This window comes from Paenibacillus sp. J22R3, from assembly GCF_056269305.1.
Genome location: NZ_JBWDNS010000001.1, coordinates 1668939 through 1726609, shown reverse-complemented (window position 1 = coordinate 1726609; position 57671 = coordinate 1668939). Strand labels below are relative to the sequence as shown.

The window sequence follows — 57671 nt, the reverse complement described above, 5'->3', positions numbered from 1 at the left end:
GCGCTGCAGGTACGGGACAGCTTGACGAACAAAAACTCAAGGGAGCCGACGATTTTTGAAATTTCCGAGGCGCTGAACGTTCCGAAAGAGGATGTCGTTTTTGCGCTCGATGCCATTCAAGACCCGGTATCATTGTTCGAACCGATTTATCATGATGGGGGAGATCCCATCTATGTGATGGACCAAATCAGTGATGACAAAAACAAAGACGTGTCGTGGATTGAGGAGATTGCTCTTCGAGAAGCGATGCACAAACTAAATGAACGCGAAAAAATGATTCTGTCGATGCGTTTCTTCGAAGGGAAAACGCAAATGGAGGTAGCCGACGAAATCGGCATCTCACAAGCGCAAGTATCCCGGCTCGAGAAATCCGCGATCCAACAGATGCAAAAGCATGTTAAAACGTAAATCAACCAAAAGTGAAACGGCGCCTAGCGCCGTTTTTTTGCTATGTGACAGCAGCGGCTATAATTAGTGGCAAGCAGGACATTTTGCCCATTTGGCACATATATTGATAATAAGGTGATGGGCAGTTCTTTCGGAAGCGTGGTGAACGGCTAATGAAAATTTCGGATTTTCAGACGAAGGACGTTATCAATATTGTAGATGGACGCAAGCTGGGGCAGGTCAGTGACTTGGAGCTGGATTTGCGGCAGGGACGCATTGATTCCATCGTTGTACCGAACTACTCCCGTTTCTTCGGCTTGTTCGGCGGTGGCACAGATGTCGTGATCCCTTGGCGAAATATTGTGAAGATCGGCACGGATGTCGTACTCGTACGGATTGATGATGCGAAGGTGTACAAGACGGAGGAAGACGATGTGCAGGTTCGATAAGCTTATCGTTCTGCCATTCGAAAGGAGCCTTGCGGGCGCGTAGCCGCTCGCAAGGAGGCTGCCATGCGTGGTACACTGGAAGTCGAGGTGATTGTATCATGGAACCGTTTAAACATGTTGATGCAGCGAAGAGCCCTTCGCTTTTTTTATTGCCACAATGGATAGAGCGGTTTGATGGTTTGACGGTTGGATTCTCCGGACGGGAAGGTGGAGTCAGCAGCGCTCCTTGGCAATCCCTGAATTGCGGGCTTCATGTTGGGGACGTACAGGATGACGTTGTACGCAATCGCAGCTTGCTCGCGGAGTCGCTCGGCTGGCCATTTGAAGCATGGACCTGTGCAGAGCAAGTACACGGCAATCACGTGCATATTATAGAAGCCGATGATCGCGGCAAAGGCAGAGCGAGCCGCGCATCATCAATTGCGGATGCCGACGCTCTTGTTACCGACCAGAAGAATGTATTGCTGGCTTCTTTCTACGCGGATTGTGTTCCGCTCTATTTCTTCGATCCTGTTCGTGAAGTGATTGCGCTGGCCCATGCGGGCTGGAAAGGAACCGTACTGGAAATTGCCAGGTTGACCGTCGAACGAATGGTCTCGACCTTCGGCTGCGATGCAGCATCCATTCAAGCCGCGATTGGTCCTTCCATTGGGATGTGCTGCTATGAGGTGAATGATGTCGTGCTGGATCGTGTTTTGCCGCTTATCGCTGCATTAAATGTGGATCCTGCCGACATGGTCGTACCTACGGGTGAAGGAAAAGCCAGGATAAACTTGAAAGAATTGAACCGACAGATTATGATAAAAGCAGGAATTTTGCCGAGCCGTATCGAATGTTCAGAGTGGTGCACCGGTTGTGCCACGAATCTGTTCTTCTCTCACCGAGTAGAAGGCGGTGCGACGGGCCGGATGGTGAGCTGGATCGGCATGAAAGAAGGAGACAAGTAAGGCGTGACGACTTTATCACAGCGTATTGAAGAAGTGGAACGGCGGCTCGCAGATGCATGTGCAAGAAGCGGCCGGCAGCGTTCGGAGATTGAACTGATTGCAGTAACGAAGTACGTAGGCGTCCCCCAGACGCAGGCGGTCTTGCAGCAAGGTCTCGTTCATATGGGGGAGAATCGCTGGCAGGATGCGTCTGAGAAGTGGAACGCGATTACGGGCAGCCAGTGGGATACAAGCTTAGACCATGCGCCGTCCGGACAAGCTGTATGGCATTTCATTGGGTCACTGCAAACGAATAAGGTTAAAGAAGTCATAGGGAAATTTACATACATCCATTCCTTGGATCGTCTTTCATTAGCGGAGGCAATCGAGCGTAAGGCTGCGCAGCTTGACATCAAGGTGCCTTGCTTTATTCAAGTCAATGTAGCCGGAGAAGACAGCAAGCATGGCCTTCAGCCCGAAGAATTAATCCCTTTCGCCAAGCAGCTAGTGGCCTTTCCTCATATCGAGCCGGTTGGGCTGATGACGATGGCGCCGCTTGACGGCGAAGCCGAGCAATCCCGTCCCGTATTTCGCGGGTTAAGACAGCTTCGTGACGAACTGAATCGCAGCGCTGTATTGAGCAAGCAGGTTGATGGTTTGTCGATGGGCATGTCGGGGGATTTCGAGGTAGCTGTAGAAGAAGGCGCAACATGGTTAAGACTAGGTACGGTACTGGTAGGACACAGCTAAGGATGCGTTTCAGCAAGCGAATACTTGGCATGCAGATTATAAGGGAAAGAGGGCGACGGGCATGATGAATAAGTTTATGAGTTTTCTCGGCCTGCAAGAGGAAGAGGAAGTCGTAGAACGCGAACGAATTGACAATCATGACGAACAAGATAATGAAACTTCTCCCTTCGAGCAACGTAAACAACCTGCAAAGGGAAATAATATCGTCAGTATTCATTCGCAGAAGAATGTGCGCGTTATTCTGAACGAACCCCGTTCGTACGAAGAAGCACAGGATATTGCGGACCACTTGCGCTCGCGTCGTTCGGTCGTTGTGAACCTGCAGCGTGTTCGTTCGGATCAAGCAGTGAGAATCGTTGATTTTCTCAGCGGTACGATTTATGCGTTGAACGGCGGCATATCGAAGCTTGGTCCTAATATTTTTCTTTGCACGCCCGACTCGGTTGAAATTCAAGGCGCAATAACGGAAATGCTGGCAGATGAGCAAGATTACAAAAAAATGAGGTGACCTTGAGTTGGACGTAGCAAATTTAATCTTAACCCTATCACAGATTTATCAGTATATGATCATTGCTTACGTACTGTTGTCATGGCTGCCGAGCCTGCGTGAGAGCTTCATCGGTGAATTATTGGGTAAGCTGGTTGAGCCTTATTTGGCACCATTCCGCAGATTTATCCCCAATATCGGCGGAGTGATTGATATCTCCCCGATCGTTGCCTTGTTTGCCCTTCGTTTCGTGGCCTTGGGATTGATTTCGGTCATCGAGATGTTTATCTAATGAAAAACGATATTTATGTCCATTTCCATCCGGATGAGCGGCCCTTCGTGGACCGCGCCTCGGAATGGATCGAACGAGCAGCATTCGGTCACGAAGTGAAAGTGACCGATTTTCTCGATCCAAGGCAGGCCGATATCGTAGCGTCGCTAGTCAATCGGCGTGCAGATGTTGGTCTTCGCTTTGTAGGCGGCTATGAAAGCGCTGAGCGTAGAAGGGCCATTATTGCACCTGATTACCGCGATCTCGAGAATGAGCCCGAAGGAATTGCTTTAATTGAAGTGACCGGCGGTACGCAAGGTCATCTGGAGCTGGATCATGGCGACTACCTGGGTGCACTACTTGGACTGGGTATCAAGCGTGATCGCATTGGCGATCTTCATGTACATGAGGACAGCTGTCATTGTTTAGTCGTCTCGGAAATAGCCGATTATATTAATATTCATTTGCGACAAGTCCACCGTGTTCACGTCCTAACGGACATCCTTCCGCTGCATCAGCTGCGCCCCGCGGTGTCCGCGATGGAAGAGATGAATTTGTCGGTGGCTTCTTTGCGTCTTGACGGTATCGCCAGCGATGTCCATCGGATCAGCCGAACCAAGATCGTGGACCCCATTAGGGCCGGCAGATGCCGCGTGAACTGGAAAGTAGAAGAGGATCCTTCCACGCCGCTCAAGGAAGGCGACGTCATTTCGATGCAGGGTCTTGGCCGTTTCAAAGTGCTTGTTGTAGAGGGGATTACGAAGAAAGGCAGAGTTCGGGTCAAAATCGGCAAATTTATCTAATCGTTTGCAGGAAAATGACTCCATCTGTCGAAATTAGAAGTAAACTCAGGAAGGATACGGCTTAAGGCGCTAGTCCCACACGGGGATACCCTAAGCATGGTCCCCTTCGACTACAATCAGGAGGTGCCCCAATGCCGCTTACGCCATTGGACATACATAACAAGGAATTTGGCAGACGACTTCGCGGATACGATGAAGATGAAGTAAATGAATTTCTTGATCAAGTCATTAAAGACTATGAGGCGCTCATTCGCGAGAACAAAGAAATTCAGAATCAGGCATTGTCCATGCAGGAGAAGCTGAATCATTTCTCCAACATTGAAGAAACGTTGAGTAAGACGATTATTGTGGCGCAAGAAGCGGCTGATGAAGTGAGAAGCAATGCGAAGAAAGAAGCGCAGCTCATCGTCAAAGAAGCCGAGAAGAATGCCGACCGCATCATCAATGAGTCGCTTAGCAAGTCCCGTAAAGTGGCGCTTGAAGTAGAGGAGCTTCGCAAACAAGCTTCGATCTATCGTGCCAGATTCCGGACACTCGTGGAAGCACAGCTTGAGCTGCTAAGCCATGACAGCTGGGATACATTGGATGGTCCGGCAAGCTTAACGAGTGAAATCGCCCGCGGCGTGTAATTATTGTTGCGAATGGTTTGACAATTGTTTAGGATTCGCGTATAAATGGTAATAATCAATCTATACGATCACTTCGTTGACGAGAACGAGTACGTTTCTGTAAGCACCACAGAGAGCCGGTATTTGCTGAAAGCCGGTGTGTGAACAGTTTCGGAATATCCTCTCTGAGAAGAACTGCCTAACCTTATGGATGCCATAAGCAGTAAGCAGTTCCGGAAGTCCACCGTTATTAGGAACTCGGATGCATGCATCCGTGACGAAGGTGCCAAGCATAGCGGCGCGTCCGTTTGCCATCTCTGTAAGAGAGCGGTGAGGAGGTACGTAGCTAGTCTTGGAACAAGGGTGGTATCGCGAGCTATAGTCTCGTCCCTTTACAGGGGCGGGGCTTTTTTTATTTTCCAGGAGAATGAAAGGGGTATGAGCGTATGCAACGCGTCGATGTCAAAGAGAAAGCAAGAAGTCGGGACTCAAGGGTACTGGCCAAATGGAGAGAAGAAGAGACATTTAAGCAGTCGATCACGAACCGGGAAGGCAAGCCGAATTTTGTCTTTTATGAAGGGCCGCCAACAGCGAATGGAGCTCCGCATATCGGTCACGTGCTGGGACGCGTAATCAAAGACTTCATCTGCCGCTACAAGACGATGGATGGCTACCGTGTCGTTCGTAAAGCAGGCTGGGATACGCACGGATTGCCGGTCGAGCTTGGTGTTGAGAAACAGCTGGGGATCTCCGGTAAACAGGATATCGAGAAATACGGCGTTGAAGCCTTCATCACGAAGTGCAAAAACAGCGTATTCGAATATGAGCGTCAATGGCGTGAGCTGACGGAAGCAATCGGCTATTGGACCAACATGGACGATCCGTACATTACGCTGAACAACAACTACATCGAGAGCGTATGGCATATTCTATCGACGATTCATGGCAAAGGACTGTTGTACCGCGGACACCGCGTTAGCCCTTATTGCCCATGCTGCCAAACGACATTAAGCTCCCATGAGGTTGCACAAGGGTATGAGGATGTTAAGGACCTTAGCGCTACTGTGAAATTCAAACTAGCGGATTCCGATGAGTACGTGCTCGCTTGGACGACAACACCTTGGACGCTCCCGGCGAACGTGGCGCTTGCCGTTAATCCGGATTTGGATTACGCACGCGTGCTGAAGGATGGTCAAGTGTATTTCGTCGCTGAAGCACTTGTAGAGAGCGTGATGAAAGGCGATTTCGTCCTCCAGTCCACTGTAAAAGGGGCAGAGCTGGTCGGCAAGAAATACGAGCCGCCATTCAAATACGCACAAATCGAGAACGGCCACTTCGTCATCCCAGGTGACTTTGTCAGCGATACGAGCGGTACAGGTATCGTTCACATTGCTCCCGCACACGGTGAAGACGACTACAAGGTAGCTCGTCAGAATGGCGTTAGCTTCTTGAACGTGGTGGACAATGCAGGTCGTTATCTCGATGTTGTTACGGATCTGGCCGGACGTTTCGTGAAAGAATGCGATGTCGACATTGTTAAGATGTTAAGCGAACGCGGCCTGCTCTTCTCCAAGGAACGTTATGAGCACAGCTATCCGTTCTGCTGGCGCTGCAAAACGCCGCTGATCTATTATGCAACAGACAGCTGGTTCATCGAGACAACCGCGGTTAAAGATCAGCTGATCGCGAACAACGCAGGCGTAGAATGGTATCCGGGCCACATCCGCGAAGGCCGTTTCGGTAAATTCCTCGAGGACTTGGTCGATTGGAATATCAGCCGTAACCGTTACTGGGGAACGCCGCTTAACGTATGGATTTGCGATAGCTGCGGCGGGCAGCATTCACCGGGCAGCAGAGCGGACCTGGTTGCGCGCTCCACATCGCCGATCTCGGAAGACATTGAGCTTCATAAGCCATACGTGGATGAAGTGAAGCTGCATTGCCCGCATTGCGAAGGCGGCGTGATGACGCGTACTTCCGAAGTCGTGGACGTTTGGTTCGACAGCGGCTCCATGCCATTCGCGCAATATCATCAGCCGTTTGAGAAGCAAGAGATCTTCGCTGAGCAATACCCGGCGGACATCATCTGCGAAGGCATTGACCAAACGCGCGGCTGGTTCTTCAGCTTGCTGGCTGTATCTACGCTGTACAACGGTAAGGCACCGTACAAAGCGGTTATTTCCACCGGTCATATCCTGGATGAGAATGGGCAGAAGATGTCCAAATCCAAAGGGAATGTTATCGACCCATGGGAAATCATTAACGAATACGGAACGGACGCATTCCGCTGGGCGCTTCTGGCTGACAGTGCACCGTGGAACAGCAAACGGTTCTCGCGCGGTATCGTAGGCGAAGCCAAATCCAAAGTAATTGACACCATCGTCAATACTCATGCGTTCTTCGCGCTTTATGCTTCGATCGACGGTTACGATCCTGCTGCACAACCGGCACGCGTATCCGCGAATAAGCTGGACCGCTGGATTGTATCCCGCCTGAACAGCTTAATTGTACAAGTGGAGAAGAGCCTGTCCGTCTACGACTTCCTCAACGCTGCGAAGGGCATTGAAACCTTTGTCGACGAAATGAGCAATTGGTACATCCGTCGTTCCCGTGACCGTTTCTGGGGCAGCGGGCTGACAGATGACAAGCTGGATGCTTACGGCACTCTTCGTACCGTATTGCTTACGGTTTCTCGCTTAATCGCGCCGTTCGCACCGTTGGTAGCCGAAGATGTATATACGAATCTCGGAGATGGCAGCAGCGTACATCTGGCGGACTATCCGAAAGCCGACGAAGCGGCGATCGATGAAACGCTGGAGCGCGATATGGAAACAGCGAGACAAATCGTCGAGCTGGCTCGCAATGTCCGCAACGAAACGGGCATCAAAACACGTCAGCCGTTATCGGAGCTTATCGTAGCGCTTGACAATGAATTTGACCTGTCGCCGTATGAAGCGATCATCAAGGATGAAATCAACGTGAAGTCGATCACGATTGCGAGCGGCGACACCGGATTCGTTGACTTTGCGTTCAAGTTGAACCTTAAAGTAGCCGGTAAGAAGTACGGCAAACATGTCGGACCGATCCAAGGCTACTTGAAGTCGCTGACGCCGGAGCAAACGAGCGGCATTATGAAAGCAGGCGTGCTGACATTCGCATCGCCGGATGGAGAGACGCTTGAGATCGCTCTTGATGAGCTGCTCGTAGAGAAACAGGCTAAATCCGGTTTTGCCTCGGCATCAGGCTACAACTTAACGGTTGCGATCAATACCGATATCACGCCTGAGCTGGAGCAGGAAGGTTTGGTTCGCGAAGTTATTCGTGCCGTGCAGGATACACGCAAGAAGCTTGATCTTCCGATTGAAATGCGCGTTCATCTTGTTCTGGATGTCGATGCGGAGCTGCTTGCAGCGCTGCAAGCCTTCGAATCCGTGCTGTTCGAAAGCGTTCTGCTGCGCAGCGTGGAGTACGGCAGCCAGGCGGATATGGAACGAGTATCGCTCGGAGAGAAAGAGATTGGAATTTCTGTCGTAAGGGTATAGTAACCTCATAACAGCAAACAACACGAACGCCCATGAAGACGAACGGCGAACGGCATAGTTGCCGCTTCCGAACTGCTGCATGGGCGTGATTCTTGTTTGCTTTAAGCCCTGGGGAGGGATCCTTCATGACAGAAGAAAATAAAGATTTAATCGGCGTTCGTCACGCTTTGGATGCGCTCGAGAAACGGCTGCAGAAAGTTGCCTCAGAGATGGAGCGTTCGCAGATCGCAGATTATGTGCAGCTCCTTAACCGACCATACTCGCTCATGTGGCGCAATTTGCTCGGCGGCACCGCGCGAGGGGTCGGAATCGCGATTGGATTTACGTTCTTTGCGGCAACGATACTCTATGTGCTGCAGCTGCTCGGTGCACTTAATTTGCCGATCATCGGCGATTATATTGCAGACATTGTCCGCATCGTCCAGCATCAGCTGGAGGGGAAGACTTATTAAGCGTAAGGACTTTATTGCTGTTCGAGCATATGATCGCCTTCCTCATGCTCCATATAGTTATAATATTCCCGATTGCGGACAACACTGATATGCTTGCCGGTAATGTCCGTGGCTAGGAAGCTTTCGAGCGGCTCCACATAGCCGTCGGCTTCGCCCGATTCGATGCCGATCTCGTCGTAAGAACGAACATTGGCATTCTCGGACATCGCAGGTGAGTCGGAGTTGCCCCAGCTCTCCACGATTTGCCAGGCATCTTCACCATCAAAGCCGTTGTATCCATCTTCGTGCTCATCCATGCTTGAGCGGCCAAATCCAGGTGCAAGGAATTGTTCCTCAACCGGACGGTGCTCAGAAATGTCTTGTCTGGGTGAATGCGCAACACAGTACAGTGAATCAGGCAGTGCTTGCAACCGTTCGAGCGGAATATCACTCCCGCATGTACGACAAGTCCCGTAGCTTCCTTCTTCCATAGCGGTTAGTGCAGCATCGATGCGGCTAAGATGAAATTCCTCTTGCTCATGAAGCGCGAGGTCTTTCCCGCGCTCATACGTCTCTGTAGCAGCATCCGCGGGATGGTTATCGTACGATGACAGATCACCGGATTCATCTTTGAGTGATGCGGAGAATCCATAATGCTCGCTGCTTGCTAGCCGCTGTTCAATTGCAGCTTTCTCCACGACAAGGCGGCTGCGTAAATTTCGTAGCTGGGTGTTCGTAAGGTTCGTCATGATGAGTGCCCTCTCTTCACATTGGCATGATGGCATACTTGATGTCGTTTAGTTTCCCAATAAAGGCGCTGTTTTAGAGGCGGGTATTCATGGATGAAATGGCAAAGGCATGCGGAAATTGTCCTAGTCTGCATGAGCTCTCCTATGCTACAATGTTGAGGACAAGGGGGCATGTGCGATGAAATATTATTACTATTGGCTAGCGGTTGTTGTTTTCGTAATTGACTATATTACCAAACAATGGGTTGAGAAAAGTCTCACGATCGGTGAAACTAAGCATGTGCTCGGCGATTTCTTTATCCTGACTTCCATCCGCAACAGAGGTGCCGCGTTTGGCATTCTGCAAGAGCAGCGTTACCTGTTTATCTTGATTACGCTTATCGTTCTAGGCGGTATCATCTGGTATATGATGAAGAACCGCGATTCCGGTAAAGGATTGCTGCTCGCAGGTCTTGGTCTCGTACTTGGCGGCGCACTTGGCAATTTCTTGGAGCGTGCGCTTTACGGCGAGGTTGTCGATTTCCTGCAGTTTACGTTCGGCAGCTATGTATTCCCAATATTCAACATCGCCGATTCCGGTATTTGTATCGGTGTAGGTATGATTTTGCTGGATGCGATTCTGACATCCAAGAGAGAGAACGGAGATTCAAAACCAAATGGACAAGAAGAACCTAATGGACAAGGGCACCAATTTATTCAATGATGAGTCTATGAGTTTTACCGCGATTGAAGCGGACGCCGGTGAACGGCTTGATAAATTTGTAACTGAAAGCATTGAAGAAGGCTCAGTATCCCGCACGATGGTGCAGGAATGGATTAAATCCGGCGCCGTTCTGGTCAATGAGCGTCAAGTAAAGTCGAACTACAAGCTAGCCGTGGCCGATGTGGTCACGGTTATTATTCCTGAACCGGAAGAGGCCGTAATTGAGGCGCAGAACATTCCGCTTGATGTGGTCTACGAAGATAGTGATGTTATTGTCATTAACAAACCGCGCGGCATGGTCGTTCACCCTGCACCCGGACATTATTCGGGAACAGTCGTGAATGCGCTCATGTACCACTGCAAAGATCTGTCTGGGATTAACGGCGTGCTTCGCCCAGGGATCGTACATCGGATTGATAAGGATACTTCCGGCCTAATCATGGCCGCGAAGAACGACCTGGCACATGCTTCGCTGGCTGCACAGCTTAAAGCCCATACGGTGACGAGAAAATATCTCGCCCTCGTGCATGGAACGATGCCGCATGAGCATGGCACAGTTGATGCGCCGATTGGGAGAGACCCGCAGGATCGGAAGGTCTTTATGGTGACTCAGCGGGGCAGTAAAGAAGCGGTCACGCATTTCCAAGTTGCGGAGCGCCTCGGTGATTTTACGCTGCTGGAGCTGAAGCTTGAGACCGGAAGGACACACCAGATTCGCGTGCATATGAAATACATCGGGCACCCGCTTGCAGGCGATCCGATTTATGGTCGGAATAAGACAATTGGTCTTAAAGGCCAGGCGCTTCATGCGGCTGTTCTGGGTTTCGATCATCCTCGTACAGGCGAGTACATGGAGTTTTCTACACCGATTCCACCTGACATGGAGCATGAGCTGATGATTTTGCGTCAACGTTAGTTGTGTAATAGTACAAACTTTTCACTAATTTCTTTATGTGGTTCAATGCTTACGTTGCGCTATGATAATTACAATCTGTAAGCAGTGACAATGAAAGGTGAGATGGATCGATGACTCAAATCAATCACAACTATACGCAGCTGCAAGGGAGCTACCTGTTCTCTGAAATTGCAAAGCGCCGTACTACATTTATTCAAAACAATCCGAACGCTCAAATTATCAGCCTTGGTATCGGCGACGTAACACGTGGTCTCCCGGATGCGGTAACGAAAGCGATGCACGCTGCTGTTGATGAGCTGGCGAATCCGGGTTCATTCCGCGGCTATGGCCCGGAGCAAGGCTACGACTTCCTCATTAACGATATCATTAACAATGACTATAAAGCGCGCGGCATCGACATCGCGACGAATGAAGTATTCGTCAGCGACGGTTCGAAGTGTGACGTGGGCAACATTCAAGAGATCTTCAGTCAAGATGCTGTTATCGCGGTTCAAGATCCGGTATACCCTGTATACGTGGACACGAATGTTATGGCTGGCCGTTCCGGCAAGTTCAACAAAGAAACGAACCAATACGAGAACATCGTCTATCTGAAGTGCGATGCGTCTAACAACTTCACGCCAAGCCTGCCGGAGCGGAAAGTTGATCTGATTTACTTGTGCTACCCGAACAACCCGACAGGTATGACCCTGTCGAAGGAAGAGCTGAAGCGCTGGGTTGACTTCGCGAAAGCGAACAACTGCATCATCTTGTACGATTCGGCCTACGAGGCATTCATTCAAGAAGCTGATGTTCCACGCAGTATCTATGAAATCGAAGGCGCTAAAGAAGTAGCAATTGAATTCCGCAGCTTCTCGAAGACAGCCGGATTCACAGGCGTTCGTTGCGCATACACAGTTGTTCCGCGCGAGCTGAAAGCGAAGGATGCGGACGGTAATGTGGTACTTGTAAATGATCTGTGGAATCGCCGTCATACAACGAAGTTCAATGGCGTATCTTACGTGACTCAACGTGGTGCTGCTGCGATCTACACACCGGAAGGCAAAGAGCAAATCGGTACGATCATCGATTATTACATGACGAATGCGGGCATTATCCGCGATGGTCTTGCGTCGCTTGGTCTAGAAGTGTTTGGCGGCGTTAACGCACCTTACATCTGGCTTAAGACTCCGAACGGTCTTGACTCATGGGCATTCTTCGATAAGCTTCTGTCTGAAGCGAATATCGTGGGTACGCCGGGTGTCGGCTTCGGTCAAAGCGGTCAAGGCTACTTCCGCCTGACAGCGTTTGGCAGCCGCGAGAATACGGAGAAAGCGGTAGAGCGGATTACAAAGCTTAGCCTATAGTAGAAGAAAACTTACGCAGCGTCTTCGGACGGGGCGTAAGTTTTTTCTTTATGGAGCAATATACATACTAATATACATACCATCGTATATAAATCCGGCATCTGTGCAAAAGAACCTTGACAGCTTTTGTCGAACGTGGGATAATTCTAAAGATAAAAAAAATGTACCTTTAACTCAGTCCAGAGAGGCTGGCAAGGTAACGTGAATCGTTTATTCGCATCTTATAGCAGGACAACTTCCCACTGGCGCTGTGTGCGCAAGTGTAGCTTGTCTAACGGCTGAGATGCGAGTCTAATGAACGTGAAACTCCTTGCGCACCCGCAAGGAGTTTTTTTGTGTGATAGTTGTTGATGGCATGGACTCAAGGAGGCGGAAGAAGCGCATGGATGAGCAGCATCGAGTCATTATGGATGAGACGGCAATACGCCGCGCGCTGACTCGAATTGCCCATGAAATTGTCGAAAAGAACAAAGGAATCGACAATTGTGTACTCGTAGGCATTCGAACGCGCGGCATCTATTTGGCACAACGTATCGCGGAACGGATTCATGAAATTGAAGGACTTCCGGTCGAAGTACAAGAGCTCGATATCACCTTGTACCGCGATGACCGCGAAGCAGGCAGTTCAGGAGCAGCACAAGGTAATGCGACGTCCGTGAGTGTGAAGAATAAACGAGTCATCCTCTTCGATGATGTTCTCTACACAGGCAGAACCATCCGAGCAGCTATGGATGCGTTGATGGATATGGGCAGACCGCAATCGATACAGCTCGCCGTGCTGGTTGATCGAGGGCATCGCGAGCTGCCGATCAGACCGGATTATGTAGGGAAGAACGTACCGACCTCTAAACAGGAGCAAATCGAGGTTTTTCTCCAGGAAGTCGACGAGAACGATCAAGTGACGATTATCCATTAAGGGGGTAGGCTTTAATCATGACAACCGCAACATTAGTCAAGCAGAGAAGCTTGCTGGGACTTAAAGAACTGAGTAAAGAAGAAATCAGCTCCATCTTGGACCGCGCCGCTTACTGGGAGGCAAGCTCGAACAAAGTCGAACAGGTTCAGCAAGGCAAGTTTGTAGCCAATATGTTTTTTGAGAACAGCACAAGAACGAGATTTTCCTTCGAGGTTGCCGAGAAACGACTCGGTACGGAAGTGCTAAACTTCTCCGCCGCGGTCTCGAGCGTGCAGAAGGGCGAATCGATTTACGATACGGTGCGCACGCTTGAATCCATGGGAATCGACGCAGGCGTCATCCGTCTTAAGCCAATCGGCGTTCTGGCCGAACTGGCACAGAAAATTAAAGTGCCTCTAATCAACGCAGGCGATGGAAACAACGAGCATCCGACACAGGCGCTGCTCGACCTATATACGATGCGCAAACAGTTCGGCGAGCTGAAAGGGTTAACGGTTTCGATCGTCGGAGATATTCAGCACAGCCGGGTTGCGCGCTCCAATTTGTACGCTTTGCAGAAGTTTGGCGTCAATGTCCGCTTCTGCGCTCCCGATTCGATGAAGGCAGCAGAGCTTGACGCCCCGTATGTTTCGATAGAAGAAGCGCTTCGCTCCGATGTCGTCATGATGCTGCGCGTGCAGTTGGAACGTCATGAGAGCGGCATAATAAGCTCAGCAGAATCATACCGCGAGCAATTCGGATTGACGGAAGAACGAGCAGCGACATTAGCGCCGCACGCCATCATCATGCACCCTGCACCAATCAATCGCGACGTTGAAATCGACGATGCACTGGTTGAACATCCGCAATCACGCATCTTCCCGCAAATGGCCAATGGCGTACCGATTCGGATGGCGGTCATCGAACGAGCACTAGCATAATAACTGTGGAAGCCGAAAGGAGAAAACGATCATGGCAATATGGATTTTAAACGGACTCGTTTGGGACGAACAGACAGGTGAGACAGCACGAAAGCACGTTCGAATTGAGAATGGACTGATCGCTGCGATTGCCGATGCGGCTTCCGGTGAGCCGGATACTACCGGCCACGACATTATTGATGCGCAAGGAAAGCTTATCTCCGCAGGTTTTATCGACATGCATGTCCATCTGCGCGAGCCGGGCTTCGAATATAAAGAGGATATCGCAAGCGGTACGCGCTCCGCGGCAAGAGGCGGTTTCACAACAATCGCATGTATGCCAAACACGCGTCCCGTAACGGACACGCCGGAGACAGTGCGCTACATACTGGATAAGGCTAAGAGCGCAGGAATCGTTAACGTGCTGCCTTATGCAGCCATTACGAAGAATGAACTTGGCCGCGAGCTGACAGACTTCGCAGCACTCAAAGAAGCAGGCGCGATCGGGTTTACCGATGACGGTGTCGGCGTACAGAACGCACAAATGATGAAAGATGCGATGAACCTGGCTGCTTCAATGAACATGCCGGTTATCGCACACTGCGAAGATGATTCGCTAGTTGTCGGAGCAGCGGTAACGGAAGGCAAGTTCGCAGCGGCGAACGGTCTTAAAGGAATTCCGAATGAATCCGAAGCGATTCATGTAGGACGCGACATTTTGCTGGCAGAAGCTACAGGGGTTCACTATCATGTGTGTCACGTAAGCACGGAGCAATCGGTTCGCTTAATCAGAATGGCTAAGCAAATCGGCATTAAAGTTACCGCCGAGGTTTGTCCGCATCACTTGATTCTCTCCGATGAGGATATCCCAAGCATGGATGCCAATTGGAAAATGAATCCTCCGCTGCGCACACCGCGCGACGTACAAGCGGTTATCGAAGGGCTTGAGGATGGCACGCTGGACATGATCGTTACGGACCACGCGCCGCACAGTGCGGAAGAGAAGGCACGCGGCATGATGCTGGCGCCTTTCGGCATCGTCGGTTTCGAAACGGCATTCCCGCTTATGTATACGAAATTCGTCAAGACAGGCAAATGGTCGCTAGGCTTCCTGCTTAAACGAATGACATCGGACCCGGCGCGCGTCTTCGGACTTCGCAGCGGTGTTCTGGAAGCAGGCGCACCTGCTGATCTGACCATTGTTGATATCGAGAATGAGCGTGAGGTTAACCCAGAGAGCTTCGCATCGAAGGGCAGAAATACACCATTTGGCGGCTGGAAGTTGTCCGGCTGGCCGGTAGTCACCATCGTAGACGGAAATATCGTTTGGACAGAGCAGCAAGAATAGTAAGCAACTTGATAACTAGGAGTGATACGGATGCAAGCAAGATTGTTGTTAGAAGACGGCACGCTGTTTACAGGACTCGGCTTTGGCGCTGAGGGGCAATCCGCCGGCGAGGTTGTTTTTAATACAGGGATTACAGGTTACCAAGAGGTGCTTTCCGATCCGTCCTACTGCGGACAGATCGTAACGATGACCTATCCTTTGATCGGGAACTACGGCATTACGCGCGATGATTTCGAGGCGGTACGCCCCTACATTCACGGCTTCGTCGTTCGCCGCCATGAACCGGTACCAAGCAACTGGAGAGCGGAATACACGCTTGATCGTTTGCTTAAGGAATACGGCATCATCGGAATCAGCGACATCGATACACGGATGCTGACTCGTAAGCTGCGCCACTACGGCACAATGAAAGGGATGCTGACAACAGGCAATGAGCGTATTGAAGAGCTTGCCGAGCGTCTGTCCCTGACACCGCTGATGCGCGATCAAGTAGCTCGTACATCGACGAAGAGCATCTTCTCCAGCCCAGGCGAGCGCGAGCGTATCGTACTGGTCGACTACGGCGCGAAGAGCGGTATCCTCCGCGAACTTACGAAGCGCGGTTGTGATGTAGTCGTGGTTCCTCACGATACAACAGCAGAGCAAATCCGTCGCCTGAACCCGGACGGCATCCAATTGTCGAACGGCCCTGGGGATCCGAAGGATGTACCGCATGCGGTTACGATGATTCAAGAGCTGCTTGGCGAATACCCGATCTTCGGGATCTGCCTTGGCCATCAATTGTTCGCACTTGCTTGCGGCGCCGATACGGATAAGCTAAAGTTCGGTCACCGCGGTGGTAACCATCCGGTTAAAGAACTGGCAACAAGCCGCTGCTACATCACTTCGCAGAATCATGGTTACACGGTTCTAGAGGGTTCCGTAGCCGGAACGAAGCTGGAAGTTACGCATATCAACAACAATGACAAGACCATTGAAGGCTTGAAACATAACGAATTCCCTGCCTTCTCGGTTCAATACCATCCGGAAGCTGCACCGGGACCTTACGATTCCAGCTACCTGTTCGATGAATTCCTAGAGATGATTCGTGAACATAAAAGAAACAACCCGCAAAAGCCTCGTCAAGCACAATTGGCGGCATCATTGAGAGGAGAGCTGCAATATGCCCAGAAATAATAAGCTGAAGAAAATTCTCGTTATCGGTTCCGGCCCTATCGTCATCGGGCAAGCTGCAGAGTTCGACTATGCTGGCACACAAGCTTGCCAAGCGCTTAAAGAAGAAGGTTACGAGGTTGTTCTGATCAACAGCAACCCGGCTACAATCATGACGGATACGAACATGGCTGATAAGGTATACATCGAGCCGATTACACTTGAGTTCGTCACTCAAATTATCCGTCAAGAACGTCCGGATGGTTTGCTGCCGACACTTGGCGGCCAAACCGGTCTTAACATGGCTGTTGAACTGGCGCGTGCCGGCGTACTGGAACGCGAGAACGTTCAATTGCTTGGTACACAGCTTACAGCAATCGAGAAAGCGGAAGACCGTGATTTGTTCCGCGATCTGATGCGCGAACTGGAGCAGCCGGTACCTGAGAGCGTTATTGTAACAACGGTGAACGAAGCTGTAGATTTCGCAAACGAAATCGGTTACCCTATCATTGTTCGTCCGGCCTATACGCTGGGTGGAACAGGCGGCGGTATTTGCGCAAACGAAGAAGAGCTGCTTGAAACGGTAGCTTCCGGTATTCGTTACAGCCCAATCGGCCAATGTTTGATCGAGAAATCGATCGCAGGCATGAAAGAAGTCGAGTATGAGGTTATGCGCGATGCGAACGATAGCTGTATCGTCGTTTGTAACATGGAGAACTTTGATCCGGTGGGCGTACATACAGGCGATTCCATCGTCGTAGCGCCAAGCCAAACGTTGTCCGACCGCGAATATCAAATGCTGCGTTCGGCTTCGCTGAAGATCATCCGCGCACTGAACATCGAAGGCGGCTGTAACGTACAGTTCGCATTGGATCCGTTCAGCTACCAATACTATGTGATCGAAGTAAATCCGCGCGTTAGCCGATCGTCGGCGCTTGCGTCCAAAGCGACAGGCTACCCCATCGCGAAGATGGCTGCCAAGATCGCAATCGGCTACACGCTCGACGAAATCGTCAACCCGGTTACCGGTCAAACCTATGCATGCTTCGAGCCGACGCTGGATTACATCGTATCCAAAATCCCGCGCTGGCCGTTCGATAAATTCATCTCGGCAAACCGCAAGCTGGGCACTCAAATGAAAGCGACAGGCGAAGTTATGGCAATCGGCCGTACCTTCGAAGAGTCGATTCATAAAGCGGTTCGTTCCCTGGAAATCGGCACACACCGCATTCACCTGAAAGAAGCACATGAGCTGCAAGATGATGTGCTGCGCCTTCGTCTGGCGAAGCCGGATGACGAGCGGATGTTCCTCGTAACGGAAGCATTCCGCCGTGGCTACAAGCTGCAGGACATTCAAGATCTAACGAAAATCGACTGGTGGTTCCTTGATAAAATCGAAGGCATCGTCGCATTCGAAGCAGAGCTTCGCAGTGCATCCGTGCTGACGAACGATCAGCTGTACGCTGCGAAACGCAAAGGCTTCTCTGACCGCTCCATTGCAGAGATCCGTCGTGAAGGCAACCATACAACATTAATCAACGAGTTGGAGTTGCGTCAGCATCGCCTTGAGCAAGGCATCAAACCGGTATACAAAATGGTTGATACTTGTGCGGCTGAGTTCGAAGCAACGACACCTTACTACTACTCGACGTATGAAGTAGAGAATGAAGTAACGGAAACAACGAAACAGAAAGTGCTCGTTCTTGGCTCAGGCCCGATCCGGATCGGCCAAGGTATCGAGTTCGATTATTCGACTGTACATGCGGTATGGGCGATTCAGAAAGCCGGCTACGAAGCGGTAATCATCAACAACAACCCGGAAACCGTATCGACGGATTTCAGCACTTCCGATCGACTGTACTTCGAGCCGCTCTTCTACGAGGATGTTATGAACGTCATCGAACAAGAGAATCCGATTGGCGTTATCGTTCAATTCGGTGGTCAGACGGCGATCAACCTTGCGGCTCCATTAACTAAAGCAGGCGTTCGCATCTTGGGCTCCAGCCTGGAGAGCATTGATGCTGCTGAGGATCGCAAGAAGTTCGAGGTGCTCATGAATGAGCTGAACATCAAGCAACCGAAAGGCAAAACAGTCATTTCCGTGGATGAAGCGGTTGAGGCTGCACAAGGCCTAGGTTATCCGGTGCTTGTTCGTCCTTCGTACGTCCTAGGCGGACGTGCTATGGAAATCGTATATTCCGACGAAGAGCTTCTCACGTACATGGTACAGGCGGTGAAAATCAATCCGGAGCATCCGGTACTGATCGACCGTTACATGCTGGGCAAAGAAGCAGAGGTTGATGCGATCTGTGATGGCGAAACCGTTCTGATCCCGGGGATCATGGAGCATGTTGAGCGCGCAGGGGTTCACTCTGGCGACTCGATCGCGGTGTATCCGCCGCAATCCATTTCGACGGAATTGCAGCAGAAAATGGTCGAAATCACGATCAAGATCGCTAAAGGCTTGAACGTTATCGGATTGGTTAACATCCAGTTCGTTATCTTCCAAGACGAAGTCTATGTAATCGAAGTAAATCCGCGCTCCTCGCGTACGGTTCCGTTCCTGAGCAAAGTAACGAACATTCCGATGGCGAACCTGGCTACGAAGGCAATTCTGGGCGAGAAGCTTACTGACCTTGGTTATGAAACAGGTCTGTGGCCTGAAGATGACTATGTATCGGTTAAAGTACCTGTCTTCTCCTTCGCGAAACTGCGCCGCGTTGACCCTACGCTGACGCCGGAAATGAAATCGACCGGTGAAGTTATGGGCCGCGATCAACAATATGCGAAAGCTCTGTACAAAGGTTTGGTTGGCGCTGGCATGCGTATCCCGCCAACAGGCTCCATCATTGCTACGGTAGCGGATAAAGACAAACCGGAAGCGATTGAAATTCTGCGCGGCTTCTACGAGCTTGGCTATAACATCGTCGCAACGGGCGGCACTGCAACGGCGCTTGAAGAAGCGGGACTGCGCGTACAAACGGTGAATAAGCTGAGCGAAGGCTCGCCGAACATCTTGGATTTGATCCGCGACGGTAAAGCACACTTCGTAGTGAACACCTTGACGAAGGGTAAAACACCTGAGCGCGATGGGTTCCGTATTCGCCGCGAAGCGGTTGAGAACGGCGTCGTATGTATGACATCGCTCGATACCGTTCGTGCGCTGCTTAACATGCTGGAGACCATTAACTTCTCCTCGCGTCCAATGCCTGTACTTGCAAAGAAATAACCAATAGAATGGCCGTAATTGGCCGCGAAAGCCTGCCTTCAAGCAGGCTTTCGCCATGCCTGTATAGACATAGGGAAGGGGCTGACACTGATGAAACTTAGCAGAGAAGAAGCGGCTGGCCGTATTATGGTTGCACTGGATTATCCGGATGCTGCAGCAGCAGAAGCGTTGGTCAACAGCTTAGAAGGCATTCCATGCTACATGAAGGTTGGTATGCAGCTGTTCTATGCGGCAGGTCCTAGCTTCGTGATTGGACTTAAGGAACGCGGCTATAAAGTGTTCCTGGATTTGAAGATGCATGATATTCCGAACACGGTCAAAGGCGGGGCGAACAGCATTACGAAGCTTGGTGTCGATGTGTTTAATGTGCATGCAGCAGGCGGCGTGGAAATGATGAAAGCAGCGATGGAAGGTGTGGAGCAGGCGCTTGCGAGTGATCCCACATTGGCTCGGCCTCTTGTCATTGCCGTAACACAGCTGACAAGCACAAGCAAACAAGTCCTCAACGAAGAGATCGGAATCAGCGGTTCGGTTGAAGAAGCTGTCGTTCGTTACGCGCAGCTGGCGAAACAAGCCGGACTTGGCGGCGTTGTGGCATCACCACAGGAAGTACAAACGATTAAAGCGGCTTGCGGAGCGGATTTCCGCACGATTACGCCGGGTATTCGCCCGGCAGGAGCTGCTTTGAATGACCAATCGCGCATTATGACGCCTAGTGAGGCGATTGAGCAAGGTACCGATTATATGGTTATCGGAAGACCTATTACAGCTGCCGAGAACCCGCGGCTTGCATTGGAATCCATTATTGAGGAGCTGATCTGATTGACTACACCTGTATTGGAACAATTACCACGCGAGATTGCCAAAGGATTGCTGCAAATTAACGCCGTTGCACTTCGCCCGAATGAGCCGTTTACATGGACAAGCGGCATGAAATCTCCGATCTATTGCGATAACCGCCTTACGATGTCCTACCCGGAAATTCGCGACCTGATTGCAGAAGGATTTGCGACGGTTATCCGCGAGCAATTCCCGGATTGCGAAGCAGTTGCCGGTATCGCAACAGGCGGCATCCCGCATGCGGCGTGGGTGGCGCAGAAGCTGAACCTGCCGATGCTCTACGTACGTGACAAAGCGAAGGGCCATGGCAAGACGAATCAGATCGAAGGTGCTTTCAAGCCGGGGCAAAAGGTTGTCTTGATCGAGGATTTGATCTCCACAGGCGGCAGCTCGTTGAAAGCCGCAGTTGCCGTTCGTGAAGCCGGGTGCGAGGTGCAAGGGGTTGTAGCCATCTTCACCTATCAATTCCCGAATGCAATCGCGGCATTCGCAGAGGAAGGCATTCCGCTTGCGACGTTGTCGAACTATTCGGCGCTGATCGAAGTTGCAGCTGAGCAAGGGATTGTTCAGCAGAGCGATATCGCGGTGCTGCAGTCGTGGCGCGAGAATCCACAAGCATTTGGCGTGTAATAGGTTGGGATGTGTGGTCCGGAGCAGCTGCTCCGGATTATTTTTTTTTGTTTACAATTGCTCTGAAATGTTTCATCCGTCTCTTAATCAGGTTATATTTAGTTTACACACGTCATAGACTAGCTTATACCAAATAAGAGATTGCGAGGAAGCCACTTATGAATACGATGTATGAAAGGCTGCTCAGATCAACAGAGGATTTGCTTTATCGTGTGCGCATTTACGATCGTAACTTGACCAGAAGCGAGGAAATCACGCAATTGGATGAGGCTTATGGGTTGGTGAGCACGGCCCTGCTTCGTTCTCAAGGCAGTGATGATCATAGTATGGAATTTTTTGCCTCACGACTGCAGCAAGTTAGACTGCGCTTAATCACGATGATGGAGGATCTCCTTCATCCTGCATAACGGTTTACGAGCTTCCGGAAAAATGTCTTGCCAACCTCTGAAACGGCTGGTAATATGTTACATTAAACGGAAGGGTTTCTAGGGATCCGCACATGGCGAACCGAGCGAAACCGGCAAACGACGATATGTCATGCTACACCGTAGGGATAAAAGACCTTCGGCAAGTTCCGCCTTACAAGGATAAGGCGGTGCTTGCAGGAGGTCTTTTTTGCTTTACCGTAGCACCGTACGCAGACAGGGGGAGAGCACAATGACGACAGCAGCGTTGCAGACACATGGATTAAGCAAGAGCTTTGCCGTAAAGCGCAAAGATGCCGGACTATCGGGAAGCTTCCGCTCGCTCATTCGGCCGCAATGGGAAGAGAGAGTGGCCGTAAGGCAGATCGACCTGACTGTTGCCAGAGGTGAACGGGTCGCTTTTCTAGGACCGAACGGGGCAGGTAAATCGACAACGATCAAGATGCTGACGGGGATTCTCCACCCGACCTCCGGCGAAGCGCAAGTGCTGGGATTAACGCCATGGCGGGAGAGGACGAAGCTGGCTTATCGAATTGGCGCTGTATTCGGGCAGAAATCGCAGCTGTGGTACCACTTGCCGCCGATCGATACGTTTGACTTGATCAGTCGGGTTTATGAGCTGAACCGAAGCGACTATCTAGACAGGCGAGCAGATTTAATTGAGCGTTTCGAGCTGGGGCCTTACTTGAATATTCCTGTTCGTAAGCTCTCGCTCGGCGAGCGGATGCGCTGCGAGATCGCGGTTTCCTTCCTGCACAGGCCGCAGCTATTGTTTCTGGATGAACCCACGATAGGGCTTGATGTCGTAGTGAAGCAGCGCATTCGCGAGCTGATCCTGGAAGTGAACCGCGAAGAGGGAACGACGGTTTTCCTGACTTCTCACGACGCGGGAGATATGGAGGAGCTTTGCTCGCGGGCTGTCGTTATCCATCATGGCGGGATTTTGCTCGATGCGCCTGTTGATCGGTTGAAGCGAGAAGTGCTCAGCCGCAAAATCATTTCGCTTACCTTATCCGATCATTACGTTGTCGGTATGCTTCCCGATCTTCAAGGCATGGAAATCCTCCAATCGGAGGGGCGCCGGTTGAAGCTGGCCGTGGACCTGAAGCAAGTCGGCATTGAATCCGTTGTCAGTGCGTTAATGGGCAGGTTCAAGCTGGACGATATGACGGTCGAGGATCCGCCAATGGAAGAAATCATTACGCATATCTATGGGTCGGGAGGGTAGCGCGATGGCCATTCGAAACTTGGACCCTTTATGGGTACGACGAAGCAAGAAGATTGGAGCCGTTGCGCAAATCACGATGCGGCAGCAAATGGCCTATAAGACGGATTTTATAATGCGGGCGTCGTTTCTGCTGCTGATCTTGTTTGTGTTCGTTCAGCTGTGGAGTGCTGCCTATGACGGAGACAGCACCCGCGTTATTAATGGTTATACGCTGAAGCAGATTATTTGGTATTTGGTATTCACTGAGGCGATTACGATGGGCGTGCCAGCCCTATGTACGGCCATCGAGAATGAGGTGAAGAGCGGCGATATTGCGATCCGCCTCATCAGGCCCATCTCGTATGTCGGCTATCAATATGCCGCGTATCTATCTGAAGCGGTATTCCGATTCTTCATCCACTTGGCGGTTGGCAGCATTATAGCATGGACGTTCGTAGGCCCGCCGAATTTTGGCCTTGGCTGGGCAGGCCTTCTGTCTCTTACGCTAGGGGCACTCACAATTGCATTTCTGCTGAACATGATCGTTGCTTTGTGCGCCTTCTGGGTAGAGGAGACGCGCGGGATGGAATTTGTGCTGCATAAGCTGCAATTCACAGTCGGAGGCATGCTGCTGCCGCTTGATCTGATGCCGGAGTGGCTGCAGCGCATATGCGCGTGGCTGCCTTTCCAGGCGATGTTATATTTTCCGGCAAGAACGGCAGTGAACTATGGATCTGCCTCCTTACTGCAGCAAATTTCCATTCAGGCAGCTTGGATTGCAGTGCTGACTTGTTTCACGATCATGATGTACCGGAGAGGAGTGACCAAGCTGCATGTCAACGGCGGATAAACGAGAGCGGGAATATGAGAAAGACCACATGCAGACGCCGCTCGGGATGATGCGGTTTCTGCTAACATGCTGGAAAGTCAATCTAGCATCCTCGATGGAGTATCGCATGAGCTTCTTCCTGCTCGCGGGGATGATGTTTATTAATAATTTCATGTGGTTGTTCTTCTGGACCCTGTTCTTTGATCGGTTCCAGGTAGTGAACGGATGGAATTTATCGGATGTGATGATGCTGTGGGCTGTTGGGGCAGGGGGATTCGGCTGGGCGAATATGCTATTTGGCAATTTCCATCGCATTGCTACGGTGGTCTCCAGCGGTCAGCTCGATGTGTATTTATCTCAGCCGAAGCCTGTGCTGCTTCATGTATTGGCCAGTCGAATGTCGCTAACGGCTGCAGGAGATTTTCTGTTCGGGCTGGCCGTGTACGCATGGGTTGGCAATCATACCTTGCTTGGCGCGGTGCAGTTCGGACTGGGGCTGCTTATAAGCGGCTTGATCTTTATGGGCGTCATGATTATAGCCGGCAGCTTCGCGTTCTTCTTCGGCAATTCCGAGGGAATAGCAGGCCAAGTGTTCAATAGCTTCGTGGCGCTCTCGACGTATCCTTCCGGGATCTTCCGCGGTGCAGCCAAGCTGCTCTTGTTTACACTTGTTCCGGCAGGGTTCATCAGCTACCTGCCGATCGGGTTGATGCGTGATTTCGATCCGGTCTTCTTCTGGCAGGCGATCGCGATGACGCTCGGATTATTGACAGCAGGTACGTTGATATTCGGGGTCGGACTCAAACGGTACACATCAGGCAATGCCATAGCTATGCGAGGATAGGGCATCATTCACGTTCATTGTTCTCCTTCCCTGGACCGAGACCAATTCCCTCCACAGGCGGTTCTTGCTTTTATTTGCCAATGATAAAGTAAAGGGAGAGGTCGGCGAGAAGGAAGGGGAATGATGGCTGGTGACAAAGCATGAGGCAGGCGAGACGGTACTTACCGTAGAGGATCTGCGCAAGTCATTCGGAGGAACGGTTGCGGTGGACGGGATTAGTTTCTCGGTGAAGAAAGGTGAGGTTTTCACCATTATCGGACCTAACGGGGCAGGCAAAACGACGACGCTTGAAATGATTGAAGGGCTGCAGGAGCCTGACCGCGGGTCGGTGACCGTAATGGGCATGAATTGGGCAGCCAACAAGTCTCAGATTAAGATGGCAATCGGCGTACAGCCTCAAACCAGCGCGTTGTTCGATTTGCTGACGGTGGAGGAGAACCTCGAAACCTTCGCTTCCTTCTACAACAGACGGCGGCCGACAGACGAAATATTGAGTTATATCAACATGGCCGATCATCGGAACAAAAGGGTCAAAGCACTCTCCGGCGGTCAGAAACAGCGGCTGGCTATCGGGCTTGCAATGATTAGCGATCCGGAGCTGATCTTCCTGGATGAACCGACGACAGGGCTGGATCCTCAAGCCAGACGCAACATTTGGGACATCGTACTGAAGCTCAAAGCGATTGGCAAAACCACGATCCTTACGACGCATTACATGGAGGAAGCCGATAAGCTGAGCGATCGCGTGTGTATCGTGGATCAAGGCCGAATCGTAGCGCTGGATACGCCGAAAGCATTAATCGGCCGTCTTACGAAGGAGCGGGAGATTCATCTCACGTTTACCGGCGGGGAAGAGCACGCTTCGCTGGCGGAGCATATTGCACTGGGCAACACGGCCGTAACGCGCGTGAAGCGAAGCGGCGATCATCTGGTTGTTTGGTCGCTGCAGCCGGAGGAGACGCTGTATCAACTGTTTGGTTTTACATCCCAGCAGAGCATCGGAGTCGAGCAGGTATCCATTCGCGAAATGAGCTTGGAGGACGTCTTCATCGCGTTCACCGGCAAAGAATGGAGGGACTGAGCCCATGAATCGAAACGGATGGAAGCAATTCCAGAAGCTGTTTGGCGCACAGTTCAAAATGACGTTTCGCGATAAGAATGTGTGGTTTTGGTCGATTTTCTATCCGGTTCTTCTACTGGTCATCTTCATCATGATCTTCGGCGGCAGTTCAGGTAGCAGCTTCACGGCGAAGCTCGCGCTCGTTGAACCTTCCTCCAATACACTGGCTGAGGATATGCGCAGCGGCTTGAAGCAGATCGACGTGTTCGAATATAAGTCAGATACGCCGGTAAGCCGCGAGAAGGCGGAGGAGTGGCTGAAGGATCGTGATGTGGACGCGGTGATCGTGCTGCCGCAGTCGGCAGATGCCTCTTCGCTTGAGCTGCTGCTCAATAAGGAGAAGCAGAACTCCCCATCCTCACAGGCGATACAGAGTATTCTGAACAATATCGTTCTGCAGATGAACAGTGCCGCTTCCGGTATTGCTCCTGCCTTTACCCTGAAGACGGACTTCGTATCCGCAGGCAGCGAAGAGCTGAAGTATACAGACTTCCTGCTCACCGGATTAATTGCGCTTGCCATCTCGCAAGCCGGCTTGTTCGGAATGGTATCGATGGTCGAAATGCGCCGCAACGGCCTGCTTAAGAGACTGATTCTGACGCCGGCGAGCATGGGACTGTTCGGAATGGGAGGCATCGCGGTTCGATTTATTCTCAGCGGGATTCAGATCGTCCTCCTGACGCTGATCGGCGTTCTCGCTTTCGGTGCACATATCAATATGAACGTGCCGGCATTCCTGATCGTCTTCCTTGTAGGAACATTGTCCTTTGCAGGGATCGGATTTATGCTCGCAGGGTTTAGCAAGACGATGGAAAGTTATTTCGGCATGGCGAATTTAACCAGCTTTATTATGATGTTCATCAGCGGCGTTTTCTTCGACATCAACGTATTGCCGAGCTATATTAAACCGCTCGCGAACGTCATGCCGCTGACTTATTTCGCTAACGGAATCCGAGACAGCATGGTGTATGATCTGGGTATGTTGAATGCCGCATTCTGGATGAATATCGGCATTATGCTGGCGTGGGGCCTTGTTTCAGTCCTCATTGGGTCGAAATTTTACAATTGGAAGCAGCCATAATGTGTTAGTCTTAAATAGAGAGCTTCTGCGCCATAAAGCGGATCATGTCCGTTTTTGCGGCTCAGAAGCTTTTTTAGCAAATATTTAACGAAATTGGTACCTGAGCGCGTAACTTTTTGAATGCTTGCGCCGTCTAAACGTTATTGAGATTAAAGATTTCTAATAGGAAGGGGGGTCTCTGCAGCCGCGATGGGATGGTGGAGAAGCAAACAAGCAACAAAGGAAGCTGTAGAATCCGACGCAACAAGGGAAACTGAAGCTCCGTACATACCAATAATCGAGACCAAACCGCTTCTCACCGTAGAGTCGGTTGAACGCACCTTTCAAGTTGGCGGACAGCCGCTTCATGTGTTGAAAGGGATTGCGATGGAGCTAAGGCCAAGGCAGCTCGTGATGCTCCGCGGGCGTTCCGGCTCCGGTAAAACCACGCTGCTCAATATGATCGGCGGGCTCGATCAACCAACGAAGGGCCATATTTTCTTTCAGGATTTGCCCTTCCATAGCATGAATGATGATGAACGCACGAAGGTAAGGCGCAAGCACATCGGGTTTATTTTTCAGGCGTACGCCTTAATGCCGCTCTTATCCGCTTATGAGAATGTCGAGCTGTCGCTGCGTATGGCGGGTATTCCGTCTCAGGAGTGGAAGAAGCGCGTTGAGCATTGCTTGGATCTTGTCGGTCTTGCCAAGAGGATGCATCACCGTCCGTTCGAGTTATCCGGGGGTGAACAGCAGCGTGTTGCGATCGCGAAGGCCATCGCACATCGTCCGAGTATGCTGCTTGCCGACGAGCCGACCGCTGAGCTTGATTCGCAAATGGCCGCACAAATTATGTCGGTATTCCAGACCATCATTCGCACGGAACAAGTTACGATTTGTATGACAACGCACGATCCCACGATTCTGGAGGTTGCCGATCATGTTTACGAAATGGTTGACGGGAAGTTCATTTAAGACTGCAGCTGTTGTAGTTCTTGGAGCTTCTCTTGTTTTCACGAGCGGATGCTCATTGCTGCCAAACGAGGATAACGAAGAATCATTGCCTGCTATAGCGCCGCCGCAAATTTCGAAGAAGCCGGAGTACGAGGTAACGACTGCTACGCTCGAATCGAAGAAGACGGGAATCGGGAAGCTGATTTCGCTTCAGGAAGAAACGCTGTATTTTACACTCGACGGCAAACGATTGAAGGAACTTCATATTAAAGTCGGCCAGAAAGTAACAGCAGGCCAAGTGATCGGTTCCCTCGATGTGGACGATATGAAGAAACAATTGCGCTCGGATAAACTGCAATTCTCGCGAGACGAACTGCAGATGAAAGAAACGCTGCGCAAGAAAGACGAGATGGACCCGGTAGAGTTCGAGCTTGCGAAGATCACCTTCGAAGAGAAGCGCCAGAAGTTGGTAGAATCGCAGCTGGAGATTGACAAAGCGATTCTGAAAGCGCCTTTCAGCGGTACAGTGGTTTCGTTGAACGTCATGAAAGGCGATTTGATCAAAGCTTACGATCCGGTATGTATCGTTGCAGATACAGGACAGTTAACCGCAGCAGCGAAAATGACCGCCGATGAGCTGCAAGGCATCTCCGTAGGCATGCCGGTTGTCGTTGATATCAACGGTGCCGGACAGGTCAAAGGCAAGATTGCTCAGCTTCCGATTCAGAAGGATGACGGAGGCGGTGGTGGCGAAGGCGGCGGTGGCAACGGAGGTGCGGGCGGCAATAAACCAGAGCGTCCTGAAGATTTCCTGACGGTGAAGCTGGATAAGATGCCTACAGGCGTGACGCGTGGAACGCCGCTGTCCATCTCCATTATTATGGACCGCAAAGAAAATGCAATCGTCATTCCGCCATCTGCATTACGTTCAATCGGGTCTCGTACTTACGTGCAAGTCATCGATGAGAACGGCAAACGCGAGGTGGATGTTGAAGTAGGGCAGCAAACGGCAACGCAAGTTGAAATCCTCAAGGGATTGACACCGGGGCAGAAAGTCGTAGGTCGATAAGCTATGGGGATGCCGCTATTTCGCTTTCTGCTTCGCAAAATGTGGAACACGCGATGGATGACGCTCAGCTCGCTGGCCGGCTTGATCATTGCCGTCGCCTTTGCGACCAGTATCCCGATGTACGCGGATGGAGCGCTGAAGCGGGTTGTGGCACAATCGCTCATGGAAGAGAGCAGCGGGCTGCCGGCGGGATCGCTTCTGATGCGTTACCAGGAAACGACCGGTAAGACGGATTTGAATGCGTTGACCGAGGTGTCCCGTTATATCCGCGAGGATGTGCCGAGTGAAGTTGGATTTCCTTTCGGCACCTATGTACAAAGCTTAGCCATTCGAACGGCGGAGCTGACGCCGGAGGATCCAACGACCGTCGATGCGAGCCGGGTTCGTCAGATGGGACTTACATCGATGAGCGGCCTCGATAAGAAAACAGAACTGACGCAAGGTCGTTGGTACACCGACACGGTTGGTGACGATGACACGATCGAAGCGGTCATTCTGGAAGAGGCGATGTACCGCAGTGACATTCATATCGGCGATGTGTTTGAATACCCGATCTACAGCGGTTTGAATCTGACGCTTCGCGTTAAGATCGTCGGAGCGTTTAAGCCGCTTAGCGATACGGATCCGTATTGGTATCAAGGGCTTGAAGGCTTGATGAGTACGCTGCAAATCGGCGAGAATGCCTTCCAGAAAGGGCTTATGAAGGATCGGAAGATTCCGGTTCATACGGCTAACTGGTATTATGCATTCGATTTGAAAGATATCAAGACAAGTCAATTGTCGCCGCTGAATCAGACGCTTGAGCGGTTGAACATCGAGCTGTACCAGCGTTTGAAGGATACGAGAGTAGAGATCTCATTCGCTAAACTGCTCAATGAATTCCGCAAGTCGAGTCTTCAGCTGCAGCTGCTGCTCTTTACATTGGCTGCACCGATGCTGGCGATGGTGTTTTACTTTATCGCAATGAATGCCCGGCAATCGCTTGATAAACAGCGCAGTGATATCGCTGTATTACGAAGCCGGGGAGCGGGAACCAGGCAGATCATCGGCATTTACATGCTGGAAGGATTACTGCTCGGAATCGTCGCTCTCCTCATTGGTCCGTTAATCGGTTGGTTTATGGCGAAGAGCATCGGCTCGGCCAATGGATTCCTGGAATTCGTCAATCGGAAATCGATTCCGATTGGATTCGGAACAGAGTCGATTATCGCAGGTATCGGCTCTGTGGTTCTTGCCCTTCTGGCGACCATCATCCCAGCGGTTATTTATGCCAGGGCTTCGATTGTGGACTATAAGAAGCAGATCGCGCGCTCTGATCGTAAACCGGTTTGGCAGAGATGGTATGGCGATGTGCTGCTGCTTGGCATCGCAGCTTATGGCTGGTACTTATTCAATGAACGCCAGATGATTTCGTTCAAAAGCAAAATGACGACGGATCAGCTGAACGTGCAGCCTTTTCTGTTCTTTGTTCCGGCGTTGGCAATCTTCGCAATGGGTTTGTTCTTCCTTCGCGTCTTCCCATGGCTGCTGAAGCTGTTTAATTGGATCGGCCGGAAGGTGCTTCCGGTGCCGCTCTACTTAACTTTGACTCAGCTGTCGAGATCGTCGAAGGGATACTACCCGCTGATGATATTGCTTATCTTGACGCTTGGATTAGGAGTTTACAATGCTTCTGCGGCTCGAACGATCGATCTGAACTCTACAGAGCGGACGCTCTACAAATTCGGAACCGATGTTGTCATGCAGACGGTATGGGAAGGAACTGCTGAAGTGATCGACACCGGAGGCGGAGATGCCGGCGGTGGCGGTGGCGGACAAGGCGGCAGCGGCGGTGGAGAAGGAGCCGGCGGCAATGGTGCTGGAGGCAATGGAGGAGGCGGAAATGGTGGAGGCGGCGGCAACGGCGGCGGCTCTACGGTTCCGACTCGGATCAACTATTCGGAGCCTCCATTTGAAGTGTTCCGCAAGCTGGATGGGGTAGAGGCGGCGGCGCGCGTGCTGCAGACCAAAGCCAATATCGTCGTTTCAGGACGATCGGCCGGACAAGGAACCGTCATGGGCATCGACAATGTCGATTTCTCCAAGGTGGCCTGGTTCCGTGACGATCTGTATCCTTCGCATCCGTTCAACTACTTAAATTATTTAGGGCTCTATGAACAAGCGGCTATTATTCCTTCCAACGTGGCCGAGAAATATCAGCTGAAGCTTGGCGATACGATCTCTGCCGGTTTGCAGGAAGGAATGATTGACTTCGTCGTCGTCGGTATCGTACCGTACTGGCCGAGTCAATATCCGGATTCATCACCGTTCATCATCGCGAATCTGGATTATATCTATGACCAAGTTCCGATGATTCCTTACGATGTATGGCTCAAAATGAAACCAGGTGCGCTTACCGCTCCAATCATGAAGCAGCTGCAGGATGAGGGCATTGAGCTTGCGAATGTTCAGGACGTGCGCATTGAGCTTGCTGTGCAATCGAAGCATCCGACACGCGGCGGCGTATTCGGGATCCTAAGTCTCGGCTTCCTTGTTTCCATCATTGTTTCGCTAACGGGCTACATTCTGTTCTGGTTCTTTAATCTATCAGGGCGGATCGTACAGTTTGGTGTTCTTCGCGCGATGGGGCTCTCCAGGAAGCAGTTGACCGGTATGCTGCTGCTTGAGCAGGTGTTTACAGCGGGACTGTCCATTGGACTCGGTATCCTAATCGGCAAAATTGCAAGTTTGCTATTCTTGCCATTCCTGCAGACGACCGATAATGTCGCGAACTCTGTACCGCCGTTTAGGGTCGTATTCGATTCCAAGGATACGACGCAGCTCTACATCGTGGTCGGATGCATGATGCTGATGGGTGCAGCGCTTCTACTCATTCATATCCGCAGATTGCGCGTACATCAAGCCGTTAAGATGGGAGAGGAGCGTTAAGACCTCATGATTACTTGCGAGGGACTCGTTAAAATTTACAAATCAGATGATCTTGAGGTCGTTGCACTGCAAGGGCTGAACCTTCACGTCCGTGAAGGTGAAATGATGGCGATTATCGGCAACAGCGGCAGCGGGAAATCGACGCTGCTCAATATACTGGGCGGTCTTGACCGCCCTTCGGCCGGCCAAGTGAGTGTAGGGCCATGGGATTTGCTCAAGATTACCGATGAGCAGCTCGTTTCTTATAAACGCGATACCGTCGGTTTTATCTGGCAGAGTAATGCACGCAATTTGCTCCCGTATTTAACGGCGCTCGAGAACGTGGAGATGCCGATGATGCTGTCCTCCAAACTGGATCGCGCTTATGCGAAGCAGCTGCTGGAGTGGGTGGGGCTGAAGGAGCGCATGCACAATAAGCTGCATCAGCTCTCAGGCGGTGAACAGCAGCGGGTTGCAATCGCGATTTCGCTGTCAAACCGGCCGAAGCTGCTGCTTGCCGATGAGCCGACAGGCTCCGTCGATACGCGTACTTCAGATCTCATCATGGATATCTTCCGCAGACTTAATCGCGAGATCGGCATTACGATTGTTATCGTTACGCATGATTTATCGTTAGCCGGTAAGGTTGACCGTGTCGTGGCGATTCGGGATGGATTAACCAGTACCGAATTTATTAAGCGGAACCCGAATCTGGACGATAAAGATCAGATAGGCGACCATTCGACTCTCGGCGGCGCTGAGGCCATGCATGAAGAATATGTCGTCGTTGACCGGGTAGGCAGACTTCAAATTCCGAAATCGTATTTAACAGCCTTACAAATTACAGATAAAGCATCAATGGAATTTGACGGTGAGCGCATCATTATCTCGCCGCCTAAATCACTGGAGGGGTAGAACCAATGGAGAAGAAGGTAAGACGTTCACGGGGAAAACTAATTATGAGGACTTCTGCTTTGGCGGTTACAGCAGGCCTGCTGGCATCAAGTCTTGCAGCATGCAGCAAGGGAGACAGCGGCAATGAAGCAGAGCGTCATGTACTGAGAATCGGCTTTATGTATTCCAATTCCGATAATGAACCTTATCTGCGTCAACAGTTCACGGATGGTTACGAACTAACGCATCCGAATATCGACATCGAAATCGCAGCAGCAATCAACTATGATGACCAGCGTTTCGAAGAGCCCGATCCGAACAAGAAGCAGCCAGACCCCTATGAGAAGCTGAAAGAGATGATCAACGGCAAGAACCCTGTCGATGTTGTTGTACTGGAATCTTCTTATTTGAAACGTCTGGTAGAAGACAATCTGCTTAAACAGCTGGACCCTCTGATCCAAGAGAGTGAATTTGATATCGAGGATTTCGTACCGACGGTTATCGATGGTATCAAGGATGCGGGAGGCGGCAGCCTCTATGCGCTTACGCCGACCTTCAATGCTTCAGCGCTCTATTACAATAAGAAGTTGTTTACTGATGCCGGTGTTACGCCGCCGACAGACGGCATGACTTGGACAGATATCCTTACGAAGGCCAAACAGGTAGCGAAGGGCGAAGGGGCAGAGCGTAAATTCGGATTCTCGTTCAATCGTTGGAGCGGAGACCCGTTCTGGGATTCGCAAACCTACTCGGCACCTCTTCAGCTTAAGATGTTTGACAATAAAGCAGAGAAGATGACCGTAGATACACCGCAATGGCGCAAAGTGTGGAGTGAAGTAGCCGCATTGTACCAAGAGAAAATCGTACCTACCCAAGAAGATATGAACAACGGTGGCGGCGGTGGCATTGCCAGGGACAAAGAAGTCGCATTTAACCCGTTCCAGAACGATCTATTCATCAGCGGTCGCATCGCCATGATGATCGGCGGCTATGACTATGTGAATGAGCTGTCCAGAGCGAAAGATTATGCCACTAAGAACCCTAAGATTCCATCCCCGGATTGGGATGTCGTGACGATCCCGACTTTCGAGGAAGCTCCTGGTATTGGCGGCAGCATCTACTTGAACAATCTAATGGCGATCAGCGCCAATGCACAGAACAGCGACGATGCTTGGGACTTCATCCAGTTCAACAACAGCAAGGAATGGGCGAAGCTGAAATCCCGCAGCACGTATGAGATGGTAGCACGTAAATCGTTCCTGAAGCCGAAGGACGGCATGAACTATAACATCGAGGCCTTCTACACCCTTAAACCGATTCCACCGCAGGATATCACGCTTGAGAAGCTCTACCGCGAGAAGCCGAACCTCTATCAGGTTCAACAGTTTGCACAGCCACTCTTCCAGGAAGTCATACAGAAGAAGAAATCCGTCGAAGAGGCGCTTAAAGAATGGCAGACCAAAGGGGATGCCATGCTGCAGAAGATCAAGGACAATCCGAATGGTCCGCTTGAGCCGGTTGATGGCGGAGGCGGCGTAGGCATTAATGTTTACGGCGGTAAAGGCTAAATTATAGTGGAGCAACCGCATTGGCGCATCTTGCGTCGATGCGGTTTTTTATATCTTTGTCGGATCGTTCAGAGCCGATGCTTGTTTTTTCCGAAAATGGGGCATTCTAAGCGAAACGGCGAAGAAGGGAGTAAGTGACATGAAGTGGATATATTGGGGGCGTCTGTATGAAACCAAATTTCAAGCCGGATGTCTGGTTAGACGGATGGAAAACGACTGGTGGGTATACGGTTATGAATGTCCGCAAGAGATCGAAGTATTTCGTTCGCGCAAAGGAAGATTCGGCGTTCGATTTCTGCCATAAAAATATACTTGACTTATTCATGCATCATATAGTATATTATTTCTTGTCGCCATTGAATGATTTGTAGTGAATGAGTGTTATCGCGGGGTGGAGCAGCTCGGTAGCTCGTCGGGCTCATAACCCGAAGGCCGCAGGTTCAAATCCTGCCCCCGCAACCAACCTTTCGATTATTATCGTAAGGGCCCTTAGCTCAGTTGGTTAGAGCGGTCGGCTCATAACCGATTGGTCGGGGGTTCGAGTCCCTCAGGGCCCACCATTCCACAATCATGAACATGCCGGGGTGGCGGAACTGGCAGACGCACAGGACTTAAAATCCTGCGGTGGGTGACCACCGTACGGGTTCGATTCCCGTCCTCGGCATCCAACAAGAAACCTTGATGATTCAAGGTTTTTTTATTTTTTAAGGGTGCTTGTATGTATACTTAAAACATCAAATCCTGTGCGTTTAAACTTACCACACAGGATTTTCGTAAAAGCTTATAATACCTCCTTTGCAGTATCTGACTAGATCAGATAATCAAGGGAGGTATTTTTATTATGCGTATCACGAAAGTTAAAAAATCAGCGCCAGCAACAATGGAGTTGCTTGAGAAAGACTTTTTTGGCAGCACTAATTATTGAACCAAATTAAAGACATCAGCCCCCTAATAAAGAGAGCTGATGTCTTTACACAACGTGTTGAACGATTGCTTTAATAATTTCCGCAAAAGCTAAATTAAAAAAAGTTTTAGCTAAGGAACGGGCCACCTTGGCAACATTCATCGATGTGTGTGACTTCCTATAAAACACTACATTCGCTTTTTTCATAGTCATAGTCCTCCATTGAAATTGAGTAATAAATAAATCTCCAATGGTGGTGCTAAAAACATATAAAAGTAACAATCAATGACGAATGGTTTCCATGACCAAATAGCAAATCGTGGAATATAGGGGAGCCATATTTGATATTAAATTATAGCCTATTAAAATTCAACTACAAAATGAACTCTTTTGACATTTTCAACGACAATCTACCTAGATGAAATTACCATATCGTTCTACTAGATTGTAATTTTTTATTTTTTTTGAATATAAGTTAATATATTTGTACACAAGTTTTGAAATATAAAGGTTCCAGCTCGAAGAGAGCTGGAACCTTTTTTCGTTGTTGAGGTGTTTTATGGAACGGCTGCCCGTCAAAGAATAGCCGTTTTTTGCTAGCTTGATTCCAATCAAAATAAAGAGGCGTAGGAGAGGGCTGCAATATGTTTCGTCCGAAAATCGTAGAATAGTTCATTTTCTCCGTTTGCTTCTGACTCTAAAATACAAGTTGACAATGAATAAACGCTTGCTGCGTTACAATCCGTACGACGAAATGTTGGGAGGGGATTAACAAGCTTGCCCTGATGATAGACCATGAATGTTTTCACAAAATATACCACAGAAGGGATAATAATATGAACAAGCACAATCTGAAATCACGCCTGGCATCGCGTCTGACTGCTTTGGTTCTTAGTATTTTGCTAGTGGCACTAACACTACTGCCCGCGACTGCTTTCGCAGATACCCCTACCGAAGGCGATCCCTTCCAAGGCGAGATTCTATTCCCCTTCAATGAGGGGAATGGCTCGAGCTCCAGTGCCCTGTCGGGCGATCTATCAGCGACATTAAACAACTACGCTTGGAATCCAAATGGCCGAGGCAATACTTCCGCGTTCTCCAATGACCAAGCAGGCCAGAACGGAATTACAATCGACTACGGCACTCCTTTCGCGAGTGTAAATGATCTTACGATGGGCGTTTGGGTGAAGCCCGCAGCCCCCAATTCCGGACAAACCAGTTCTTTAATGGCCCCGCCTTATGCTGGTACTACAGGCAATTGGGGATTCAGTAGTGGAGAAATCTGGTGGAGTATCAACTGGGGCACCAGTGCAAACAACTTCGCTGACACAAGTATAAGCTTCCTGTCTTATGGATCGAATGGTTCCGAATGGGATGGCGGCCTCTCAGCGCCGGCAGGCAATCTGGCAGATGGAAACTGGCATTATTTGGCATACAGCTTAAGTGCAACTGCGAAAACGATCGCTCTGTATGTAGACGGCAATCTGATCGGCGAGAAAGATTATAGTTCCCTATATCCAGTCAATCTGCAAGCTTACAAATGGTTCGGAGGGAATGGGTACCAGGCTAAGTCGTACACCGGCCTGTTGGATGAGCTTTCCGTTTTCCCTTCTGTTCTGGGTGACTCTGCGCATGAAGCACTATATAACAGAGCACCTAATACTAGCAATCCTAGCAATCCGGGCAATCCTGGCGATTCTCTCCAAGGCGAGATTCTATTCCCCTTCAATGAGGGAAATGGTTCGACCTCCAGCGCCAATTCCGGTGAGCTGACAGCCACATTGAACAACTATGTATGGGATATCGATCACAATGGCCGGGGCGATACTTCCGCGATTACCAATGACCAAACAGGCCAGAACGGGCTGACGATCGACTACGGTACTCCGTTCGCGAGTGTAAATGAACTTACGATGGGCGTTTGGGTGAAACCCTCTGCTCCCACTCCTGGATCATCCAGTTATTTAATGGCTCCGCCTTATGCCGGTACCACTGGCAGTTGGGGGTTAAATGCCGGAGAAATCTGGTGGAATATCGGTTGGGGCACCAGTGCAAACAATTACGCCGACACAACCATAAACTTCACATCATACGGATCGGATGGATCCGAGTGGGGAAGCAGCCTTTCGGCGCCAGCGGGGAATTTGGCAGACGGTGACTGGCACTATGTGGCGTTCTCCTTCAGCGCGACGGCGAAAACAGTCGCACTGTATGTGGACGGCAATCAGATCGGTAACAAGAGCTACACGTCCACATTCCCTATTAATCTGCAAGCCTACAAATGGTTCGGCGGGGCTGGCTATAATGGAAGCGGGTACACGGGCCTGCTGGATGAGCTTTCCGTTTTCCCTTCCGTTCTGGGCGATACCGCTCATGAAGCGTTGTATAACAGAGCGCCTAATACGAGCGACAATACAGGCAATTCAGGCGATCCCTTGCAAGGCGAGATCCTTTTTCCTTTCAATGAGGGCAATGGTTCAACCTCCGGCGCCCTTTCGGACGGTCTGACGGCTACATTAACCAACTATATGTGGGATATCAATCACAGCGGCCGGGGCAATACTTCCGCAATCACCACGGACAGCAGAGGTGCGAGCGGGCTCACAATCGACTACGGTGCTCAGTTCGCGAATGTAAATGATCTTACCATGGGCGTATGGGTCAAACCCTCAGCTCCTAGTCCAGGAACATCCAGTTCATTAATGGCCCCGCCTTATGGCGGCTCCGATGGCAGTTGGGGGTTACATGCCGGAGAAATCTGGTGGAATATCGGCTGGGGCACGAGTGAAAACAATTACACCGACACCAAGATAAACTTCCTATCTTACGGATCTGATGGCTCCGAGTGGGATAGCAGCCTTTCAGCGCCAGCAGGGAATTTGGCCGACGGCAACTGGCACTATCTGTCGTTCTCCTTTAGCGCGACGGAGAAAACAGTCGTTCTTTATCTGGACGGCAGTCAGATCGGTGAAAAGACATATACGTCCACATTCCCTGTTAATCTTCAATCCTACAAATGGTTCGGCGGAGGCGGATATAATGAAAGCGCGTATACCGGCCTTCTGGATGAGCTTTCGATCTTCACCTCTGCTCTGGGTAGCACCGCACATGCAGCGCTATATAACAGAGCGCCTAATACAGACGGCACCGGACAGCAGACAGATCCGGCCGACACCGATCAGGTAGGCGACAAAACCTATCATGTGGCCAAGACCGGCAGCGACAGCAACCCCGGCACCGATGCCGAACCATTCCTTACGATTCAGAAGGCAGCTAATGTTCTCCTGCCTGGCGAAACCGTAATCATCCACGAGGGCGTCTATGAAGAATCCGTACGTCCGAAGTACAACGGCACGGCTGAACACCCGATTTCATTTAAATCTGGCGACGGCGAGAAAGTAGTCATCTCAGGTGCGAACCTGATCACCGAGGCATGGCAGACGGCGTCAAACCCAAGTGCGGTGGAATATGACGCAGATGACGCCAACCTCTGGAAAGTGAACATCAGCTTGCCGATGGGCAATTACCGCAATCAAATTTTTGTGGACGGCGAAGCCATGCTGCCTTCACGGTATCCGAACGTTGCGAAGGAAGACGCGTACTATCGTCCGAACTGGCTGACTTATGAGTTCGACGGCGAGAATGCCAGTACCGGCGGATGGTCTACCCCTACGGGCAAGCTGCGCGACCCCGAGATGAACCAACCGGCAGGTACATGGGACGGTGCAGCGATTGTGGGTATGGACAACCGCGGATGGAACTTATCCGGTGCGGAAGTCGTCTCATCCACGCCAGGCTGGCTTAATCTTGCAAACATGAATTTCTATGAGCTAGGCCCAACCGGCTACGCCTCAGGCGATGATTTCCATTACTATATCCAGAACGCAATGGCCGCTCTGGATGCACCATATGAGTGGTTTTATAACCAGAATAGCGAAACGCTGTATGTACAGCTCCCGAACGGCTTAAACCCAAATGATCTGGATGTTCGTTACAAAGCACGTGATTGGGGCTTGGATCTGTCCAGCCGTAAATACATCCATATCGAAGGTATCGACCTAAACGGCTGCAGCCTGACTATGCGCAGCGGCGTGAGCAATGTAGTGAATAAAATGACAGCCAAGTACGTCACCGAATTCCTGTCCCCAGATAATGAGCGGGGCGGCATCATCGTAGGCGGCAAGAACAACACCTTGATCAACAGCGAGATCGCCTATTCTGCCGGTGCGCTGGTCACCGTTGAAGGCGAAGGCAACAAGATCGTCAACAGCAAGCTGCATGACGCTACTACCGGCCCGACATTGTTTACCTTCTCGATAACCATTTCGGGTATCAACCATTTGATCAGCCACAACCAGATTTATAACGCCAGCGGAACTCTGATCGGCGGCAGCTTCTACGCCAGCGAAATCTCCTACAACGATATCCATGACGGTAACTGGCACAGCACTGACGCAGGACTGATGTATTTCGCTTATAACGATTTTGGTAACAGCCAAATTCACCACAACAAAATCCATGATTCCCACAGCGAATTTTCCAATGGCGTGTACTTTGATCTGGGCTGCAAGAACGCCTTGGTATACGGCAATGTGTTTTGGAATTTGCCATGGACGGCTGTTTTCATTAACTCCAGCTCCGAATTTATATCCGTGGTCAACAACACGGTCTACAAAGGAGCAACCAGTCACTCGAATCCTGAAATTTACACGAACTCCCCAGGCGACGCCTACATGGACGTTTTTATGAACAACATCGTAGATTCCCGCGGCGTGGGTACTGATAACGTTAACGCCGGCGCGGTGGTACTGGACAACTACAGCAGGCCAAATGACGACATCGATGGAACCGCGACCTTTAACAACCCATCGGCGTTTGACTTTACCCTGAAATCCGGTTCCGACGCAGTCAGTATGGGCTCCTATCAGCCGGGAGATAGCTGGACTGCCGGTCTGAAGGGTACTCCGGTAACGGCCGAAGATGTTAGCAGCGGCCCGCAGTTCCTGTCTTATTCGAACAGAAACCTGTTGTTCAACAGCGGTTTTGAGTGGCCGCGCGTGGAATTCCCGAGCATGGGCTCAATGCCGTATTGGGAAAAAACAGGGACAGGGAGCGCATCGCTCGTCAGAGCCGGTTCATCGGCCGACAACGCTCATGCCCGCGATCAGAACGCAGTGGAGCTGACCGGTCAGAACATCGGACTCGAGCAGGAGATTGCAGGTCTGGAGCCTGGTGTGGAATACGTGCTGCGCGGCTTTGCCCGGATGGGCAACGGCAGCAGCGCCGAAGGGCAGAAGGTAGAAATAGGCGTAATTGTCGGTGCAGATACCCTCAAAGATGAATTGGACCGGCCCGCATGGCGATCGGTGTCCATCACATTTACGGCAGACGAGACCGGAACAGCCAAAGTCTACGCCACAAAGACAACATCCGGATCACGAGCACTGGTAGACGACTTCTCGGTTGTGCGTGCCGATCTTACGCCTGACGAGGGACCTGTCAGCGACGATCTGTACCCGATGCTTCAGTCCCCAGTGGCACTGCTGGACGATATGCTGTTTGAGAATGCCAAATGGACGGCAGCCAACCAATCGTCGTTTGTGAAAGACGAACCGACCGGTCTCACCCTGGAAGCTCAGTCCGGCCAATCAGCAGCTGCGTTCTACACCCAGGAAAAGTACAGTAACAAGGACTTCTATTTGAAACTGGACGAGAGTGAAGATCTTGACGCTCTTGACCTGAACATCATACTTCGGGCAAATGCGGCTACGCGAACTGCCAACAGGTATGAGATTGCTATTCAAGGCAGGACTGCCACACTGACCCGTTATTACAACGGTCAGGGTCTCCAATTGGGGCAATGGACGGTAGACATTAACGATCGGCTCTTGAAGGCCGGAGCAGTATGGGATGATGTCAACGAAAGCGGGTACGGCGGCGTGACCGTGACGCTCAAGAATGGAGACGAAACGCTATTCTCCGTGCGAGATGAGAATAACTTAAACGTCTCCTCCCCTGGTTACTTCGGCCTGGCGACTGGATCCTCCATCAAACTCGGACGCGTGACCGAGTATGTGGATATGGGCACAGTCATTGCAGATAAGGCTAATTGGAAATCCGGAGGGACTTCAATCAACTGGGAGAATAACGATACCAAGTTGACCCCCGTCGGAGCTGGAACTGCAGGTTACACCGGTAGAACATTCGGCGACGCAGAGTTCGTGGTGGGCTTCGAGTCCGGCATGAACACCGGGGCGTTCCCGAACTTTACCCTGCGAGCTCCGACCGAGGGGGATCTTCTAAACAACCCTTGGAGCGGCTCAAAATACAGTGTTATCTTCAAGGAGGGCTCCTTTGAGATTCAGCATTGGCAGGAACTCTGGAAGACCGGTTCAAGCATTCTGTCGGATGACGGCCGATCGGCGCTGGCGGACAACAAAGGCTTTGTACCGGCGTATACAGACACACTGGTTAAAATCAGTACAGTAAACACCGACTATGGCGTGTGGATCCGCGTCAAGGCAGGCGACACGATCGTCGCAAGTTGGATTGACGAGAATAATTATCATACGAACGAGGGATATTTTGGCATCTGTGGCTACACCGAACCGATGTCCATCTCAGTGCCTGGCGAGAGTACTTATGTTCCTGTCGACATTGGGAACCCGGACGATAAGCCGGGCAATGACACTGATGTAGCTGTGACAGGAATCGCCGTAACGGGTGCGAGCGGAGCATCCGCGATCGCGAGCCTCGGCGGGACGATGCAAATGACCGCAACCATGACGCCTGACAATGCAACCGATAAATCCGTCTCCTGGAAGGTCGTCGGCACGGATGGCAACGCAACGAACAAGGCGACGATCGATGAGAACGGCCTTCTGACAGCAGTGGGGGACGGTGTAGTCAAAGTCGTCGCCACGGCAAATGACGGATCAGGAGTAACGGGCGAAACCCTCGTCACGATTGATTCGACGCCGCCGGTAATCGTTGCTCCAAGCGATCTGTCGTATCTCCAAACAGAAGCGGTATCGATCACATTCTCCGCAAGCGACAGCGGAAGCGGCTTGCAATCATTGACCGTATCCTTTAACGGCAAGACGACATCCGGAACGGTTTCCGTAGATCCGCTCGGCCTCGCGGTTGGAACGTATCCGATCGTCGCTATAGCAACGGATAATCTCGGTCATCAAACGACGCAGACGTTCAGCTTGAAAATCACGATAGAAGTTGCTCAATTAGACGAACTGATCTCTCTCGGGGCAACCCGCGGTTTGATCGCGGACGCCAAAACAGTGAAATCTCTTCAATCGGATATTGACAAAATCCAAAAGGATCAAGCGAAAGGCAAGCTTGACGCGAAGGATTTCAAACAGCTGGAAAAGGATATCAACAAGGAGAAAGGCAAAAAGATCAACACCGCTTTCGCGAATCTGTTGCTGCAGAGCATCGAAGCGTTAAAGAGTTCCCTGTAAAAATAAGCAGAAAACACAAGCCGACTTGCCAGCGAGCAAGTCGGTTTTTTTTTACTTAATCGGACACGATCTGAATTTAAGTATTGCCATATCCCATCTACTGGAAATATAATCTCATTAGTCATAGATATGATAATAGATACCTAAACTTCAGCGAGGTGAAACAATTGCAACTCCTTCGAACAATCACAGACAGTGACTTTGACGGCGGTGAGCCGGAGATGCTGGAGCTGGTGTCTAGGCACGCTTCCAGAGGCGTTCTTATTAATGACCACTTCCAAGTCGCGATGATGTATATGGCGAAGCTAGGCCTTTATAAATTGCCCGGCGGTGGGGTAGAAGCGGGGGAGAACGCCGAGGAAGCATTAATACGGGAGATAAGAGAAGAAACGGGCTGCATGGCATCCATTGTTCATGAGCTGGGTTATATGGATGAACATAAGAATAGAAATCGGTTTTTCCAGCGCTCGTTCAGCTACATCGCGAAAGTGGTAGACCTGCCCGGTGCTACATCTCTATCAGACAATGAGATCAAGCTCGGCATGCAAGTGAAGTGGGTTCATCTCAATCAAGCCATCGTATTCATGAACAGCTCCGTCAGCGATTATTCCACTCGGTTCATGCTGCTGCGAGATCGAATCATCCTTGAAGAAGCGGCTCATTGGTTAAATAAACAAACAAACCTCCATCGCAGTATCTGATTCAATCAGGTACTCACGATGGAGGTTATTTATTTGGCTGGTTTGATGAGTGCATTACTGTGAATGTCCAGCAGCGAGAAGGCTCTTCCGATCATATCTTTATCTTTCTCATAGAGATGCGTTGCTTTATCGAAGATGCCGCTTGACTTGGCCACATGGTTTAATTGTTGGACCATAAACTCGGAATTACAGAGGGCAACCACACGATTGCTATATTTGGTTAACTCCTGTTGGAAGACGGTAGCGAGTTCCACGATTTCAGGAGAATAGACAACGGCTTCCCCATCTGAGGCTTTCATCTCGCGATGATCGACCAGTATATTCAACTCATTCTGCCCATAGGCGGAACAGATCCCCAAGATGACAGAAGATAAATAATCCACATCCTGCTTGCCTGAGAACAACCCGCTAACCGAGAATGCCAGCACTTTCTTCTCCGGATCCAGGTTGTATTGAAATCGCTCTTTAAAGGGGACTTTGAAATCTCTGGGAAGGTAGGTAGGCGTTAAGGAGAACCGCTCTCCAGAGAACATATAAGACATGGTGACTTGAAGTGCAGCCGTAATTTTCTGGATATTGACAAGACTAATATTACGTTCTCCCCGTTCAACTCCACTTATGTACGTACGGTCTAGTCCAGATCGATATGCCAGCTGTTCCTGTGACATTCCGCTCCTGGCTCGGAGTTCTTTCACTCTTTGTCCAAACTCCAGGCATATATCCATTGCTGCCTATTAAACCCCCTATTATTTCCCATATATACATTAAGAGAATAGCGGCAATGTGACGTAAAGTCAACAGACGGAAAGCTCGAATCTAGTTATTATTTATTATATCTGTGAGAAATGATATGAAAATAATAAAAGGAGTCATGAACAGTGAGAATTAGTTATGCTGGCAGGAGTTTTTTGAGGCTCTCTATATTTTTGCTGGTCTTCCTCGTTGGGCTGGTTACATGGCTGTTCTGGGGGAATCACTTATACATAAAGCTTACCCCTTTGTGGTGCGTGGTGTTGCCAATTCTATATAACATCATGGAGAACCTTAAGCGGCAGAGATGTGAGCGGCTTATTCGCAAAGAATACAAGGAAATGCCAATCATGTCGGTTGAGGCATGGGGAGATGCCGGTTACGGATTTTTATCGGTGACGAAAGAATCGATTTATTTTGTCCCTCAGAAAGGGTCTGTATTTTACTTGCCTCATCATGAAACCAGCACGTACGGCTATGACTTTATCGGAACAGCTAAAGGTAGCTCGTTCACAACGAACAGTAAGGAGAAATGCCGTTCGAGACGGACGAAAATCCCTGTATTTTATGTGGATTTCACCGATCACAGGTTTTACTTTCAATCGAATAAAAACAAACAATTTTATCATGAGGTTGAGCTGGTAAATCGCGCGACAGTTCAACATTTTTAATACAGGCTGTATAAAGCGAGTCCAATCGGAGCATAATAATTGTTGACGGTGTGAAGAGAGGTGTGGTTCCGTTGGACCTTATGGTGCTAGGGCTACTGGAGGAATTTATTTAATCACTTCACGATATGGAAGCGAGGGGTTGTGTCGCAGAGCAGATCTGAACACACGCGCTGATAACGATCCGGGTCAAATCGGTGAGTACTAAGCGGTGCCCAAGTTTTTCAAAGAAGTTTAGTGTGAGAATGGAAGAATTCAACGATCGATCACCGTCGAGAAGGAGCCTGCAAAGGCTCCTTTTTCTATTGCTAAGCAGGTGCTGAACTTTTGTATTCGCCTATGCAGTATGTTAAAATAATCGTATTCGATTTAGTACAGACAACCTCCTTTGCACCACTTCTGATTGAACTCAGAACGACGGCAAAGGAGTTTTTTATTTCAATTAATGGGGGACGAAATGACTTTGGTACTTAGAAACGATTGGGCTGAAGTATTGAACGGGGAATTGGAAAAGCCGTATTTTCGCGATTTGAATTCGCAGTTAGCGAAGCAATATGAGACGGAGCTGGTTTACCCGGATCAAGGCGCGATATTTAATGCACTCCACTACACCTCGTATCAGGATACGCGTGTAGTTATCATCGGTCAGGACCCGTATCACGGACCTGGGCAGGCGCATGGACTTAGCTTCTCGGTGCTGCCCGGCGTGAAGACGCCGCCATCCTTGCAGAACATTTATAAAGAATTGCAGTCTGACCTTGATCTGCCGATCCCTGATCATGGATTTCTGGAGGCTTGGGCTAAGCAAGGCGTACTGCTCCTTAACAATGTACTGACGGTAAAAGCAGGATTGCCGGCATCCCATCAAGGCATGGGGTGGGAGCGCTTCACGGATACGGTGATCGCAAAGTTAAACGAACGTGAACAGCCTGTCGTATTTGTGCTGTGGGGGAAGCATGCGCAAGAGAAAGCGGCATCGATAAATCAGGAACGCCACTTTGTCATCTCATCGGCACATCCGAGCCCATTTGCCGCACGTCGCGGCTTCTTCGGCAGTCGTCCTTTCTCGCGCGTGAATCATTATCTGCGGGAGCTTGGCGTCAGTGAAATCCAGTGGCGCATCCCTATGCTTGCTGAGCTGCAGGGAACGTTAACCTAAAGGGGGAGCGATATGACCGCATCTGCATCTGAACCCGGAAAGAAGAAGCAAGCGGCCGTTCGCTTCCTCAATCCGGCTTCCGGTTATTTGACGGGATATGCGTATACGCTCAATCCGTATGTGGGTTGTTCGTTCGGCTGCTCCTACTGTTATGTTAGGCGAATGCCGATTGCGATGTTTCGCAGCGAGCCATGGGGGGAGTGGGTAGAGCCGAAACGATTCGAGGCGGATGCTTTCCGCAAGGAATGGCGCAAGGCGCTTACCAAAGGTAATGTCACCGTATTTATGTCATCCGCCACCGACCCTTATCAGCCGGCCGAATACAAGGAAGGTGTGACGAGGAAGCTGCTCGAAATCATGGCTGAGGAGCCACCGCAGTTTCTGCTCGTGCAGACTCGAAGTCCATTGGTAATAAGAGATGTCGATTTGTTCAGAACCCTCGGTGACCGAATACGAATAAGCGTGACTGTCGAGACTGATTTGGAATCCATTCGGAAGAAGCTGACTCCGGACGCGCCGCCTCTGTCAGCGAGGTTGCGGGTAATCCGTGAGCTGAGGGAAGCGGGCATTCCGGTACAGGCAGCCGTATCGCCGCTGCTTCCATGCAGCGATAAATTTGCCGAAATCATCGCTGCCAGCGTAGAGAGAGTCGTTGTGGATGATTTCTTCCGCGGCGATGGCAGCGGGGGCAAACGGACAGCGCAGCTAAAGATGGTTGAACGCTATCAGGAGCTTGGCCACGAAGCACTATATACGCCGCAGACAGCAGATCTCTTCCTGCAGCAGCTGAGCGAGTTGATGCCGCATGATACCGTTTATTTTGGCCAACAAGGATTTCTGCCCTAACACAAGAAACCCCTCAAAGCATCTTTGCTTGGAGGGGTTTTCCTGTTTCATAATCTACGAAGTCGATTATTGGCCAACTGCCATATCCGGCGCTTGGGAGCTGGCAGAAGTACCGTTACCGCCAATAATGCCGGTCGATCCGCCAACAGATGCACCTGCATCGCCGAGCACCGGTTTGAAGCCGGACGCGATATAGGTGACGGCTTTTACATTTGTAATTACCTGTGCGTAAAATTTGTCTTTATCCGGATAGATCGGTTCGACATGGATGATCGCTTGATCGCCCTCGAACGAAATGGAAGCAATGCGCAGTCCATAACCGGGATTAGGCGCTTGAGCGGACACCGTTACTTCGGTAATCTCACTGTTAACAGCCTTGGAGGACAGTTGCAAATCGTAGAGCGGGAACGGGATTGGCTCCTCAATCGGTGGGACAGGCGGTGTATTCTTGACGAATTGGATGGCGCCATGTAACCAACCGGCTGCATCGCTGCGCGTAATCGCTGTCTTAGGTGAGAACTTTTGGTTTTTGTCGAGCTGTGCGATTTTGAGAATCAGGAGCTTCTGAATGCTGTCCATGTAGGCCTGCTCGACATCTGCTTCATCCTTCAAGATGACATACAAATCGATGAAAGCAAAGTCACCTTGACGAAGAATGCCCTTCATCAGATGGTGAGCAAATTGCTCCTTCGTCATCAGAGCGGCAGGATCGGTATCTCTTGGGATATCCAGTCCGTTCAATGAAGCGATGATAAAAGAATTGGCATACCAAGCATCGTCCTTCATCTTCGGGAAACTATCCGTTACTTTCGGTTCCTTAATGAAGCGGATGTTGTCAATATTGAGTCCGAGTCCTTTCACGATCATTGAAATGCCTGAAGCGTAAGTGAGCTTGCCCTTCGGCTGGAACACATCGGTTTTGCCGCTTCCGGACAGAATGCCCATCTTCTGAAGCTCCGCGATCTTCGCTTCATTGGGATCGTTCTTAATATCCGAGAATGCCCAAACCGATTGGGATGCTGTCAGGAATAGCAGCAGCATCATCGTAAACAGTGCGAACCGTTTCAACATGAGTGGATTCACCTCTTATATGATGGATTGTCTTGTTTATGTAGACGCACCTTCACTCGATAAAGTTGCAACGGAAGGTGCAAAACATGCGGAATTATGGCCGAATCGTAACCCTTGTATTCACCGGGACAAGTGCGGATAGCGCAAGCACATCATTGTTATACATCCGGATGCACCCATGAGAGACTTCTCTTCCTATGGAGCCGGGGTCATTGGTGCCGTGAATGCCGTAATGCGGCTTAGATAATCCCATCCACAACACGCCGAAAGGACCGCCCGGATTCTCCTGTTTATTGATAATTGTGAACTCTCCGGTCGGAGTACGCGTCAGCATTTTGCCAATTCCAACGGGGAACCCTCGAACGACGATATTATCGTCGAGCAGGTAGAGGTGTCGATCAGATAAATCCACGATAATTCTGTAATTGGGCATGCTTGAATCACTCCTCTTCGTCAGCATATGAGAGAGCAGATGAGGAGGAGTCGAGTGTGGGTGAAGTTAGGCGTAAATTGTATATTTTCAACGACGCGCTATAATGGTACTATTCTGCGTTGGAGGACTTCATGTGATTGTTAATTTATGGAAAATGCTTCATGTCACCATCGCGAGTAAGCTTCGCAACCAGCTCATTATGCTGTTCTCAGCAATAGCAGCATGCATTGTCATCCTGCTCTCCTACTTGTCCTACCTGCAATCGGCGGGCATGAATCGAGACCATTTCATCGAAAGTAATCGCAAAATTCTCAAGCTGGTCAATCAGAATCTAGACGGTTATTTGGACCGAATGGATGAGCTCTCGATCTCGCTGCGCAAAGATTCGCAATTCATGGATGCTATTATTTCCAAAGAATACGGCAGTCAGCTCTATATCCAGAATCAGCTGAAGAACTTATACTACTCCAGTGATGACATTGAAGCGCTGTCCATTTATACACCGAAGACAGGCTTGCAATACACCATGTCCAAAGCGTTCATAAACCTTCGCCAAGAAGCAACGAATGCCCCTGAGGCAGAACGTTGGTACAGGGAAGCGGCGCAAAGCCATAAGTTTAGGAGTATGGAGTCGGGCTATGGCGCGGGCGAAACGGATGGCGGCAACTTCCTCGTGTTTCATCGGATCCTGATTAATATTGCGGATAAGAAGCCGCTTGCGGCGATCTCAATCACGTATAATTTGAAAGAAATCAAACGAATCCTGCAGGATATGACCGGCCAATCCGGTGAGTACATCGGTATTTTCAATGAAGCAAATGAACTGTTCTATGCAGAAGGTCCTCGTCTTGCGGCAGATGCTACTGCGCAGCTTGCGCGTACCATTCCGATAAACGCCGTTGATACGGAGCAGCGAAGCTGGACGATCCATGATACCCGTTATCTGGCGATTTATAATGTATCCCCGCATAACGGCTGGAAGCTGGTTACGTTGACGCCATATAGCGTGCTCAATAAGGATGCAGCAAATGCGCGGCGGATTAATCTCCTTGTTGGTTCCGGAGCAGTTGTATTGCTTATTTCGGTCATTGTGATTGCGGCTAACGCGATAACGAGACGGCTAATGCAGCTGTCCCGGCAAATTGTGATGCTCGGAGATGGGATTTTCGAGGTGCAGGGGGAAATCAAGGGAAGCGATGAGATTACCCACCTTTCGCGCAAGTACAACCAAATGATTGTGAAAATCAATGATCTCATTGGTGAACGGTACGAGATGCAATTGAATGAGCGCAACGCTCGGTTGATTGCATTAGAGGCCCAAATCAATCCTCATTTTCTATACAATTCGCTTCAAGCGATTTCTACTGAGGCGATTATCAGCGGGATGGATCGCATTCAGGATATGGTGGATGCGCTTGCGTCCTCCCTGCGTTATTCGATCAAAGAAGCAGAGACGGTGCGGGTCAAAGAGGAGCTAACCCATATCAGCAACTATATGCTGCTTCAGCAAGCACGCTTCGGCTCCAGACTGCGGCTGCATGTTGAGGTGGAGGACGCCGTCAAGGAAGCATGGATTCCGAAGATGATTGTCCAGATCTTAGTGGAAAACACGATCAAGCATGGACTTGAGCAGATGACAGGCGACATGGATGTCGTCGTCAAAGCAACGAGCCATGAAGGTCTGTTAATCTTAACCGTATCCGATAACGGCCCGGGCATATCCGCGGCCCGGTTGACCGAGATTCGTTCCTTCCTGGATCGTCATTTGGTGGAATATCGAGAAGGCATTGGACTTAACAATGTGAATGCGAGAATTAAGCTGTTGTTCGGTCCGGAGTACGGATTGAATATTGCCAGCGAACACGGCGCTGGAACGGAAGTCACCGTTACACTGCCCTTGAAGGAGGAGAGACCGTATGTACAAGGCTATCATCATTGACGACGAGCAGCCCGCCCGCCTTGCTATTCGGGCTCTTGGCGAATGGGACAACCATGCAATTGAAATTGTCGCGGAAGCGGGTAACGGGCAGGAAGGTCTTCGTCTACTTACAGAACAGAAGCCGGATATCGTATTTGTCGATATGAAAATGCCGCTGATGGGCGGAGAAGAGTTTCTGGAGCGAGCAAGGATTACTTATCCGGACGCCTGCTACATTGTCATCAGCGGATTTGATGATTTTACTTATGCCCGCAGCGCGATGCAAGCCGGTTCGATCGACTATTTGCTGAAGCCGATTCGCAAAGCGGAGCTTAATGATGTGATCGATCGTGCCATCTCGTTGATTAACAAGCGTCGCGAGCGGCATCTCGTGGACAGCAGCTCGCAGATCTATCGCAACTTGTCGGCACCTCTTGTCAAAGAGAAGATCTATTCATCCATCATCGATGGTAACGGCCGTTTTCATCATATTCGGGAATTGGAAGCCGTTCTTGGCACAGATGCAGGACAAGCGCTCTGCCGAGTTGTAGTCTTCAAGCTGTTGAATGCAGCGGAGGTTATTGATCGCAAGTTTTACGGCGATACCCATACGTTCTATTACGCATTAACGAATGCGGTAGACGAGCTTCTCGGGCGTTTCGGAAAGTCGTTCAGCTTCAAAAACACCCGTGACGCGATGGAAATCGTTGCTGTTGTTAATCTGTCGGAAGCAGGCTCGAATCAAAGTATCGGGATTTGGGGAATGATCGATAAGCTGACAGCCTTGTTTACGATTAGGCTTGTCGCCTCAGAAGGCCATCTTGCTCAGATCGAGGATCTCGGGGATTCGTATGCTGCAGCCTTACGTTCGTTGATGGCACTTAATATGATCGATCTGCGGCCGACAGCGAAGGAAGCGGAGGGCGAGCGTCCGTCGATCTTGGATCGATCGAATTTATTCGAACAAACGATTGAATCGGGCAGCGAGCGTCAAGCGATGCAGGAGCTGCGCAAATGGCTGGAAGAGATTGAAGCCTCAGGCGTAGTTACCATGAGCGGCATGCTGGCGATGGAAGACGAATTGCGGATGTTCGCGGAGATGCTGATTGCTCAGCTCAAGGCTGACACGCCTTCTGATTCCTTATCTGCGATGGCATTGGGCCAATTCGATCGTTCGCTCCGAGGCAGAGTATTCGAATATGCGGTCTTCAAGGCCACGGTGCTGGAGTATTTCCATCCGCTCTTTACAGCGCTTGCGGAATCGCGTCGATCTGAAAGCGGTTCAACATCGGTGCCGGAGCGAATTAAAGGGTATATTGAGCTGCATTATTACGAGGAACTGCCTGTTTCGTTCTTTGCGGAACGGTTTCATATGAGTAAAGAGCATCTGGCTCGTACCTACAAGCAGAAATATGGCATTGGCATTCATGAATACCAGCTGCAAATTCGGATGGCCAAAGCGAAGGAATGGCTGAGCGACAAATCGCTCAAAATTCAAACCGTCAGCGAAAGGGTCGGTTTTCGCGATCAGAATTATTTCAGCAAAGCGTTCAAAAAATATACCGGTCTCACTCCTCAAGAGTTCAGGGTGAAGATGGAATGATAAGAGCGAGTGGACATCAATTGTCCACTCGTCATTTTTTTACCCATAATGCGTTTGTTTTTTACATTGTTCGCAAGGGCGTTTCAGACGAAAATAAGGGAGCAGCAAGATAAGAATACTAGTTTGTAAGCGTTAAACAACCAGGGGAGGCTTACGATTATGGCAGCAAAAAGATGGGTAACACTGGCAGCGACCGCAGCGCTTGTACCAGCACTATTAACGGCATGCGGAAGCAATGCGAACAGTAACAATAATAGCACGAATGAAAACAGTAGTACTAACACGGAACCGGTAGAGATCAACATTCTCCAGTACGCGCCGGAGATGACGGAAGCAATCAATAAGCTGGCTGCCGATTACAAGATCGAACATCCGAACGTTACGATAACAGCAACGATTCATCAGGATGACTATCCGACCTTGTTGAAATCCCGCATTAATTCAGGCGATATCCCTGATATCTTCATGACGGGTGCTTATAACGAGAATAAGACCTATCAAGATTATGTGTACGACCTGACGAACGAGCCGTTCATGAAGAACATCGTGCCTACTGCGCTTCCGGGCGTTACGCTCGATAACAAGGCACATGGGTTGAGGACTCCGTTCGCAAGCTGAACCCGAGCATCGATATGGGCTTTATGCCAGGTCCGGTCGGAGATGACGGTTCCAAAGCAGGCCTTATGGTTGACTCCAATATCGTATGGCGCGTCAACAAAGATTCCGAGAACTTGAAAGAAGTGCTGAAATTCCTGGATTGGATGACAACTTCCGAAGCAGGTAAAGCCTTCATTCCAGTAGGTACGAAACAAATTTCTACGGTAGCCACTGCACCGTTCCCAGACGCGCAGCTGTCCAAAGAAACGCAAACGATTCTTAAAGACGGCGTGACATACCCTTGGGTTAAAGGCTACTGGCCGGATGGCTTCGAACAGAAAGCCGGCGAAATTCTGCAGAAATACATTGCAGGCGGAGCAAGTGCAGACGAAGCAAAAGAAGAAATGAACAAAACATACCGTACTTTAGCGGAAGCTGCAGAATAACATTCGTTTAATCAGCAGTTTAACATCTAGTAGGCAGTCCGGCCGGAAGCAGCCTTCCGGCCATGGCTGTCATTACAGCATTCGGGTGGAGTGAGATGATGAAGACACGCAACAAATGGGGAAGCAGAATTGAATTTGGCGTTTTCGTCGTACCGGCCATGGTATGCATTCTGATTTCGGCCATCATCCCTTTTATGATGTCCATGTACTACTCGTTAACCAAATGGAATGGCGTAGGCAAACATATTAAATTTATTGGATTGAAGAACTTCAAAGAACTTCTAACTTCAGACACAAACGCGCTGAAGGCGCTTGTCTTCACGCTAGAATACACATTGCTGGCAGTTGTGCTGACGAATGTAGTTGCCATCTTGCTCGCGGTAGTCTTGACGAAAGCGCTCAAATTACGCGGCTTATATCGGACAGCATTCTTCGTGCCTTACATCATCAGCTTGATTATTATCGGCTTTATATGGCGGTTTATGTTCACGAAAGGCTTCGACGTCTTGTACTCGGCTACGGGTTGGGACGTGTTTCAATGGAGCTGGCTGGGGAACGCGCACCTGGCGTTCTGGTCGATCTTGTTCGTTGGGATTTGGCAGTCGGTCGGATTCTACATGATGATCTACATTACGGGCTTACAGTCCGTTCCCGGTGATTTGCTCGAGGCAGCATCCATTGACGGCTGTGTGGGAATAAGTCGGTTCTTCAAAATCACGTTGCCGCTGCTTATGCCTTCCATCACGGTCGCGTTATTCCTGTCCTTAGCGAACTCGCTGAAAGTATTTGACATCATCTATACGTTAACCTTCGGTGGACCGGGCGGCGCTACGAACAGCATCACCATTGATATTTACAACGAAGCCTTCGTCAATAATCGCTTTGGTTATGCAACGGCTAAATCGCTGGTGTTCGTTGTACTCATCCTGCTCATTACAATCATTCAAGTTCGCTTTACGAAAAGCAGGGAGGTGGAGGCATGACACATCGCAGTCAAAAGAGATTTAATTTCATTCTGGAGATTGCCATTGCGATCTTGGCCCTGTTGTTCTTGTATCCGCTCTTCCTTGTTGTGTTCAACTCATTCAAGACCTACGAGCAGGTTCTGACTAACATCTTGGCGCTTCCAAAGACGCTTATGTTCGACAATTATCAAGCAGTTTGGGGCCTCATGGGGTATCCGAAGCTGTTCATGAATACCTTCTTACTTACATTGATTAGCGTGACCGGCATTGTTATTATCGGTTCTATGGCCGGTTATAAGCTTTCACGAACGAAGTCAAGATTAAGTACGGTGCTGTTCTTCCTGGCGATCTCGCCAATGATGATTCCGTTCCAGTCCTTTATGATTACGTTGACGAAGCTCGCTAAGACATTCCATCTTATCAATTCGCTTGGCGGATTGGGTATTATTTATTGGGGGCTTGGTGCTCCGCTCGCGGTATTCATGTTCCACGGGTTCGTCAAGTCGCTGCCGATTGAGCTTGAAGAGAGCGGCGCTATCGATGGTGCTTCGCGTTATGGAGTGTTCATTCGCATTGTATTCCCGGTCATGGTTCCGGTTATCAGCACCGTTATCATCCTGAACGTGATGTGGATTTGGAATGACTTCCTGCTGCCGCTTCTTATGCTCAATGGCAAGCAGGCGACATTGCAATTGGCATCGTATAAATTCTTTGGTCAGTATAAGAGTGAGTGGCAGTATGCATTAACGGCTGTCGTGTATACCTCGATTCCGCCGATTGCAGTCTTCCTGTTCCTGCAGAAGTATATCATCAAAGGGATGGTTGCCGGAGCGGTTAAAGGTTAAGTGGAAGCATAGCAGGAAGAAGCCCGTCTCAACTTTTGTTGAGGCGGGCTTTTTTGTTAGGAGAGAATAGGAACGGAAAAAGCTGCTTCAAAAGGCGTAAGTTGCACTTTTGAAGCAGCTCGTTTGTTGTTGAATGGAGAATTAAGCTAGCTCGATAACCAATTTGGTTGCTCCGGATAATGGAATAATTCGAGCGCCTTCTGGAGCGGTGTCGGTTTGTCCGCCTTGAACGGAAGCCACTGCATGTTCGCCATGGAGAATTACGCTCCAGCCTTCGGATGTGCCATCTGTATCGATCGTGATCGTGGAACCGTTGCGGCTTGCTGCAGCTGTAAACGCGGTTTCACCTGTAACGGTTGTCACCACAGAAGCAGCAGTTGCGCCATCTTGAAGCGCGTACAGCGAAAGCGTAACGCCAGTCGCGTAATCGTAATCGGGGCGACTGTCTTCGGAGCCTACTGCGATCAGCGAGTTCTCGCGGACAAACAGCGGCATGCTGAAGTAATCGTAAGTTTCTGTACGCCATACGCCGCCTTCCACTTGTTCACCGCTCAAGTAGTGCGTCCATGTGCCTTTTGGCAGGTAGTACGTGGACTCACCGTCGGCATTGAAGATTGGGGCAACCAGCATGGAATCGCCAAGCATATATTGACGGTCAATGTAATCGCAGGTTGGATCTTCGCCAAATTCAAGCACCATTGCGCGCATAACCGGCAGGCCGATCTTAACGGATTGCACGGATTGACCAAACAAGTACGGCATTAAGCGCAATTTAAGTTTCGTATAGTGACGAAGGACATCGACTGCTTCTTCATCATACAGCCAAGGCACACGGTACGATGTGCTGCCGTGCAGACGGCTGTGACTGGAGAGCAAGCCGAATGCGACCCAGCGTTTGTATAGATCCGGTGGGGAGCTTTGTTCGAAACCGCCGATGTCATGGCTCCAGAAGCTAAAGCCGGACAAGCCAAGAGATAGGCCGCCGCGAAGGCTCTCTGCCATCGATTCATACGTGGCCTCGCAGTCGCCGCCCCAGTGTACCGGGAATTGCTGACCGCCGGCCGTCGCGGAACGAGCGAACAATGCTGCTTCGCCTTTACCGCGTTTCTCCTCCAGCAGTTCAAAGACGACTTTATTGTACAGCTGTGTATAGTAGTTATGCATTTGCTGTGGATCGGAGCCGTCGAAGTAAACGACATCTGTCGGGATACGCTCGCCGAAATCGGTTTTGAAGCTGTCCACGCCCATATCGAGCAGCACAGCCAGCTTACTCTTGAACCAGTCGCAAGCGGCAGGATTGGTGAAATCTACGATGCCCATGCCATATTGCCACATATCGGTCTGCCATACGCTGCCATCCGGACGTTTCAACAGGTAACCGTGCTCGGCCGCTTCGTCAAACAAAGGAGAGCGCTGAGCGATATAGCTGTTAATCCAAACGCAGATATGAAGGCCTTTTGCTTTCAGTCGCTCCAGCATGCCCTTCGGATCCGGGAATACACGCTCGTCCCATTCGAAGTTACACCACTCGTATTCCTTCATCCAGAAGCAATCGAAGTGGAACACGGCAAGCGGAAGATCGCGTTCAGCCATGCCGTCGACGAAGCTTGTCACTGTCGCTTCATCATAATTCGTAGTGAACGATGTGGTGAGCCATAAGCCGAACGACCAAGCAGGCGGTAGTGCAGGCTTGCCGGTGAGCGATGTATAGTTCGACAGAACATCCTTAAGCGTATCGCCGCCTACTACATAATATTCGAGCGACTCGCCGGCTACGCTGAATTGAGCCTTGGATACTTTCTCCGAAGCCACTTCATAGGAAACGAGCTCGGGATGGTTAACGAATACGCCATAGCCGCGGTTCGTCACATAGAATGGAATGTTTTTGTACGATTGCTCGGTAGCCGTGCCGCCATCTTGGTTCCAGATATCGACGACTTGACCATTCTTCACGAAAGGGGTGAAGCGTTCGCCGAGTCCGTATACCGTCTCACCGATGCCAAGGTCAAGCTGTTCGCGGAAATGATGTTTGCCGTTGTCTGCTTTGACAAAACCAGTCGAACGGAAGCCGCTGCGCGTGAGCTTCTTCCCTTTGAAGGTGTAGGTGATCGAAAGCGGATGCGCTTTCGTAATTGTAACTGCGGCATCCCCGCTCTTGAGCGTTACGGCATCAGCCGAATCTTCGATCTCAACAGGCGCTTGACTGGCTTCGAGCAGTGGGAACGAAGAAGGACCGAGGCGGCGAGCGCCTTTGTGGTGATAAAACTTCGCGCGGATAATATCCTTCATCGGCGAAGAGAATTCCATTGTCATTAGAGGCGCGTTCAACGTATTGCCGCGGTGCTCCAAGTGGCTGTGCGTGGCATAAACGGTGATGCTATTGCCTGAAACCTCTACGTTATGCACTTCGTAAGGGGTGAGTACTTGATAGCCTTCGCGCGTCATCCAATATCCGTCGCTGAATTTCATTTTGTGTATCGTCCATCCTTTCAAATTCGGTTTAATTGTGCGATTATAATAACAGTATACTGATTTAAAAATAGTTTATCTTGCATTATTATGCTATAAGTTAATACGATTATGATATTTGGGGTGGGATCGATGGATATCCATCATTTGCATGAAAACAGGCGGCATGGCAGTCCCGGACTTCCGGTCGGCATCTATCGCATGGAGCAGGGGGCAGGCGAGCCGATTCTCGATAACCATTGGCATGAGGAAGCGGAATTTCTGGTGGTGGAGAGCGGGGAAGCGGTGTTCCAAATCGGGCTGTCGACGTACACGGTTCGGGCAGGAGAGGTGTTGTTCATCCCCGGAGGTGAGCTGCATGGCGGATATTCACCGATTGGCGGGGCTTGCTCTTATTCGGCGCTTGTCTTTGATTTGGATTGGTTGATGAGCCAAGGGGACAGCTTGACCAGTCAGTTTCTTGAACCGATCAAACGCGGACGATTAGTGCCCGAACCGCATGCTGCCTTGGGGTCAGGGCTAACCTCGGCACTGCTCCGGCATTTGGCACCGCTTCTTGCGC

Annotated in this window: 50 protein-coding genes, 3 tRNA genes and 1 other annotated feature (2 of these 54 cut by a window edge); of the genes, 47 read left to right on the top strand and 6 right to left on the bottom strand. The window is 50.4% G+C overall.

Annotation, left to right across the window (positions count from 1 at the left end; all coding sequences use genetic code 11):
* The 10 genes from sigG to AC0YN4_RS08095 form a co-directional block, all read left to right on the top strand.
* On the top strand, positions 1 to 408 hold the 3' portion of the coding sequence (gene sigG / locus AC0YN4_RS08140) for an RNA polymerase sporulation sigma factor SigG (RefSeq protein ID WP_090573745.1). Its footprint begins 375 nt before the window's first position; only the last 408 of its 783 coding nucleotides appear in the window; its start codon lies beyond the left edge, outside the window; its stop codon occupies positions 406 to 408.
* Positions 409 to 560: 152 nt separating this feature from the next.
* Positions 561 to 836 carry a YlmC/YmxH family sporulation protein gene (locus tag AC0YN4_RS08135; RefSeq protein ID WP_090979788.1) on the top strand — a complete coding sequence of 92 codons (276 nt, stop codon included), beginning with the start codon at positions 561 to 563 and terminating at the stop codon, positions 834 to 836.
* A 98-nt stretch (positions 837 to 934) separates the two neighbouring features.
* The gene (gene pgeF, locus AC0YN4_RS08130) at positions 935 to 1783 is read left to right on the top strand and encodes a peptidoglycan editing factor PgeF (protein ID WP_475835532.1); all 849 of its coding nucleotides are present in this window, start codon (positions 935 to 937) and stop codon (positions 1781 to 1783) included.
* A gap of 3 nt (positions 1784 to 1786) precedes the next feature.
* The gene (locus tag AC0YN4_RS08125; RefSeq protein ID WP_475835531.1) at positions 1787 to 2512 is read left to right on the top strand and encodes a YggS family pyridoxal phosphate-dependent enzyme; all 726 of its coding nucleotides are present in this window, start codon (positions 1787 to 1789) and stop codon (positions 2510 to 2512) included.
* A 61-nt stretch (positions 2513 to 2573) separates the two neighbouring features.
* Complete coding sequence (locus AC0YN4_RS08120) at positions 2574 to 3020, top strand: cell division protein SepF (protein ID WP_091219483.1); 447 nt, start codon at positions 2574 to 2576, stop codon at positions 3018 to 3020.
* 7 nt (positions 3021 to 3027) lie between these two features.
* Positions 3028 to 3291 carry a YggT family protein gene (locus AC0YN4_RS08115; protein WP_091219480.1) on the top strand — a complete coding sequence of 88 codons (264 nt, stop codon included), beginning with the start codon at positions 3028 to 3030 and terminating at the stop codon, positions 3289 to 3291.
* Positions 3291 to 4073, top strand: a complete 783-nt coding sequence (locus tag AC0YN4_RS08110) for a YlmH family RNA-binding protein (RefSeq protein ID WP_475779221.1) — start codon at positions 3291 to 3293, stop codon at positions 4071 to 4073. The genes AC0YN4_RS08115 and AC0YN4_RS08110 overlap by 1 nt, the downstream gene beginning before the upstream one ends.
* 131 nt (positions 4074 to 4204) lie before the next feature.
* Positions 4205 to 4702 (top strand): DivIVA domain-containing protein, encoded by a 498-nt coding sequence (locus tag AC0YN4_RS08105; RefSeq protein ID WP_090979776.1) that lies wholly within the window; start codon positions 4205 to 4207, stop codon positions 4700 to 4702.
* Positions 4703 to 4769: 67 nt separating this feature from the next.
* Positions 4770 to 5076 (top strand) — a binding site (T-box leader).
* A 51-nt stretch (positions 5077 to 5127) separates the two neighbouring features.
* On the top strand, positions 5128 to 8223 hold the full coding sequence (gene ileS / locus AC0YN4_RS08100) for an isoleucine--tRNA ligase (protein WP_475835530.1): 3096 nt from the start codon (positions 5128 to 5130) through the stop codon (positions 8221 to 8223).
* Between the two features lie 125 nt (positions 8224 to 8348).
* Complete coding sequence (locus tag AC0YN4_RS08095; RefSeq protein WP_090979772.1) at positions 8349 to 8675, top strand: DUF5665 domain-containing protein; 327 nt, start codon at positions 8349 to 8351, stop codon at positions 8673 to 8675.
* Positions 8676 to 8686: 11 nt separating this feature from the next.
* Here AC0YN4_RS08095 and AC0YN4_RS08090 read toward each other — a convergent pair whose 3' ends face one another.
* Positions 8687 to 9403 carry a TraR/DksA C4-type zinc finger protein gene (locus tag AC0YN4_RS08090; RefSeq protein ID WP_475779223.1) on the bottom strand — a complete coding sequence of 239 codons (717 nt, stop codon included), beginning with the start codon at positions 9401 to 9403 and terminating at the stop codon, positions 8687 to 8689.
* Between the two features lie 178 nt (positions 9404 to 9581).
* On the opposite strand from AC0YN4_RS08090, the gene lspA reads away from it, so the two are divergent.
* The 25 genes from lspA (at position 9582) to AC0YN4_RS07965 (ending at position 34923) form a co-directional block, all read left to right on the top strand.
* The gene (gene lspA / locus AC0YN4_RS08085; RefSeq protein WP_475779224.1) at positions 9582 to 10106 is read left to right on the top strand and encodes a signal peptidase II; all 525 of its coding nucleotides are present in this window, start codon (positions 9582 to 9584) and stop codon (positions 10104 to 10106) included.
* The gene (locus tag AC0YN4_RS08080) at positions 10078 to 11022 is read left to right on the top strand and encodes an RluA family pseudouridine synthase (protein ID WP_475780075.1); all 945 of its coding nucleotides are present in this window, start codon (positions 10078 to 10080) and stop codon (positions 11020 to 11022) included. The genes lspA and AC0YN4_RS08080 overlap by 29 nt, the downstream gene beginning before the upstream one ends.
* 110 nt (positions 11023 to 11132) lie before the next feature.
* Positions 11133 to 12368: an LL-diaminopimelate aminotransferase gene (locus AC0YN4_RS08075; protein WP_475779225.1), complete on the top strand. Its 1236-nt coding sequence runs from the start codon at positions 11133 to 11135 to the stop codon at positions 12366 to 12368.
* A 382-nt stretch (positions 12369 to 12750) separates the two neighbouring features.
* Complete coding sequence (gene pyrR, locus AC0YN4_RS08070; protein ID WP_475779226.1) at positions 12751 to 13284, top strand: bifunctional pyr operon transcriptional regulator/uracil phosphoribosyltransferase PyrR; 534 nt, start codon at positions 12751 to 12753, stop codon at positions 13282 to 13284.
* A gap of 17 nt (positions 13285 to 13301) precedes the next feature.
* Positions 13302 to 14204 carry an aspartate carbamoyltransferase catalytic subunit gene (locus tag AC0YN4_RS08065; protein WP_475779227.1) on the top strand — a complete coding sequence of 301 codons (903 nt, stop codon included), beginning with the start codon at positions 13302 to 13304 and terminating at the stop codon, positions 14202 to 14204.
* Positions 14205 to 14235: 31 nt separating this feature from the next.
* Positions 14236 to 15531, top strand: a complete 1296-nt coding sequence (locus AC0YN4_RS08060) for a dihydroorotase (RefSeq protein WP_475779228.1) — start codon at positions 14236 to 14238, stop codon at positions 15529 to 15531.
* Positions 15532 to 15561: 30 nt separating this feature from the next.
* Positions 15562 to 16707, top strand: a complete 1146-nt coding sequence (gene carA, locus AC0YN4_RS08055; protein ID WP_090979756.1) for a glutamine-hydrolyzing carbamoyl-phosphate synthase small subunit — start codon at positions 15562 to 15564, stop codon at positions 16705 to 16707.
* Positions 16694 to 19912: a carbamoyl-phosphate synthase large subunit gene (carB, locus tag AC0YN4_RS08050; protein ID WP_475835529.1), complete on the top strand. Its 3219-nt coding sequence runs from the start codon at positions 16694 to 16696 to the stop codon at positions 19910 to 19912. Before carA ends, carB begins: the two co-directional genes overlap by 14 nt.
* A 90-nt stretch (positions 19913 to 20002) precedes the next feature.
* Positions 20003 to 20734, top strand: a complete 732-nt coding sequence (pyrF, locus tag AC0YN4_RS08045; protein WP_475779230.1) for an orotidine-5'-phosphate decarboxylase — start codon at positions 20003 to 20005, stop codon at positions 20732 to 20734.
* Positions 20735 to 21382: an orotate phosphoribosyltransferase gene (pyrE, locus tag AC0YN4_RS08040; RefSeq protein WP_475835528.1), complete on the top strand. Its 648-nt coding sequence runs from the start codon at positions 20735 to 20737 to the stop codon at positions 21380 to 21382.
* A gap of 158 nt (positions 21383 to 21540) precedes the next feature.
* The gene (locus AC0YN4_RS08035; protein WP_475779232.1) at positions 21541 to 21789 is read left to right on the top strand and encodes a hypothetical protein; all 249 of its coding nucleotides are present in this window, start codon (positions 21541 to 21543) and stop codon (positions 21787 to 21789) included.
* Between the two features lie 250 nt (positions 21790 to 22039).
* A complete protein-coding gene (locus tag AC0YN4_RS08030; RefSeq protein ID WP_475779233.1) occupies positions 22040 to 23035 on the top strand; it encodes an ABC transporter ATP-binding protein in 996 nt (331 codons plus the stop codon).
* A 4-nt stretch (positions 23036 to 23039) separates the two neighbouring features.
* Complete coding sequence (locus AC0YN4_RS08025; RefSeq protein ID WP_475835527.1) at positions 23040 to 23864, top strand: ABC transporter permease; 825 nt, start codon at positions 23040 to 23042, stop codon at positions 23862 to 23864.
* Positions 23848 to 24687: an ABC transporter permease gene (locus tag AC0YN4_RS08020; RefSeq protein WP_475779235.1), complete on the top strand. Its 840-nt coding sequence runs from the start codon at positions 23848 to 23850 to the stop codon at positions 24685 to 24687. Before AC0YN4_RS08025 ends, AC0YN4_RS08020 begins: the two co-directional genes overlap by 17 nt.
* A 130-nt stretch (positions 24688 to 24817) precedes the next feature.
* Positions 24818 to 25768: an ABC transporter ATP-binding protein gene (locus tag AC0YN4_RS08015; protein ID WP_475835526.1), complete on the top strand. Its 951-nt coding sequence runs from the start codon at positions 24818 to 24820 to the stop codon at positions 25766 to 25768.
* A gap of 4 nt (positions 25769 to 25772) precedes the next feature.
* Positions 25773 to 26888 carry an ABC transporter permease gene (locus AC0YN4_RS08010; RefSeq protein ID WP_475779237.1) on the top strand — a complete coding sequence of 372 codons (1116 nt, stop codon included), beginning with the start codon at positions 25773 to 25775 and terminating at the stop codon, positions 26886 to 26888.
* Between the two features lie 189 nt (positions 26889 to 27077).
* Entirely contained in the window at positions 27078 to 27842 is a 765-nt protein-coding gene (locus tag AC0YN4_RS08005) for an ABC transporter ATP-binding protein (protein WP_475779238.1), read from the top strand.
* Positions 27808 to 28890, top strand: a complete 1083-nt coding sequence (locus AC0YN4_RS08000; RefSeq protein ID WP_475779239.1) for an efflux RND transporter periplasmic adaptor subunit — start codon at positions 27808 to 27810, stop codon at positions 28888 to 28890. The genes AC0YN4_RS08005 and AC0YN4_RS08000 overlap by 35 nt, the downstream gene beginning before the upstream one ends.
* Positions 28891 to 28893: 3 nt before the next feature.
* Positions 28894 to 31818 (top strand): ABC transporter permease, encoded by a 2925-nt coding sequence (locus AC0YN4_RS07995; RefSeq protein ID WP_475835525.1) that lies wholly within the window; start codon positions 28894 to 28896, stop codon positions 31816 to 31818.
* A gap of 6 nt (positions 31819 to 31824) precedes the next feature.
* Positions 31825 to 32712, top strand: a complete 888-nt coding sequence (locus AC0YN4_RS07990) for an ABC transporter ATP-binding protein (protein WP_475835524.1) — start codon at positions 31825 to 31827, stop codon at positions 32710 to 32712.
* A gap of 5 nt (positions 32713 to 32717) precedes the next feature.
* Positions 32718 to 34259, top strand: coding sequence for an ABC transporter substrate-binding protein (locus AC0YN4_RS07985; protein ID WP_475835523.1), 1542 nt, complete (start codon positions 32718 to 32720; stop codon positions 34257 to 34259).
* Positions 34260 to 34398: 139 nt separating this feature from the next.
* Positions 34399 to 34563: a hypothetical protein gene (locus tag AC0YN4_RS07980; RefSeq protein ID WP_177186601.1), complete on the top strand. Its 165-nt coding sequence runs from the start codon at positions 34399 to 34401 to the stop codon at positions 34561 to 34563.
* An 81-nt stretch (positions 34564 to 34644) separates the two neighbouring features.
* Positions 34645 to 34721, top strand: a tRNA-Met gene (locus tag AC0YN4_RS07975).
* 21 nt (positions 34722 to 34742) lie between these two features.
* A tRNA-Ile gene (locus AC0YN4_RS07970) sits at positions 34743 to 34819 on the top strand.
* Between the two features lie 18 nt (positions 34820 to 34837).
* Positions 34838 to 34923: transfer RNA gene (locus AC0YN4_RS07965), tRNA-Leu, on the top strand.
* Positions 34924 to 35229: 306 nt separating this feature from the next.
* Here the strand turns inward: AC0YN4_RS07965 and AC0YN4_RS07960 are convergent.
* Positions 35230 to 35370 carry a hypothetical protein gene (locus AC0YN4_RS07960; protein ID WP_475835522.1) on the bottom strand — a complete coding sequence of 47 codons (141 nt, stop codon included), beginning with the start codon at positions 35368 to 35370 and terminating at the stop codon, positions 35230 to 35232.
* A gap of 629 nt (positions 35371 to 35999) precedes the next feature.
* Here AC0YN4_RS07960 and AC0YN4_RS07955 point away from each other — a divergent pair.
* Both AC0YN4_RS07955 and AC0YN4_RS07950 read left to right on the top strand, forming a co-directional pair.
* Entirely contained in the window at positions 36000 to 42638 is a 6639-nt protein-coding gene (locus AC0YN4_RS07955; protein ID WP_475835521.1) for a LamG-like jellyroll fold domain-containing protein, read from the top strand.
* Between the two features lie 158 nt (positions 42639 to 42796).
* On the top strand, positions 42797 to 43339 hold the full coding sequence (locus tag AC0YN4_RS07950; RefSeq protein ID WP_475835520.1) for an NUDIX hydrolase: 543 nt from the start codon (positions 42797 to 42799) through the stop codon (positions 43337 to 43339).
* Between the two features lie 29 nt (positions 43340 to 43368).
* Here AC0YN4_RS07950 and AC0YN4_RS07945 read toward each other — a convergent pair whose 3' ends face one another.
* Positions 43369 to 44064, bottom strand: a complete 696-nt coding sequence (locus AC0YN4_RS07945) for a helix-turn-helix domain-containing protein (RefSeq protein ID WP_475779244.1) — start codon at positions 44062 to 44064, stop codon at positions 43369 to 43371.
* 309 nt (positions 44065 to 44373) lie between these two features.
* On the opposite strand from AC0YN4_RS07945, the gene AC0YN4_RS07940 reads away from it, so the two are divergent.
* From AC0YN4_RS07940 to AC0YN4_RS07930, 3 genes are all read left to right on the top strand, one after another.
* Positions 44374 to 44760: a hypothetical protein gene (locus AC0YN4_RS07940; protein ID WP_475835519.1), complete on the top strand. Its 387-nt coding sequence runs from the start codon at positions 44374 to 44376 to the stop codon at positions 44758 to 44760.
* 454 nt (positions 44761 to 45214) lie between these two features.
* Positions 45215 to 45916 carry a uracil-DNA glycosylase gene (locus AC0YN4_RS07935; protein WP_475835518.1) on the top strand — a complete coding sequence of 234 codons (702 nt, stop codon included), beginning with the start codon at positions 45215 to 45217 and terminating at the stop codon, positions 45914 to 45916.
* 12 nt (positions 45917 to 45928) lie between these two features.
* The gene (locus tag AC0YN4_RS07930) at positions 45929 to 46762 is read left to right on the top strand and encodes an SPL family radical SAM protein (RefSeq protein WP_475779247.1); all 834 of its coding nucleotides are present in this window, start codon (positions 45929 to 45931) and stop codon (positions 46760 to 46762) included.
* A gap of 66 nt (positions 46763 to 46828) precedes the next feature.
* On the opposite strand, the gene AC0YN4_RS07925 is transcribed toward AC0YN4_RS07930, so the two are convergent.
* Both AC0YN4_RS07925 and AC0YN4_RS07920 read right to left on the bottom strand, forming a co-directional pair.
* Positions 46829 to 47833 carry an S-layer homology domain-containing protein gene (locus tag AC0YN4_RS07925; RefSeq protein WP_475779248.1) on the bottom strand — a complete coding sequence of 335 codons (1005 nt, stop codon included), beginning with the start codon at positions 47831 to 47833 and terminating at the stop codon, positions 46829 to 46831.
* A gap of 94 nt (positions 47834 to 47927) precedes the next feature.
* The gene (locus tag AC0YN4_RS07920) at positions 47928 to 48266 is read right to left on the bottom strand and encodes a L,D-transpeptidase (protein ID WP_090979722.1); all 339 of its coding nucleotides are present in this window, start codon (positions 48264 to 48266) and stop codon (positions 47928 to 47930) included.
* A gap of 133 nt (positions 48267 to 48399) precedes the next feature.
* Between AC0YN4_RS07920 and AC0YN4_RS07915 the strand changes: the two genes are divergently transcribed.
* The 6 genes from AC0YN4_RS07915 to AC0YN4_RS07890 all read left to right on the top strand — a co-directional run bounded on the left by AC0YN4_RS07915 (position 48400) and on the right by AC0YN4_RS07890 (position 54640).
* Positions 48400 to 50205: a cache domain-containing sensor histidine kinase gene (locus AC0YN4_RS07915; protein ID WP_475779249.1), complete on the top strand. Its 1806-nt coding sequence runs from the start codon at positions 48400 to 48402 to the stop codon at positions 50203 to 50205.
* Positions 50183 to 51787, top strand: coding sequence for a helix-turn-helix domain-containing protein (locus tag AC0YN4_RS07910; RefSeq protein ID WP_475779250.1), 1605 nt, complete (start codon positions 50183 to 50185; stop codon positions 51785 to 51787). Before AC0YN4_RS07915 ends, AC0YN4_RS07910 begins: the two co-directional genes overlap by 23 nt.
* Positions 51788 to 51946: 159 nt before the next feature.
* Positions 51947 to 52405 (top strand): hypothetical protein, encoded by a 459-nt coding sequence (locus AC0YN4_RS07905; protein ID WP_475835517.1) that lies wholly within the window; start codon positions 51947 to 51949, stop codon positions 52403 to 52405.
* 23 nt (positions 52406 to 52428) lie between these two features.
* Positions 52429 to 52830 (top strand): hypothetical protein, encoded by a 402-nt coding sequence (locus AC0YN4_RS07900; RefSeq protein WP_475835516.1) that lies wholly within the window; start codon positions 52429 to 52431, stop codon positions 52828 to 52830.
* 95 nt (positions 52831 to 52925) lie between these two features.
* Positions 52926 to 53813 (top strand): carbohydrate ABC transporter permease, encoded by an 888-nt coding sequence (locus tag AC0YN4_RS07895; RefSeq protein ID WP_475835587.1) that lies wholly within the window; start codon positions 52926 to 52928, stop codon positions 53811 to 53813.
* On the top strand, positions 53810 to 54640 hold the full coding sequence (locus AC0YN4_RS07890) for a carbohydrate ABC transporter permease (RefSeq protein WP_475779253.1): 831 nt from the start codon (positions 53810 to 53812) through the stop codon (positions 54638 to 54640). The genes AC0YN4_RS07895 and AC0YN4_RS07890 overlap by 4 nt, the downstream gene beginning before the upstream one ends.
* A 141-nt stretch (positions 54641 to 54781) precedes the next feature.
* On the opposite strand, the gene yicI is transcribed toward AC0YN4_RS07890, so the two are convergent.
* Positions 54782 to 57109: an alpha-xylosidase gene (gene yicI / locus AC0YN4_RS07885; RefSeq protein ID WP_475835515.1), complete on the bottom strand. Its 2328-nt coding sequence runs from the start codon at positions 57107 to 57109 to the stop codon at positions 54782 to 54784.
* Positions 57110 to 57241: 132 nt separating this feature from the next.
* On the opposite strand from yicI, the gene AC0YN4_RS07880 reads away from it, so the two are divergent.
* Positions 57242 to 57671: the start of an AraC family transcriptional regulator gene (locus tag AC0YN4_RS07880; protein ID WP_475835514.1), read on the top strand. 452 nt of this gene lie beyond the right edge of the window; only the first 430 of its 882 coding nucleotides appear in the window; it begins with the start codon at positions 57242 to 57244; its stop codon lies beyond the right edge, outside the window.

Coding starts and splice junctions, on each gene's coding strand:
- AC0YN4_RS07920 (WP_090979722.1), bottom strand. CDS start 48,266: ATGCCCAATTACAGAATTATCGTGGATTTATCTGATCGACACCTCTAC.
- AC0YN4_RS07960 (WP_475835522.1), bottom strand. CDS start 35,370: ATGAAAAAAGCGAATGTAGTGTTTTATAGGAAGTCACACACATCGATG.
- AC0YN4_RS08065 (WP_475779227.1), top strand. CDS start 13,302: ATGACAACCGCAACATTAGTCAAGCAGAGAAGCTTGCTGGGACTTAAA.
- AC0YN4_RS07910 (WP_475779250.1), top strand. CDS start 50,183: ATGTACAAGGCTATCATCATTGACGACGAGCAGCCCGCCCGCCTTGCT.
- ileS (WP_475835530.1), top strand. CDS start 5,128: ATGCAACGCGTCGATGTCAAAGAGAAAGCAAGAAGTCGGGACTCAAGG.
- yicI (WP_475835515.1), bottom strand. CDS start 57,109: ATGAAATTCAGCGACGGATATTGGATGACGCGCGAAGGCTATCAAGTA.
- AC0YN4_RS08105 (WP_090979776.1), top strand. CDS start 4,205: ATGCCGCTTACGCCATTGGACATACATAACAAGGAATTTGGCAGACGA.
- AC0YN4_RS07955 (WP_475835521.1), top strand. CDS start 36,000: ATGAACAAGCACAATCTGAAATCACGCCTGGCATCGCGTCTGACTGCT.
- AC0YN4_RS07930 (WP_475779247.1), top strand. CDS start 45,929: ATGACCGCATCTGCATCTGAACCCGGAAAGAAGAAGCAAGCGGCCGTT.
- AC0YN4_RS08090 (WP_475779223.1), bottom strand. CDS start 9,403: ATGACGAACCTTACGAACACCCAGCTACGAAATTTACGCAGCCGCCTT.
- AC0YN4_RS07925 (WP_475779248.1), bottom strand. CDS start 47,833: ATGTTGAAACGGTTCGCACTGTTTACGATGATGCTGCTGCTATTCCTG.
- AC0YN4_RS08005 (WP_475779238.1), top strand. CDS start 27,078: ATGGGATGGTGGAGAAGCAAACAAGCAACAAAGGAAGCTGTAGAATCC.
- AC0YN4_RS08110 (WP_475779221.1), top strand. CDS start 3,291: ATGAAAAACGATATTTATGTCCATTTCCATCCGGATGAGCGGCCCTTC.
- pyrF (WP_475779230.1), top strand. CDS start 20,003: ATGAAACTTAGCAGAGAAGAAGCGGCTGGCCGTATTATGGTTGCACTG.
- AC0YN4_RS07985 (WP_475835523.1), top strand. CDS start 32,718: ATGGAGAAGAAGGTAAGACGTTCACGGGGAAAACTAATTATGAGGACT.
- AC0YN4_RS08120 (WP_091219483.1), top strand. CDS start 2,574: ATGATGAATAAGTTTATGAGTTTTCTCGGCCTGCAAGAGGAAGAGGAA.
- AC0YN4_RS07895 (WP_475835587.1), top strand. CDS start 52,926: ATGATGAAGACACGCAACAAATGGGGAAGCAGAATTGAATTTGGCGTT.
- pyrR (WP_475779226.1), top strand. CDS start 12,751: ATGGATGAGCAGCATCGAGTCATTATGGATGAGACGGCAATACGCCGC.
- AC0YN4_RS07890 (WP_475779253.1), top strand. CDS start 53,810: ATGACACATCGCAGTCAAAAGAGATTTAATTTCATTCTGGAGATTGCC.
- carB (WP_475835529.1), top strand. CDS start 16,694: ATGCCCAGAAATAATAAGCTGAAGAAAATTCTCGTTATCGGTTCCGGC.
- AC0YN4_RS07990 (WP_475835524.1), top strand. CDS start 31,825: ATGATTACTTGCGAGGGACTCGTTAAAATTTACAAATCAGATGATCTT.
- AC0YN4_RS08035 (WP_475779232.1), top strand. CDS start 21,541: ATGAATACGATGTATGAAAGGCTGCTCAGATCAACAGAGGATTTGCTT.
- AC0YN4_RS08020 (WP_475779235.1), top strand. CDS start 23,848: ATGTCAACGGCGGATAAACGAGAGCGGGAATATGAGAAAGACCACATG.
- AC0YN4_RS07995 (WP_475835525.1), top strand. CDS start 28,894: ATGGGGATGCCGCTATTTCGCTTTCTGCTTCGCAAAATGTGGAACACG.
- AC0YN4_RS08075 (WP_475779225.1), top strand. CDS start 11,133: ATGACTCAAATCAATCACAACTATACGCAGCTGCAAGGGAGCTACCTG.
- pgeF (WP_475835532.1), top strand. CDS start 935: ATGGAACCGTTTAAACATGTTGATGCAGCGAAGAGCCCTTCGCTTTTT.
- AC0YN4_RS08095 (WP_090979772.1), top strand. CDS start 8,349: ATGACAGAAGAAAATAAAGATTTAATCGGCGTTCGTCACGCTTTGGAT.
- AC0YN4_RS07905 (WP_475835517.1), top strand. CDS start 51,947: ATGGCAGCAAAAAGATGGGTAACACTGGCAGCGACCGCAGCGCTTGTA.
- AC0YN4_RS07945 (WP_475779244.1), bottom strand. CDS start 44,064: ATGGATATATGCCTGGAGTTTGGACAAAGAGTGAAAGAACTCCGAGCC.
- AC0YN4_RS07980 (WP_177186601.1), top strand. CDS start 34,399: ATGAAGTGGATATATTGGGGGCGTCTGTATGAAACCAAATTTCAAGCC.
- AC0YN4_RS07940 (WP_475835519.1), top strand. CDS start 44,374: ATGGAGAACCTTAAGCGGCAGAGATGTGAGCGGCTTATTCGCAAAGAA.
- AC0YN4_RS08025 (WP_475835527.1), top strand. CDS start 23,040: ATGGCCATTCGAAACTTGGACCCTTTATGGGTACGACGAAGCAAGAAG.
- lspA (WP_475779224.1), top strand. CDS start 9,582: ATGAAATATTATTACTATTGGCTAGCGGTTGTTGTTTTCGTAATTGAC.
- AC0YN4_RS08030 (WP_475779233.1), top strand. CDS start 22,040: ATGACGACAGCAGCGTTGCAGACACATGGATTAAGCAAGAGCTTTGCC.
- AC0YN4_RS08080 (WP_475780075.1), top strand. CDS start 10,078: ATGGACAAGGGCACCAATTTATTCAATGATGAGTCTATGAGTTTTACC.
- AC0YN4_RS08010 (WP_475779237.1), top strand. CDS start 25,773: ATGAATCGAAACGGATGGAAGCAATTCCAGAAGCTGTTTGGCGCACAG.
- AC0YN4_RS08000 (WP_475779239.1), top strand. CDS start 27,808: ATGTTTACGAAATGGTTGACGGGAAGTTCATTTAAGACTGCAGCTGTT.
- AC0YN4_RS08135 (WP_090979788.1), top strand. CDS start 561: ATGAAAATTTCGGATTTTCAGACGAAGGACGTTATCAATATTGTAGAT.
- AC0YN4_RS07900 (WP_475835516.1), top strand. CDS start 52,429: ATGCCAGGTCCGGTCGGAGATGACGGTTCCAAAGCAGGCCTTATGGTT.
- AC0YN4_RS07935 (WP_475835518.1), top strand. CDS start 45,215: ATGACTTTGGTACTTAGAAACGATTGGGCTGAAGTATTGAACGGGGAA.
- carA (WP_090979756.1), top strand. CDS start 15,562: ATGCAAGCAAGATTGTTGTTAGAAGACGGCACGCTGTTTACAGGACTC.
- AC0YN4_RS08060 (WP_475779228.1), top strand. CDS start 14,236: ATGGCAATATGGATTTTAAACGGACTCGTTTGGGACGAACAGACAGGT.